The 57671-nt window shown below is 47.9% G+C and carries 58 protein-coding genes and 2 pseudogenes (1 of these 60 running past the window's edge); 52 read left to right on the forward strand and 8 right to left on the reverse strand.

What is annotated here, in order from left to right; all coding sequences use genetic code 11:
• Positions 1 to 36: 36 nt before the first annotated feature.
• Positions 37 to 780: a Mut7-C RNAse domain-containing protein gene (locus tag ACX4JR_RS06640; protein WP_476060233.1), complete on the reverse strand. Its 744-nt coding sequence runs from the start codon at positions 778 to 780 to the stop codon at positions 37 to 39.
• Positions 781 to 1199: 419 nt separating this feature from the next.
• On the reverse strand, positions 1200 to 2093 hold the full coding sequence (locus tag ACX4JR_RS06645; RefSeq protein ID WP_476060234.1) for a hypothetical protein: 894 nt from the start codon (positions 2091 to 2093) through the stop codon (positions 1200 to 1202).
• Positions 2094 to 2305: 212 nt separating this feature from the next.
• Between ACX4JR_RS06645 and ACX4JR_RS06650 the strand changes: the two genes are divergently transcribed.
• From ACX4JR_RS06650 to ACX4JR_RS06695, 10 genes and pseudogenes are all read left to right on the forward strand, one after another.
• Positions 2306 to 2506 (forward strand): hypothetical protein, encoded by a 201-nt coding sequence (locus tag ACX4JR_RS06650; RefSeq protein ID WP_476060235.1) that lies wholly within the window; start codon positions 2306 to 2308, stop codon positions 2504 to 2506.
• Positions 2507 to 2609: 103 nt separating this feature from the next.
• A pseudogene (locus ACX4JR_RS06655) lies at positions 2610 to 2870 on the forward strand (IS4 family transposase); the annotation flags it as partial.
• A 458-nt stretch (positions 2871 to 3328) separates the two neighbouring features.
• Positions 3329 to 5071: a sigma-54-dependent Fis family transcriptional regulator gene (locus tag ACX4JR_RS06660; protein ID WP_476060236.1), complete on the forward strand. Its 1743-nt coding sequence runs from the start codon at positions 3329 to 3331 to the stop codon at positions 5069 to 5071.
• A 182-nt stretch (positions 5072 to 5253) separates the two neighbouring features.
• Positions 5254 to 7083 carry a thiamine pyrophosphate-binding protein gene (locus ACX4JR_RS06665; protein ID WP_476060237.1) on the forward strand — a complete coding sequence of 610 codons (1830 nt, stop codon included), beginning with the start codon at positions 5254 to 5256 and terminating at the stop codon, positions 7081 to 7083.
• 462 nt (positions 7084 to 7545) lie between these two features.
• A complete protein-coding gene (locus ACX4JR_RS06670) occupies positions 7546 to 8199 on the forward strand; it encodes a hypothetical protein (RefSeq protein WP_476060238.1) in 654 nt (217 codons plus the stop codon).
• A gap of 553 nt (positions 8200 to 8752) precedes the next feature.
• Positions 8753 to 8818, forward strand: a pseudogene (locus ACX4JR_RS06675) (asparagine synthase-related protein); the annotation flags it as partial.
• Positions 8819 to 8875: 57 nt separating this feature from the next.
• Positions 8876 to 9034, forward strand: coding sequence for a hypothetical protein (locus ACX4JR_RS06680; RefSeq protein ID WP_476060239.1), 159 nt, complete (start codon positions 8876 to 8878; stop codon positions 9032 to 9034).
• A 179-nt stretch (positions 9035 to 9213) separates the two neighbouring features.
• Positions 9214 to 9381 carry a hypothetical protein gene (locus tag ACX4JR_RS06685; RefSeq protein ID WP_476060487.1) on the forward strand — a complete coding sequence of 56 codons (168 nt, stop codon included), beginning with the start codon at positions 9214 to 9216 and terminating at the stop codon, positions 9379 to 9381.
• Complete coding sequence (locus tag ACX4JR_RS06690) at positions 9378 to 9611, forward strand: ATP-binding domain-containing protein (RefSeq protein WP_476060488.1); 234 nt, start codon at positions 9378 to 9380, stop codon at positions 9609 to 9611. Before ACX4JR_RS06685 ends, ACX4JR_RS06690 begins: the two co-directional genes overlap by 4 nt.
• Before the next feature lie 404 nt (positions 9612 to 10015).
• Positions 10016 to 10216, forward strand: coding sequence for a hypothetical protein (locus ACX4JR_RS06695; protein WP_476060240.1), 201 nt, complete (start codon positions 10016 to 10018; stop codon positions 10214 to 10216).
• Positions 10217 to 10233: 17 nt separating this feature from the next.
• On the opposite strand, the gene ACX4JR_RS06700 is transcribed toward ACX4JR_RS06695, so the two are convergent.
• The gene (locus ACX4JR_RS06700) at positions 10234 to 10566 is read right to left on the reverse strand and encodes a phosphosulfolactate synthase (protein WP_476060241.1); all 333 of its coding nucleotides are present in this window, start codon (positions 10564 to 10566) and stop codon (positions 10234 to 10236) included.
• Between the two features lie 213 nt (positions 10567 to 10779).
• Positions 10780 to 11460, reverse strand: a complete 681-nt coding sequence (locus tag ACX4JR_RS06705; RefSeq protein WP_476060242.1) for an MBL fold metallo-hydrolase — start codon at positions 11458 to 11460, stop codon at positions 10780 to 10782.
• Positions 11461 to 11627: 167 nt separating this feature from the next.
• On the opposite strand from ACX4JR_RS06705, the gene ACX4JR_RS06710 reads away from it, so the two are divergent.
• The gene (locus ACX4JR_RS06710; RefSeq protein ID WP_476060243.1) at positions 11628 to 12776 is read left to right on the forward strand and encodes an RtcB family protein; all 1149 of its coding nucleotides are present in this window, start codon (positions 11628 to 11630) and stop codon (positions 12774 to 12776) included.
• A gap of 166 nt (positions 12777 to 12942) precedes the next feature.
• On the opposite strand, the gene ACX4JR_RS06715 is transcribed toward ACX4JR_RS06710, so the two are convergent.
• Positions 12943 to 14247 (reverse strand): MFS transporter, encoded by a 1305-nt coding sequence (locus tag ACX4JR_RS06715; protein ID WP_476060244.1) that lies wholly within the window; start codon positions 14245 to 14247, stop codon positions 12943 to 12945.
• Positions 14248 to 14374: 127 nt separating this feature from the next.
• On the opposite strand from ACX4JR_RS06715, the gene ACX4JR_RS06720 reads away from it, so the two are divergent.
• The 23 genes from ACX4JR_RS06720 to ACX4JR_RS06830 all read left to right on the forward strand — a co-directional run bounded on the left by ACX4JR_RS06720 (position 14375) and on the right by ACX4JR_RS06830 (position 36157).
• Entirely contained in the window at positions 14375 to 14650 is a 276-nt protein-coding gene (locus tag ACX4JR_RS06720; RefSeq protein WP_476060245.1) for a YqhV family protein, read from the forward strand.
• Between the two features lie 218 nt (positions 14651 to 14868).
• Complete coding sequence (gene pyrR, locus ACX4JR_RS06725) at positions 14869 to 15420, forward strand: bifunctional pyr operon transcriptional regulator/uracil phosphoribosyltransferase PyrR (RefSeq protein ID WP_476060489.1); 552 nt, start codon at positions 14869 to 14871, stop codon at positions 15418 to 15420.
• 137 nt (positions 15421 to 15557) lie between these two features.
• Positions 15558 to 16499 carry an aspartate carbamoyltransferase catalytic subunit gene (locus tag ACX4JR_RS06730; protein WP_476060246.1) on the forward strand — a complete coding sequence of 314 codons (942 nt, stop codon included), beginning with the start codon at positions 15558 to 15560 and terminating at the stop codon, positions 16497 to 16499.
• A complete protein-coding gene (locus ACX4JR_RS06735) occupies positions 16483 to 17748 on the forward strand; it encodes a dihydroorotase (protein ID WP_476060247.1) in 1266 nt (421 codons plus the stop codon). The genes ACX4JR_RS06730 and ACX4JR_RS06735 overlap by 17 nt, the downstream gene beginning before the upstream one ends.
• A gap of 31 nt (positions 17749 to 17779) precedes the next feature.
• Positions 17780 to 18862, forward strand: coding sequence for a glutamine-hydrolyzing carbamoyl-phosphate synthase small subunit (gene carA / locus ACX4JR_RS06740; protein ID WP_476060248.1), 1083 nt, complete (start codon positions 17780 to 17782; stop codon positions 18860 to 18862).
• A 2-nt stretch (positions 18863 to 18864) separates the two neighbouring features.
• Positions 18865 to 22077, forward strand: coding sequence for a carbamoyl-phosphate synthase large subunit (carB, locus tag ACX4JR_RS06745; protein ID WP_476060249.1), 3213 nt, complete (start codon positions 18865 to 18867; stop codon positions 22075 to 22077).
• A 139-nt stretch (positions 22078 to 22216) separates the two neighbouring features.
• Positions 22217 to 22999: a dihydroorotate dehydrogenase electron transfer subunit gene (locus ACX4JR_RS06750; protein WP_476060250.1), complete on the forward strand. Its 783-nt coding sequence runs from the start codon at positions 22217 to 22219 to the stop codon at positions 22997 to 22999.
• Positions 22996 to 23916 (forward strand): dihydroorotate dehydrogenase, encoded by a 921-nt coding sequence (locus ACX4JR_RS06755; RefSeq protein WP_476060251.1) that lies wholly within the window; start codon positions 22996 to 22998, stop codon positions 23914 to 23916. The genes ACX4JR_RS06750 and ACX4JR_RS06755 overlap by 4 nt, the downstream gene beginning before the upstream one ends.
• Before the next feature lie 15 nt (positions 23917 to 23931).
• Complete coding sequence (gene pyrF / locus ACX4JR_RS06760; RefSeq protein WP_476060252.1) at positions 23932 to 24648, forward strand: orotidine-5'-phosphate decarboxylase; 717 nt, start codon at positions 23932 to 23934, stop codon at positions 24646 to 24648.
• 245 nt (positions 24649 to 24893) lie between these two features.
• Positions 24894 to 25652 (forward strand): sporulation protein, encoded by a 759-nt coding sequence (locus ACX4JR_RS06765; RefSeq protein ID WP_476060253.1) that lies wholly within the window; start codon positions 24894 to 24896, stop codon positions 25650 to 25652.
• Between the two features lie 24 nt (positions 25653 to 25676).
• Entirely contained in the window at positions 25677 to 27047 is a 1371-nt protein-coding gene (locus tag ACX4JR_RS06770) for a cobyrinate a,c-diamide synthase (protein WP_476060254.1), read from the forward strand.
• A 1-nt stretch (position 27048) separates the two neighbouring features.
• The gene (gene cbiD, locus ACX4JR_RS06775) at positions 27049 to 28254 is read left to right on the forward strand and encodes a cobalt-precorrin-5B (C(1))-methyltransferase CbiD (RefSeq protein WP_476060255.1); all 1206 of its coding nucleotides are present in this window, start codon (positions 27049 to 27051) and stop codon (positions 28252 to 28254) included.
• A 62-nt stretch (positions 28255 to 28316) separates the two neighbouring features.
• Positions 28317 to 28946 carry a precorrin-6y C5,15-methyltransferase (decarboxylating) subunit CbiE gene (gene cbiE / locus ACX4JR_RS06780; protein WP_476060256.1) on the forward strand — a complete coding sequence of 210 codons (630 nt, stop codon included), beginning with the start codon at positions 28317 to 28319 and terminating at the stop codon, positions 28944 to 28946.
• A 64-nt stretch (positions 28947 to 29010) separates the two neighbouring features.
• Positions 29011 to 29538 (forward strand): precorrin-6Y C5,15-methyltransferase (decarboxylating) subunit CbiT, encoded by a 528-nt coding sequence (gene cbiT, locus ACX4JR_RS06785; RefSeq protein ID WP_476060257.1) that lies wholly within the window; start codon positions 29011 to 29013, stop codon positions 29536 to 29538.
• Between the two features lie 3 nt (positions 29539 to 29541).
• The gene (gene cobI, locus ACX4JR_RS06790; protein WP_476060258.1) at positions 29542 to 30270 is read left to right on the forward strand and encodes a precorrin-2 C(20)-methyltransferase; all 729 of its coding nucleotides are present in this window, start codon (positions 29542 to 29544) and stop codon (positions 30268 to 30270) included.
• Positions 30267 to 31016 (forward strand): precorrin-4 C(11)-methyltransferase, encoded by a 750-nt coding sequence (cobM, locus tag ACX4JR_RS06795; RefSeq protein WP_476060259.1) that lies wholly within the window; start codon positions 30267 to 30269, stop codon positions 31014 to 31016. Before cobI ends, cobM begins: the two co-directional genes overlap by 4 nt.
• Positions 30991 to 32085, forward strand: coding sequence for a cobalt-precorrin 5A hydrolase (locus ACX4JR_RS06800; protein ID WP_476060260.1), 1095 nt, complete (start codon positions 30991 to 30993; stop codon positions 32083 to 32085). The genes cobM and ACX4JR_RS06800 overlap by 26 nt, the downstream gene beginning before the upstream one ends.
• Positions 32046 to 32756, forward strand: a complete 711-nt coding sequence (cobJ, locus tag ACX4JR_RS06805) for a precorrin-3B C(17)-methyltransferase (RefSeq protein ID WP_476060261.1) — start codon at positions 32046 to 32048, stop codon at positions 32754 to 32756. Before ACX4JR_RS06800 ends, cobJ begins: the two co-directional genes overlap by 40 nt.
• Positions 32753 to 33613, forward strand: a complete 861-nt coding sequence (cobK, locus tag ACX4JR_RS06810; RefSeq protein ID WP_476060262.1) for a precorrin-6A reductase — start codon at positions 32753 to 32755, stop codon at positions 33611 to 33613. Before cobJ ends, cobK begins: the two co-directional genes overlap by 4 nt.
• Positions 33528 to 33902, forward strand: a complete 375-nt coding sequence (locus ACX4JR_RS06815) for a sirohydrochlorin chelatase (RefSeq protein WP_476060263.1) — start codon at positions 33528 to 33530, stop codon at positions 33900 to 33902. Before cobK ends, ACX4JR_RS06815 begins: the two co-directional genes overlap by 86 nt.
• 10 nt (positions 33903 to 33912) lie before the next feature.
• On the forward strand, positions 33913 to 34539 hold the full coding sequence (locus ACX4JR_RS06820) for a precorrin-8X methylmutase (RefSeq protein ID WP_476060264.1): 627 nt from the start codon (positions 33913 to 33915) through the stop codon (positions 34537 to 34539).
• Positions 34511 to 35305: a ChbG/HpnK family deacetylase gene (locus tag ACX4JR_RS06825; protein WP_476060265.1), complete on the forward strand. Its 795-nt coding sequence runs from the start codon at positions 34511 to 34513 to the stop codon at positions 35303 to 35305. Before ACX4JR_RS06820 ends, ACX4JR_RS06825 begins: the two co-directional genes overlap by 29 nt.
• A gap of 174 nt (positions 35306 to 35479) precedes the next feature.
• The gene (locus tag ACX4JR_RS06830; protein ID WP_476060266.1) at positions 35480 to 36157 is read left to right on the forward strand and encodes a hypothetical protein; all 678 of its coding nucleotides are present in this window, start codon (positions 35480 to 35482) and stop codon (positions 36155 to 36157) included.
• A 96-nt stretch (positions 36158 to 36253) separates the two neighbouring features.
• On the opposite strand, the gene ACX4JR_RS06835 is transcribed toward ACX4JR_RS06830, so the two are convergent.
• Together ACX4JR_RS06835 and ACX4JR_RS06840 are read right to left on the reverse strand one after the other, a co-directional pair.
• On the reverse strand, positions 36254 to 36430 hold the full coding sequence (locus ACX4JR_RS06835; protein WP_476060267.1) for a small, acid-soluble spore protein, alpha/beta type: 177 nt from the start codon (positions 36428 to 36430) through the stop codon (positions 36254 to 36256).
• Between the two features lie 115 nt (positions 36431 to 36545).
• On the reverse strand, positions 36546 to 38330 hold the full coding sequence (locus tag ACX4JR_RS06840) for an Rqc2 family fibronectin-binding protein (RefSeq protein WP_476060268.1): 1785 nt from the start codon (positions 38328 to 38330) through the stop codon (positions 36546 to 36548).
• 449 nt (positions 38331 to 38779) lie between these two features.
• On the opposite strand from ACX4JR_RS06840, the gene ACX4JR_RS06845 reads away from it, so the two are divergent.
• A complete protein-coding gene (locus ACX4JR_RS06845; RefSeq protein WP_476060269.1) occupies positions 38780 to 41524 on the forward strand; it encodes a calcium-transporting P-type ATPase, PMR1-type in 2745 nt (914 codons plus the stop codon).
• Between the two features lie 106 nt (positions 41525 to 41630).
• Here ACX4JR_RS06845 and ACX4JR_RS06850 read toward each other — a convergent pair whose 3' ends face one another.
• Entirely contained in the window at positions 41631 to 41996 is a 366-nt protein-coding gene (locus ACX4JR_RS06850; protein ID WP_476060270.1) for an ArsR/SmtB family transcription factor, read from the reverse strand.
• A gap of 199 nt (positions 41997 to 42195) precedes the next feature.
• Here ACX4JR_RS06850 and dapF point away from each other — a divergent pair, with 199 nt between their 5' ends.
• The 17 genes from dapF to ACX4JR_RS06935 all read left to right on the forward strand — a co-directional run.
• Entirely contained in the window at positions 42196 to 43038 is an 843-nt protein-coding gene (gene dapF / locus ACX4JR_RS06855) for a diaminopimelate epimerase (RefSeq protein WP_476060271.1), read from the forward strand.
• Between the two features lie 150 nt (positions 43039 to 43188).
• On the forward strand, positions 43189 to 44367 hold the full coding sequence (locus tag ACX4JR_RS06860; RefSeq protein ID WP_476060490.1) for an LL-diaminopimelate aminotransferase: 1179 nt from the start codon (positions 43189 to 43191) through the stop codon (positions 44365 to 44367).
• A gap of 12 nt (positions 44368 to 44379) precedes the next feature.
• On the forward strand, positions 44380 to 45573 hold the full coding sequence (locus tag ACX4JR_RS06865) for a pyridoxal phosphate-dependent aminotransferase (RefSeq protein ID WP_476060272.1): 1194 nt from the start codon (positions 44380 to 44382) through the stop codon (positions 45571 to 45573).
• Positions 45574 to 45769: 196 nt separating this feature from the next.
• Positions 45770 to 46657: a YicC/YloC family endoribonuclease gene (locus ACX4JR_RS06870; RefSeq protein ID WP_476060491.1), complete on the forward strand. Its 888-nt coding sequence runs from the start codon at positions 45770 to 45772 to the stop codon at positions 46655 to 46657.
• Positions 46658 to 46684: 27 nt separating this feature from the next.
• On the forward strand, positions 46685 to 46966 hold the full coding sequence (gene remA, locus ACX4JR_RS06875) for an extracellular matrix/biofilm regulator RemA (protein WP_476060273.1): 282 nt from the start codon (positions 46685 to 46687) through the stop codon (positions 46964 to 46966).
• A 14-nt stretch (positions 46967 to 46980) separates the two neighbouring features.
• Complete coding sequence (gmk, locus tag ACX4JR_RS06880) at positions 46981 to 47583, forward strand: guanylate kinase (protein WP_476060274.1); 603 nt, start codon at positions 46981 to 46983, stop codon at positions 47581 to 47583.
• A gap of 17 nt (positions 47584 to 47600) precedes the next feature.
• Positions 47601 to 47828, forward strand: a complete 228-nt coding sequence (gene rpoZ / locus ACX4JR_RS06885) for a DNA-directed RNA polymerase subunit omega (RefSeq protein WP_476060275.1) — start codon at positions 47601 to 47603, stop codon at positions 47826 to 47828.
• Positions 47828 to 49051: a bifunctional phosphopantothenoylcysteine decarboxylase/phosphopantothenate--cysteine ligase CoaBC gene (gene coaBC, locus ACX4JR_RS06890; RefSeq protein ID WP_476060276.1), complete on the forward strand. Its 1224-nt coding sequence runs from the start codon at positions 47828 to 47830 to the stop codon at positions 49049 to 49051. Before rpoZ ends, coaBC begins: the two co-directional genes overlap by 1 nt.
• A gap of 93 nt (positions 49052 to 49144) precedes the next feature.
• The gene (locus ACX4JR_RS06895) at positions 49145 to 49741 is read left to right on the forward strand and encodes a PLP-dependent cysteine synthase family protein (RefSeq protein WP_476060277.1); all 597 of its coding nucleotides are present in this window, start codon (positions 49145 to 49147) and stop codon (positions 49739 to 49741) included.
• A 120-nt stretch (positions 49742 to 49861) separates the two neighbouring features.
• Positions 49862 to 50317: a hypothetical protein gene (locus ACX4JR_RS06900; protein ID WP_476060278.1), complete on the forward strand. Its 456-nt coding sequence runs from the start codon at positions 49862 to 49864 to the stop codon at positions 50315 to 50317.
• Positions 50318 to 50388: 71 nt separating this feature from the next.
• Positions 50389 to 52620: a primosomal protein N' gene (priA, locus tag ACX4JR_RS06905; RefSeq protein ID WP_476060279.1), complete on the forward strand. Its 2232-nt coding sequence runs from the start codon at positions 50389 to 50391 to the stop codon at positions 52618 to 52620.
• Between the two features lie 17 nt (positions 52621 to 52637).
• Positions 52638 to 53090 carry a peptide deformylase gene (def, locus tag ACX4JR_RS06910; protein WP_476060280.1) on the forward strand — a complete coding sequence of 151 codons (453 nt, stop codon included), beginning with the start codon at positions 52638 to 52640 and terminating at the stop codon, positions 53088 to 53090.
• Between the two features lie 78 nt (positions 53091 to 53168).
• Complete coding sequence (gene fmt, locus ACX4JR_RS06915) at positions 53169 to 54104, forward strand: methionyl-tRNA formyltransferase (protein WP_476060281.1); 936 nt, start codon at positions 53169 to 53171, stop codon at positions 54102 to 54104.
• A gap of 17 nt (positions 54105 to 54121) precedes the next feature.
• Positions 54122 to 54889 (forward strand): DUF116 domain-containing protein, encoded by a 768-nt coding sequence (locus tag ACX4JR_RS06920; RefSeq protein WP_476060282.1) that lies wholly within the window; start codon positions 54122 to 54124, stop codon positions 54887 to 54889.
• A 13-nt stretch (positions 54890 to 54902) separates the two neighbouring features.
• Complete coding sequence (gene rsmB, locus ACX4JR_RS06925) at positions 54903 to 56255, forward strand: 16S rRNA (cytosine(967)-C(5))-methyltransferase RsmB (RefSeq protein WP_476060283.1); 1353 nt, start codon at positions 54903 to 54905, stop codon at positions 56253 to 56255.
• A 45-nt stretch (positions 56256 to 56300) separates the two neighbouring features.
• Entirely contained in the window at positions 56301 to 57371 is a 1071-nt protein-coding gene (rlmN, locus tag ACX4JR_RS06930) for a dual-specificity RNA methyltransferase RlmN (RefSeq protein WP_476060284.1), read from the forward strand.
• A gap of 222 nt (positions 57372 to 57593) precedes the next feature.
• Positions 57594 to 57671, forward strand: the 5' end (the start) of a protein-coding gene (locus ACX4JR_RS06935; RefSeq protein WP_476060285.1) for an FHA domain-containing protein. 255 nt of this gene lie beyond the right edge of the window; only the first 78 of its 333 coding nucleotides appear in the window; its start codon is at positions 57594 to 57596; its stop codon lies off the right edge, out of view.

Consider the following 57671-nt stretch of genomic DNA (forward strand, 5'->3'; position numbering starts at 1 on the left):
TGCTTGTGTGTGCTGCGTGTACATTATTCTAGCACATCACCTAATACTTTGGATCTCCTGAATAAATTTTTTCATGCGTTCATAATGCGACCCAGGCCAGTAGATACGACCGCAATTGGAGCAGATGTAAAAAATCTGATAATATTCCCGGGTTCTGGGTGGCAACCGGTCTTCCACCTCTTTCTTAGGTATCTGTTTTAATAATCCATTACAGGGTATGCATCGCCGAAATGGTTTAATTGCATGGAACAAATTAAATCTGTTTAACACCTCTACCAACTGGGACTTAGGCTCGTTTTCCCGTACCAAATAGCCATGCGTAACTTCTCCACGCTTTAGCAGGCCGCGACTTCGGGTTAGCAAAACCCTGTGTTCTTGCATCGAAAACTGGACCAGTTCTGCATCCTGATACTCATTGCTATATAGCGCATCAAACCCCGTCATGCGCAGATAGGACGCTAGCCGACCCAGGTGGGCATCAAGGATAAATCGAACTTCGGATGGTGGTACCGGGCATCTGTACCGCAAGGGGGCAATATCAATTGTTTTAAATGCCGGGTATACGCTGATACGGTCGCCATCCCTCACATGACGGGAAAGGTCTACTGGTTGTCCGTTTATAAGGACAAGGTCCACCTCGGTGTGGGGGACACCAAGTGACTCAATCAGATCCTTGACTGCGGGCTGTCCCCAAAAACAGTAAGCGAAGGAAACTTTCCGTTGCGCCGGTTTCAACAAGTCATTAAGTTCGGCATAAAATCGAAACCAAGCACAATTCATTTTAATCCCTCTCAATACTTTGGCTTAAGTTTGTGTAAAACTTAAGTTGAACTTACTTGGGTTACTGCAATCCCCCTGGTCGAACCATATCAAGATAAATCATACTAAAAATGGATCGTGATTGAAAGTATTTTTTCCTTTTTAATTGGCATCTAAATTTCCCGCACCGGATATTGTGGAGACCTCCCAGAAAGAAAGCAACCGCATATTTGTCGAAGAAAAAAGTGCCGGAGGTGATGAAAATGTCCCAGGTATTGACGCCTTAAGGTAAGATCCTAAAAATCACTGTGCAAAGAGGGTGACTGTGTATTTACACTGGGGAAAAACACAGTTTTTTTGAGCAGGCGGTTGAAAACCGTACCCGGAGTATCACCCACCTAATTTCAGAATCGAGAAAGAGTGTAATGATCGATCATAATTTATACCTGTGGAATTTCTTTTTCCACTAACAGCCCCTCAGAGTATTTGATAACCCAATATAACGAATCATAAGCTTTGGAAGGAGTTGCTTGCACATCGTATATTTTAATGCTTTCTTGTTCATAAGCCTTTTGAATCTGAACAGGCTTAAAGGGCCATTTTTCCAGCACTTGTTTTTTCCCTTTCCTGGTTTCCAAGTACATTTCATTAATTTCATAGCGAGGATTGCCTGCTTTATATTCATGCACATTTGCAGCAATTTTATTGTTGCTATTAAAATTTACCCATAAATTCAGGGGATTAAACAGTTTGAAACTCAGTTTGCTTAAGTCCAGTGTGCGTATTTCGCTAGTACGTATCGTTTCCCCATCCTGCACTGAAATGTAATACTTAAGGTTGGGTTTGGGTTCCGTGACACGTACCTCTTTCAGATTTCTGGCTATTTGAGGTTCTTTTTTTGTAGCTCTTCCCAGGCGAATATCAAAGATAGGTTCCAGTGGAACTTTAACAGGTAAAACTACGGAAAAATAGCCTTTGGATTCTTCTTCAGCAACAACTTCTGTATAATCTTCTTTCCCTACCGGTTGATAATTAAGCATTACCTTGCTACCTTCCCGATATTCCCTTAAATACCAACTAATTTTCGTAAGAGCTTTTTCCCTGTCTACATCCATAAATTCTACTTCTATAGGAGTCCACCAACGGGCATCTTCTTTTATGCTCTGCATAGTTCCCCTGATATTTCCTACCTCCGAGTGTAGACTATTTAGTTCTCCCTGCAGATGGTTGACCTGCTGTTGCAAATGCCTGGTATTGGACCAAATAAGCCAGTTTATGACCAGGATGCTCACCAATAGGATAATTGGTAATAAAACTTTTTTTTCTTTAAACATCTATTTCCCCATCCTTAGTAAAAATATCATTTATTATTCTATTTAAACATTTTTCTGTAAGAAATGTTTCCTTAATGTGAAAAGTTGTAATGTATTTTAAGCATGCTGCTTAATGTCTTTGAAATGCGACTGATACAGTTAGGGTATAATTAATCCTGGTATTCTGGTAGAATTAGAATATCCCCCAATAATAGAGAGGAGGAAGTGATATCTTGGGTCTTCCAGCAAATATTTTGGGCTTAATCGTCTTTGGTATTTGTCTATTATTCCTTGCAGCTTGGCTTTTTCAGTGGCTATGGAATATTACCATGCCGCAGGTTTTCAACCTGAAAAAAATTACATATTGGCAAGCTTTTAGACTTTTACTGATAGCTGGTATACTTTTTGGTGGTCCGAATATTAATTTTGGTTAACGCATGGTTCCATTCAAAGAAACATAATTGCAATTATCGTCAATTGTAGCATATCTAACCCAAAGTCCGGTCTTTCTGCGCCCGTCGCTTATCAAACCAGGTTTTAATTACCTACTGTTTGCTGGTACTACTTAAGCTTAAAACGGGCTATAAAGGGCTGCTGCTGAAAATTAAGAGGTTGCTGGATACCTGCCTTTATGAACCATTTACTGAATTCGCTAAAAAGCTTTATCCAAAGGTTAAACACAGTTCGAAAGGCCGGCGAAGGATTAATCATAACCAAACTTTTGAGGTTACATTAAGGCAGGTGATGACAGGCGAAGCGGAACATTTAGATGATCTGATCTATGACCCGTTAATTTAATTTAATTAAGTTAGTGTTGTCAAAATGTGGATAAGGGCTACCTATGTCTGTATGCAGAAAAAGGCTGCTACTTGTATACACCATAAATCCTGTATAGTTTATGCTTGCATTCATGGGCTTGAAGTTAGAAAGGTAATTTTTATGCAACGCTAATGAATTTGTACAAAGATATTATTTACCTTACCGTCCTGGGAGGGATAAGATGGAGTCCGCCAAAAAGCAAGAAAAGCAAGACCTCTTTAAGGCCTGGAGGTTTTTTATAGAAAACAAGAAAATACCCCCAGATAGGCGTATTAGGCCACTTGTTGCCGAGTCCTGGAATAAGATGTCATAAGTTTAAAGTAAATCCATTTAAGCTTCACGTTAAAAAAATATCAGGTGAAGAATTAACTAGGGTTATTAATGCAAAGAGAAAATTGATTAATATAGCCAAACCCTACATGGAATCCCTTTATAACTTGGTAATTGGTTCCGGTTTTGTGGTAACTATTTGTAATGAAAAAGGTATTCTTTTAGAAGTACTGGGTGACCAGGATGTTTTAAATAATGCGAATAGCATTAATCTCGTTCCTGGCGTTGATTGGTCAGAAGCCTTTATGGGGACTACAGCTATTGGCCTTGCTTTGAAGATAAAATCTCCTGTTCAAGTATATTCAGCTGAACACTATTGCCAACCCCTCCATGAGTGGACATGTTCGGCATCTCCCATAATGGACCCCCAAGGTAATTTGATTGGTGTCTTAAATATGTCCGGTCATTATGAAAAAATACATCCTCATACTTTAGGAATGGTAGTAGCCGCGGCCCAGACAATTGAACAGCAGTTGAAAACGCAACAATTTGCCAATAACTTTGTAGTTAATAACAAATATTTAAAAACAGTTTTGGAAACTATGTCCGACGGGGTTATTTCCGTAAATCGGCAAATGCAAATTACTTACATTAATTCAATTGCTGCCAGAATGTTCAACCTGGAGTTAGGAACTGTTCAGAACAATTTGCTTCCGGAACCTCTCGTAACCCAGTTTAAACTTCAAGACGTTCTTCAAAAGGGAATAGATATAGTAGGTAACGATGTTTGGCTGAACTATGCTGGTAAAAAATTCCATTGTACGGTAACTGTCAAGCCTTTTGTCCAGGATAACAAGAAAATTGTGGGAGCAGTGATTACACTAAAAGAATTGAGAACGATGCAGCGTCAGATTCACTCGATGGATGTTCCGAGAAGACTTTTTACCTTTCATGACATTTTGACGAAAAGCAAAACTATGATGAAGACCATTGAAGTTGCCAAATTGGCTTCTTCCAATAATCTTACTGTATTAATTATTGGAGAAAGCGGCACCGGTAAAGAACTTTTTGCTCAGGCCATTCATAGTGCTAGTTTAAGGCAAAACGGTCCTTTCATTGCCATAAACTGTGCCGCCATACCAAAAGAGTTAATCAGTAGTGAAATGTTTGGTTATACCGGAGGAGCCTTTACCGGAGCCAGGAGTCAAGGTTCCCCTGGAAAATTTGAACTGGCGGATGGAGGGACTCTTTTTCTCGATGAAGTGGGAGACATGCCTCTTGACATGCAAGCAGCCCTGCTAAGAGTAATCCAGGAGCGAGCTGTAATGCGGATTGGGGGTAAAAGTTTAATACCCGTTAACATCAGAATTATCGCTGCTACCAACAAAGACCTTTCTAAAGAAATAGAACAGAGAAACTTCAGGCATGATTTATTTTACCGTTTAAATGAGTTTCCAATCTTTATTCCTCCCTTGAGAGAACGTCCCGAAGATATTCCTTATCTGGCCGAACACTTTTTACAAATATTGAACAAAAAATTAGGGAAAAACCTTTCTTTTTCACCCCAGGCTTTAAATATCCTCCAAGAACAAAAATGGTATGGTAATGTGCGGGAATTGGGTAATTTCATACAGCAACTTGCTTACCTTCATACCAATGACGTTATTAAACCGAGTACCGTCAAATCGTTACTTAAGAAAACTAAGCCTGAAGACTTGCCAATAGATAATTCTCTTTCTTTAAAGGAAAAGGAAAAAGATGCTATTAGAAGATCTTTACTGGCAGCAAACGGGAACATAAGTAAGGCTTCTAAATTTTTAGGTATAGGAAGAACTACCCTTTATAGAAAAATAAAGAAATATAATCTTAGTAATATATGTGCCAATTCTAAACACAATGTTTCAAGGTGAAACATTATAAAGAATAGTGAAAATATTTTAACATTTTTTGTTTGTTTTAGAGTGAAACAACTTATATCTCGAAAATTTTTTTACAGGTACTTGTTAACGGCTTTAAATGCGGTTATCACCATTATCTGTTTTGGCAGATTTTTTGCTTCCCCTCTTGTTAAAAAAACATAAGGGGGGAGTACATGGTTACAGATAAAACCATGATAATGCCGGCTGAAGAGGTTGGTAAAATAAGGGGATGTGATTTAATAGCCGAATACCTTATTAGAGAAAATGTGCCTTACCTCTTGGGATATGCAGGTCACGGAGCAATCGGTCTTCTGGATGGTATTTATGACCGCACGGATAAAATTAAGTTAATTTGGCCTAGAATTGAGCAGGCAGCTGGCTTTATGGCTGATGCTTATTTCCGTATAACCAAGAAACCCTTGCCTGTTTTCGCGTCAACGGGGCCAGGGCCTGCTAATTTGGCCATTGCCGCGGCTACAGCCTTCTATGATTCTTCGGCTTTTTTGATAGTTACCGGGCAAGTGACTACCGACCAGTTTGATACTGGAGCTTTACAAGAGCCATATCGCTATTACCCTGCGGATTTTCCTTCAGTTTTAAGGCCCTATACCAAACATAGTTGGCAAGCCCACAGAGTGGAGGATCTTGCCAAGTTTTTACCGAAAGCATTTAAGCTGATGACTACCGGAAGACCGGGGCCCGTACACATCGACATTCCTTATGATCTCTATATTAAAACAGCCAAAGTCGAGATTCCTGAGCCCCAAAAGTGGTCTCGCCCCGTAAACTGGCGTACGGGAGGGGATCCTGAGGCCATAACCAAGGGACTGGAACTATTACTGTCTGCCAAGAGACCCTTAATTTTGGCCGGCGGAGGAGTAATGGTTTCTGGAGCTACTGAAGAACTAAGGCGTTTGGCCAAACACTTGAATATCCCTGTTTATTGCTCTCTCATGGGCAAAGGGGCTATGTCCGAAGAAGATCCTCTTTATCTTGGTGTAGCAGGATGCTGGGGGACTTATCCGGCAGTGGAAGCGGCACGTAATGCCGATGTTATTCTGGCTCTGGGGTGCAGATTTTCCGACCTTCATACTGGTTCATGGCTTCCCGGCTTTACTTATAATATTCCTCCTACCAAGTTAATTCAAGTTGATATCGACATTTCCGAAATTGGTCGCAACTATCCTGTTGAAATAGGTATTGTAGGAGATATTAAGGCTGTATTACAACAAATGCTAGAGATTGCTGAGAAAAAGACAGAAGCCAGGGGAGATACTCCATGGATTAATGAAATAAATAAATTTAGAAAAGAATGGCAAGACTTTATAACACCTTATCTTAATAGTGATGAAGTACCAATTGATCCTCGTCGCGTTATTGGAGATATGAATAGAATATCACCGTCGAATACAATTTTGTTTTCAGATGTAGGTAACAACCAGCCATGGATAGGGCAGTATTGGAATACCCGCCAGCCATATACTCATTTTACTTCCGGGGGATTTGCTGCTATGGGGTTTGGAGTTTGTGGCGTCCTGGGGGCAAAACTGGCTCGGCCTGAGTGCCCTTGCGTTAATGTTTGTAGCGATGGAGGCTTCATGATGATGCCTCATGCGGTAGCAACCGCTGTTGAATATAACTTACCTGTCGTGTGGGTCATTCTTAATAACTATGCTATTGGCGCAATTCGTGATTTGCAGCGTTTCTACCTGGACGGAAGAGAAATCGGCACCAGTTTCCGCAAAGTTGAAACTGGTGAACTCTGGAACCCAGATTTTGCTGCCATGGCTAGGTCTATGGGAGGCGAAGGCCTGCGCATTGAAAAACCTGGAGATTTTGGTCCCGCTTATGAGCAAGCCCTTAATTCTGGCAAGCCTACGGTTTTAGATGTAGTTATCAATCGTGATACGGCAGTGCCTCTTACCAGCACATGGCAAATGCCCCCAATTCCTCCTGCCGAACCTGTATTTGGAAAAAGAAAAATAATAAAAGAGAGCGATTAAGCAATAAAATAATAGGTTAAAATTAGCAACCGGTTTGTCTAAAATAAAAGGAGAGGAAGTGAAGTCCTCTCCTTTTTTAGGAGATTTGCGAAAGGGGCCGTTATTTTGGGGAAAACTGGACGGGGATCGCTGCCTCGCCGGAGGGTAAAGTTGGCAGCCGGGGCCCCGCATGTGATAAAATGTACAAACCGACGGGACTTGCTAAAGTATGTAGCATGTTCCCCGGAGCCGCCCCGTCGGTACTGAAACTATATTACATGCGGGATGGCTGTTAAGGCCGCCGCCTCTAAAAGGTGAGGTCTTATACGATAAAATTTTTTGAAGAGATACCTACTGAATCTTGACACGGACTTGCGAAAGGAGTGAAGTTGACAAGTGGATGACCTTGTATACAATCAATTGTCTTGTTATTTTGAGCAACAAAGGCTCGGTATACTGGGTTTATTAGAAATAATTAATAGTATGATATCAAAGGCTCCTAGAAAAAGGATATATTTAAGTGATTTACAAAAATTATATAAAATCATTTTTGTCCAAGGAAATTTTAGCCAGGACATCCAAGAGTTGATAGATCGGGGGTATTTAAAAAGAGAAGATGAAGGGATTTATTATGTCTCACCCGAAGTTAGTTTACAGGTGGCCCACAACCTTAAAAAACTGGTAGAAAAGCAGAAAGTTCCCTGTACCCCTAATATTAATTTAAATGAATTATTAGCAGGTTTTCAGGAATATTGCCTGCAGGAAATGCCTGAATTAGACTGGCAACAAGAAAATCACGGAATACTGAAAGTACATTATGGGGACAAGCTTCATTGTTTGAAAGCAACATTAATACCTACTTTAATTGAACCTCCTCAGGGTGATTATTACTTGAATTTGGGAATATGGGAGTCAAATGTGCTTTCTTGTATAGCCCCGCTGATAATAAAGTCACCCTGGCTCAAACATGTAGCTTACTATAATTTAACCACAGGGACAAAGATAAATATTGTTCCCAGCGGGATATTTCCCTATTTTGATTGGTATTTGCGGGAAAAGTTTGGCATCCGGGTTGCTCCCAGCAAGAAATTTGCTCTTGGTCTAATGAAACAGGGTATTATGCGTACGGAGGGGTAAGTAAAATTTTTTGAGTATATGCTATTTGTGCCAAAACTTTCTGTATATTTTCGTAATCTAAATAAATCTAAAAATTACATTCAGCAGAATTTTCAAGTCTTCAAAGACCTATTTCTTCACCTGAATGTATCTCAGGTTAGTCCGTCATCGCACCCGCTTCCTGAAAGGAGCAGGTTTGCCTCTTAAAAGCTGCATTGGGAATGCCATCACATTCCGGAGTATAGCACTACTTCTGAAAAATCAAACAGATTCCCATAACAAAACACTAAATCAGGCAGGCAAACCTTAAATATACCAGGATTAAACGTAGTTTTTATAGTACATGACGAATCTAAAAGCAAGTTGAATTCTACGTTGTGAACTATTTATCTATACCTAGTTAAGAAGGTGGTTAATAGTAGTCGCAGTAGTGGCTGTGGGCCTTGTGGGTAACTCGCAGAGTTGTCCATCAAGCCCACAGCCATGTTTTTATCACGTAGAACCCCCATCCCTGCCCATGAGGTAAGATGATGAGCAGACGGAAAACGCTCCATATTGGTACCAATTTCGGAAAGAAAAAACAGAAAAATGGATATTAAGAAAAGCCTTTGAAGGCTACCTGCCGGATGAAATAATATAGCGGGATAAAGAACAATTTGCTGAGAGGTGCGGGTCGGATAAGATAATTCAGGATGTGGTGGCCGAACAGATCTCCGACCGGGAATTCCACCGCGACCGGCATCTCATATCCCCTCCCATTCGTACCAAGGAAGAATTGTACTGCTACCGCATATTCCGGGAGTTTTTCGATTCCGACAGCGCGGTTTCCAGCGTGGGGCGCTGGGCAATGGCTTAACACCGGCAGGTATATTAATTAAAGTTGGATAACCGGCCGGGCGCACCTCAAATGCCGGCGCGCTGCCGGCATGAGATACTAAACTCTACTTTTGTTGTTGATGCCAGACTGGTGGGCCGGACGGGTAAAGGAACGCATTTGAAAAAGGCCCTGCGGGCACTCAGGAACTCAACAGGGCAATCCAGGAAGCGGTAAACCCGAAGGGAAAGGAACTCAAACTTTCCACCAGGACATTCAGGGTGGGGGATAAGATAATCCAGACCAGGAACAACTATAACAAAAAAGTGTTCAACGGCTACATTGGGATAATAAAAAAATTACCGAAAAATTTAACGGCGATGAAATAGAATATACCTACAACAAACTCAACAAACTCAACGATCTTGATTTGGTCTATGCCATAACGGTCCATAAAAGCCAGGGGTCAGAATTCAAGCCAGTCACAGTACCCTTAACCACATCTCACTATATCGTGTTCATGCGGAGTTTAATATACACTGCTATAACATGGGCGAGGGAAAAGGTAGTATTTGATAGGAACCCAAAAAGCACTGGCCATTGCTATAAGGAACGATAAACCGGTACAGCGGTATACATTATTAAGTTCCTATTTAGCCGGGTACGATTAATACCGTGCCCGGTTTTTTTATATTCCTGCCGCGGGAAGACCCGTCTCCTTCAGGGAACGGGATAAAAGCAGCGGCCGGGGAAGTATTGCCAAGGGCCATTGTGTACCTGGCGTAGTTGGGACAGTAGTGACGGTCCCCTCTGGGAGGCCCTCCGGCAACGGGTAAGAAAGGGTCGTTTCCACCAGCGTAACCCGGCAGGTGCAGCTAGGAAGTCTTATTCCTTGAGGTGTAGGGAGGAAGTCACCTAAAGTCACAAAGGTAGCCCAAAATTGTATCACGAGTTACTAAATTTCTTTATGGACAAATTTTATTTAATTAACTGGCGCGTATATCTAGAAAAGGAGGTGTTACCTTGAAAGCTACCTGTGCTCCTGAAAGAGCCAAGACTTCCGGAATTGTATTCAGTTTTAGCCTGAATGGTAAACCAATCAGCCGGAGTGAAGCCCAGAAGATGTTGGTTAGGGCTGCCGCCGGTATGGTGGTGGAGAGAATACGCAGGCTGGAACGATTGGCTGCTGAAAATCAGGACACAGGCGGCTTGGAGGGGGAATAAAAAATACCCATTTGATTCTACGCCACTTCTAAAAATGTTCCACCCGGGTAAACATCAATACCTTCGGTTCGGATAATATCAATTTTTTCCGCGAGTACTTCGGGGGAATACAAAGCCGGTGTTCCAAAACCCAACTTTATAAAGTCTATGTATTGTGCGCTAACGTTTAATACATCCTTGATTTCTCCTAACCCCAACCCCTTGTCGATTACCATGGTGAGCCCATTTTCCCTTGGCTTTGATTCCCTCTCACCCAGTGGATACGAAAGAAAGTCCATCCAGGTCCTTTTTGCTTCCTGCCCGTTCAAATACAGCCATCTCCTTTCCCGGGTAAAAATAACCTGTTCCACGTCAGTTGCCTTGCTCGAGAGTTTTTTCTTTGTCGTGGGAGTTTGGATGTATAGTTTAAAGTATTCCGGCGAAAGGGATTATGTTACACACACTGATGTTCTCAATAAGTAGGAAAAAGCAGGTCAGGTTTAGATAAACTGGTAAAGGAGAAGGCGTAAAAAGTCAAACTTATAAGTAACAGGAAGCAGGGAAAGGTATATTTAAGGTATATTTTAAGAATACCTGTCAATATATGCTTTAATATAGCATTCTACTTTTTCGGCGGGACTGTAAATGCCGAAATGACCTTCGCAAAGTATATCGGCTTTCAGCTTTAACAACTTTTCCATTGAGGTAAACCAATCTTTCATGTCAGAACCCCAGGAGGAATCAAAGGGACCGTGTATATCCTGGCCAAACAGCACTCTCTTCCTGCCTGTGTCCACGTAGGGGCTGATTCCGCCCGGTGTATGTCCGGGGGTGTGGGGGCAGTGCAGGGTCAGTTTGCCCACCGTGATATCCTGTTCCTCTTTGTTTAAAATAATATCTACATCTACAGGTTGGTAGTTTACTCCGTAATACCAGGCCGCCGTGAGCTTGGGGTTTCCTGTTTTGATGGCCTCCAGCTCTTTACTGTGGCAGACAATTTTAGCCCCCAGAGATTTAAAAAAATTTAACCCGCCTATGTGGTCTATGTGTCCATGGGTGGCAATAACATATTTAAGCAATTGAGGGTCAAGCCCTAATGTCTTGATGTTGTTAATTATTCCCCGCCCGGAGGTGCCGAGGCCGGCATCAATTAAAGCCAATTCTTTGCCGCCGTCAACCAGGTAAATACAACAGTCGCGGGCATCGGTTATATTGGGCCCTCCCACCAGGTAAACACCTTCTGTAACCTTTTGGGGCTTCATCATTTGAATTCTCCCTTAACAAAAATTTGTTAGGCTTTTATTATAAACTTAACTATTATATTACTAAAGTTGGAATAAAATTTTTACATCCTTAATTGTAATATAAAGGAATTCGCAATTTAAAATTGAGAAAATGGTACAAAATCAGAGTTTTATTGGGAGGGTTTTTAGTGCAAATTATTACCGGTGATCATCTTCCCATCAAAAGTTGGGCTACTGATTTAGATCATGAAACCCTTAACCAGGCCAGGAATATGGCTAGTTTGCCCTTTGCAAAGAATCATGTTTGCTTGATGCCCGATGCTCATGCGGGATATGGCATGCCCATCGGCGGGGTTATGGCCGCAAAAGATGTTATTGTCCCTAACGCGGTGGGTAAGGATATCGGGTGCGGTATGACTGCCGTGTGTCTCAAGCAGCCCGTGGACGCCATTTATCCCTACCGGGACAAGATACTGAAACAAATTCAAAAGGAAATTCCCACGGGCTTTAACTGGCATAAGAAACCGCAGGAACACCCGCTATTTGATAAAGTGCCGGACATTTATATTCTCCAAATTGAATATAACAATATTCGCAGGCAGCTTGGCACACTGGGCGGGGGTAATCACTTTATTGAGCTACAAAAGGACCAGAATGAAATGGTCTGGGTTATGCTGCACTCAGGCAGCCGTAATATCGGGAGCAAGGTTTGTGATGAGTATAACCGGGTTGCCAGGGAAAAAAATGTCTACGGTATTCCCGATAAATGGCAGCTGTGGGGGTTGTCCCTGGATTCCCCCGGCGGCCGGGAATACCTGGAGGCAATGAATTTTTGCCTGGAATTCGCCAAAGCCAACCGGCAGCGCATGATGGAAGTAATACTGGATATTATTAAAAAGTATGTTGATTTACCTTCGGATTTGACCGTATATGATATTCACCATAATTATGCCGCGGAGGAGGAAATAGGCGGGGAAAAATTAATGGTGCACCGTAAAGGTGCCGTCAAAGCGGTAGGTGAAGGGATTATTATCCCCGGTTCCATGGGTTCGCCGTCATATATCTGTATGGGCCGTGCAAATCCGGAGTCCTTCCGTTCCTGTTCCCATGGTGCCGGCCGGGCAATGGGCAGGAACGCCGCCAAACGAACCTTTACTGTGGAATCGGTTTTACAAGAAATGAAAAATAATGACATCAGCCTTTATAAGGCCAAAAAAGGAGATGTGGCAGAGGAGTGCCGCCAGGCCTATAAGGACATTGACGTTGTCATGGAAAACCAGCGGGATTTGATAAAACCAGTGGTTAAGTTAATGCCCATCGGGGTGGTTAAAGGTTGAGATATGGGCAAAAAGTTGTCCAAATAATGTTGAACAAATTCCCCGTTCGAAGCGGGGAATTTTTTATTTTAATTTTTAGATAAGGTCGAATTTCTTAAAAACATATCCCGCCTGGGGCAGGCTGATGCTTTTCAGGTGAAAAATACAGGCAGTTATTCTTTTAACTTTACTCCGGTTTCAGATCGGGCTTTTGGGCGGGATGAAAAATGAATTCCGGTATGACGGCCGGCAGTTCCCGGGCCGGTTCTCCGGCCCGGGGATATTCACCGGCTTTTTTAATTTCACCGGTACGAATAAATACAATGGTGACAATGGCGGCAATAATCGCCAGGGCGGTTGCCGTCCAAAACATGGGTGCTCCGCCGTAATCCATTAAAAGGCCGAAGATGGGCGGGCCGGCGGCAACACCCAAAAAGCGCACGCCTCCGTATAGGGATGTTACCAGCCCCCTGCGCTCCGTTTTAACTGCACTTGTTATGATGGTATTCAGGCACGGCAGGACCAGCCCGGTGCCTATTCCTGCCAGGGAAATCATTCCGAAAAACAGGTATGCGTTTTGAAACGCTCCCAATAAACCCAGGGATAAGGCAATCAACGACAGCCCGGTGACAACCAGCCATTTCATTAAAACCACTTTTCTTTTAATTATAATTCCCGTTATGAAAGAAGAGGAACTCATAAAGAGCACCGGAACGGCCAGGGCAGCACCCTTTGCTACTCCTGTCAGGTGATAGGTTTTTTCCAAGTAGTCGCTGAGGAAGAAAAGAACTCCGAATAACAGTAGCAGGGCAATCATGCCGGCAAGGAAAGATGCCAAAAGCATCCCGGCCTTTTGCTCGAAAACTTGAATAAATGACTTCAGGTACCGGCCGATAGCCACGTTGGAGCGCTTTTCTTTTGGTTCTTTTACCAAAAGCCACAAGCCCAGGATTACGGGAATTATTATAACGGGAAAGAAAAGAAAGGTGGCAAACCATGTAATCAATCCAATCAGGGCCCCCAAAATGGGACTGGCCACTTTTCCGAATCCGTTTGCTGCCTCGATGATACCGAGGGAGCGGCTGCGCTCTTTACCGGTGAAAATATCTCCCGTAAGGGCCATGGCAATGGGTGCCGTACCCGCTGCCCCAATTCCCTGAATTATACGCCCTCCCAGCAGGAGGGCGTAAGAATTTTCTTTGAGCAGCCAGTAAGAAGTTCCGGCTATAACGCCTCCCAGGCCGTATAAAATCAGGCCGGGAATGATTATTTTTTTTCTCCCCAGGCGGTCAGAAAAAAAACCGGCCAGCGGAATAACTATTCCCGCCGGTATTGAAAAAAGGGTGATGATGAGGCTCAGTTTAAATTGACTTATATTCAGAACTTCTTTGATTTGCGGCAGAACGGGGATGATCATGGAATTACCTAACACCATAACAAAGGGGACCCCGGAGAGGGCGATAAGCGCTGCTGCCCCGGCGCGTTTTTGCAATATACTCACTTCCTTCCCGAACACTGTTTATTTTGTCTCTGTTCACCAGCGAGTATGCATTTTAATCCGCTGCCGGGCATAAGTAGATAAAAGTGAATTTATTCTTATCCTCTTAAGGGGGGATACCATGTTTCATGTTTTTGACAAAATTGTTTTTCCCATGGCGGCAATGCGATTTCTCTCAGCCGGTATTGAATTTACCGCGGCTATGTTAATGTTATACTTCGGGCGGGTTGAAACGGCTTTCAAAATAAATTCGGTTCTGGCGCTGGTCGGCCCGGCCGTTCTTTTCACGGTCACAACTTTAGGCCTGGTGGGATTGGCTGGTAAAGTATCTCCCCAGGGAATGGTGCTTATATTGGCCGGGGTGGGGCTTATTTTTTGGGGAATAAACAAAATGTAAGCCGGCTAAATTAAGCAAAATGTAAAATATAGATAAAAATTGTTGACTGTAGGGTTCTAATTTGTTATGCTTTTAAAAGTAACAATAACCTTGAAATCGGTCCCGAGAGGCCGGTAAGGGTTCATAGAGGTGCTTAATTAAGGTTAAGGCCATTCTATGCCTGCTTGCCGGCTGTGTAAGCAGGTTTTTTTAGTGTTCCGGGGGTGAAATAGATGGGTATGAAAAAGGGGATGAGGGAAAAAGCCTGCATACTGGATAAACAGGGGATCAACAGGGCTCTTACCCGTATCGCCCATGAGATTATAGAGCGTAATAAGGGCACGGACAATCTGGTTCTCATAGGTATCCGGCGCAGGGGGGTGCCGCTGGCAAGGCGTCTGGCGGAACGGATAAAGGAAATAGAGGGCAGTTCGGTTCCCGTTGGTATGTTGGATATTACCTTGTACCGGGATGATTTATCAACCCTGAGCCACCAGCCCGTGGTACATCAAACCGAGATAAGATTTCCCGTGGAAGATAAAAGGGTAGTGCTGGTGGATGACGTGTTATATACCGGTAGAACTATTCGGGCTGCACTGGATGCCGTAATGGACCTGGGCAGGCCCAGTGTAATCCAACTGGCCGCCCTTATCGACAGGGGACACCGGGAATTGCCCATCCGGGCCGATTACGTTGGAAAAAACGTCCCCACCTCCCGGAAAGAAATTATTGCCGTAGAATTGGAAGAAGTTGACGGCGAGGATAGAGTATTAATACTGGAAAAAGAATAGTTATAATACCGTCCTTTTAAGGTGGTCCTGTGAGGCCGGCAAGGGAGGGTTTTTGATAAGTGATATCTTTTACCGGCCTCGTTTCGGATTGGTACGAAATGAGGCTTTTTTAATGAAAATTTAAGGGGGAAAAGAGCTTGACCCTTAGAGGAAAGGATCTTTTAGGGCTACAAGATAAAACGGCAGCGGAAATTGAATATATACTGGACACCGCGGTCCCCATGAAAGAGATAATTTCCCGCCCCATAAAAAAGGTTCCCACCTTAAGGGGGCGGACCGTGGTAAATGTTTTTTATGAGCCCAGCACGCGCACCCGTACCTCCTTTGAACTGGCTGCCAAATATTTGAGCGCCGATAGCGTGAATATTTCCGGCTCGGCCAGCAGTGTGGTAAAGGGAGAAAGCCTCAAGGATACGGCACGTACGATACAGGCGCTGGGTGCGGATGTCATCGTACTCCGGCATCCTATGGCCGGTGCGGCGGCATTAATTGCTCGCGCGGTTTCCGCTTCGGTCATTAATGCCGGGGACGGGGCCCATGAGCACCCCACCCAGGCCCTCCTGGATTTATTTACCGTGCGGGAAGCCAAGGGTACCCTAAAAGGGCTGGAAGTGGCCATTATAGGGGACATTACCCACAGCCGGGTGGCCAGGTCGGACATCTGGGGGTTTACCAAGATGGGCTCCCGGGTAAGGGTATGCGGGCCCGCTACCCTGGTTCCCCCGGAAATTCAGGAGATGGGTGCCACAGTGTGCTGGAGGGTGGAAGATGCCCTGGAAGGGGCGGATGTGGTGATTGTGTTACGCATCCAGAAAGAGCGGCAGCAACAGGGACTCTTTCCCGGATTGAGAGAATACGCGCGCCTGTACGGAATTGACCGAAAGCGGCTTGAGCTGGCCGCACCGGATGTACTGTTGCTGCATCCCGGTCCCATGAACCGGGGTGTGGAAATTATCAGCGAGGTGGCAGATGGCCTGCAGTCAATGGTGGAAACCCAGGTTACCAACGGGGTGGCGGTGCGCATGGCCATTCTGTACCTGCTCGCCGGGGGAGGGGAAGCAAGTGTCCCTGTTGATTAGAAGAGGATTGGTTATCGACCCTGCCAGGGGAATCCAGGAGGCCATGGATATCCTGGTGGAAAACGGCAAAATTTCTTCCCTGGGTAAGAATTTGCTAGCCCCGGGGGCGGAGGTTATCGATGCCAGCGGTAAGCTGGTAACCCCGGGCCTGGTGGACATGCATGTTCATCTGAGGGAGCCGGGATACGAGGCTAAGGAAACGGTGGAAACGGGTACCCTGGCGGCATTAAAGGGCGGGTTTACTTCTGTTGCCTGCATGCCTAACACCAGTCCAGTGGCCGATAACGCTGTGGTTATAGAGTTTATTTTGAGCCGGGCCCGGGCTGCCGGCAACGCCAAGGTGTATCCCATCGGGGCCATTACCAGAAACAGCGAGGGTAAAGAACTGGCAGAAATGGCAGAGCTGAAGGATGCCGGGGCCGTGGCCTTTTCCGACGACGGCCGGCCCGTGGCCGACGCTGCGGTAATGCGCAGGGCTATGCAATATGCCTCCATGTTGGATGTGGTCATTATATCTCATTGTGAGGATACCAGCTTGGCCCGGGGCGGAGTCATGCACGAAGGAGCCGTTTCCACCATGCTGGGCCTCAGGGGCATTCCCGCGTCGGCAGAGGAAATTATTGTGGCGAGGGATGTTATTTTGGCCAAGGAAACCGGGTGCCGCCTTCATATTGCCCATGTCAGCACGGCCGGTTCGGTACAAATTATTCGGGAGGCAAAGGCCCTGGGCATTAAAGTAACCGCGGAGGTAACTCCCCACCACTTTACCTTGACCCACGAAGCGGTGCGGGGGTATGATACGGCCACGAAAGTTAACCCGCCGCTGCGGACACCAGTAGACGTGGAGGCCGTTAAGGAAGGTTTGGCCGACGGCACCATTGACGTAATTGCCACTGACCACGCGCCGCATACGGTTGAGGAGAAAGATGTGGAATACGACCTTGCCCCCTTTGGCCTGGTGGGGCTGGAAACGGCGGTGGGCCTGGTGTGGAGCCAGCTGGTCAAACCGGGTATTTTAACTCCGGAACAGGCGATAGCCAAAATGACCGTAAATCCGGCCCGCATACTGGGTATAAATGCAGGGAGCCTGGAAGTGGGATCTCCCGCCGACATCACCATCATCGACCCTGATAAAGAGTGGCAAGTAAGGCCGGAGCTTTTTGCCAGTAAAGGCAGGAATACTCCCTTTCGCGGCTGGACACTTAAAGGCCAAGCTGTAACAACCATTGTTAATGGGTTGGTGAAATAAATTTTATTTCAATACAGCGGAGGTGTATACGGTGAAAGCAATATTAGCGCTGGAAGACGGAACCTTTTTTGAGGGCAAAGCTTTTGGAGCAGAGGGTGAACAGTGGGGGGAGGCGGTTTTTAATACCGGCATGACCGGATACCAGGAGATTTTGACCGATCCCTCCTATTGCGGGCAAATTGTCATTATGACTTATCCCCTCATCGGCAACTACGGCATTAATAAGGATGACTATGAGTCCAAGAAATCTTATGTGCGCGGGTTTGTAGTCCGGGAAAACTGCGACCGCCCCAGCAACTGGCGAGCCAGCTACAGTATTTCTGATTTTTTGGCCCGGGAGGGGATCGTCGGAATATCAGGGGTGGATACCCGTGCTCTGACGCGACACCTCCGCAATTTCGGTACCATGCGTGCCGTTATCAGCACCAAAATCGATAATGTCGGGGAATTAATTGAAAAGGCCCGTAGCTGCCTCGATTTGAGCGAACAAGAATTGGTTCCGGAAGTGGTTACCAAGGTAACTTATACCATTGCAGGAGAAGGTCCCAGGATAGTACTGGTAGATTTGGGCTCGAAGAAAAATATTATGCGCAAGCTGCAGGAACGGAAATGTGAAATCGTAGTTGTACCTCCTTTTGCCACGGCGGAAGACATAATGGGGCTGAATCCCGCGGGAGTGCTTTTATCCAACGGCCCCGGCGACCCCGTAAAGGTTCCTTACGCCGTGGAAACCGTTAAAAAACTTGTAGGAAAAATCCCCATTTTCGGGATATGCCTGGGGCACCAGGTAATTGCCCTGGCCCTCGGGGCAAAAACCTATAAGATGAAGTTCGGCCACCGGGGGGCAAATCATCCGGTAAAGGACCTGGAAAACGGAAAGGTTTATATTACATCCCATAATCACGGCTTTTCCGTAGATGAAGAAAGTCTGGCAGGCCTGGACGTTACGGTAACTCACCGTAACTTGAATGACGGTACCGTAGAGGGAATAAAACATAACAATTTGCCAGTATTTTCGGTCCAGTATCATCCGGAGGCATCTCCCGGGCCGCAGGAATCAGATTACATCTTCGACAAATTTATGCACATGATGCTTCAAGGGGAGGACAAGTGATCATGCCACGGAGAAAAGATTTGAAAAAAGTAATGGTAATTGGCTCCGGGCCCATTATTATCGGTCAGGCTGCAGAATTTGACTACGCCGGCACTCAGGCCTGCCGGGCCCTTAAGGAAGAAGGGCTGGAAGTGGTGCTCATAAACAGCAACCCGGCTACAATCATGACCGATGCCAATATGGCCGATCGCATATATATTGAGCCTATTACAGAAGATTTTGTTATAAAAGTAATTAAGAAAGAAAAGCCTGACGGCCTGCTCCCCACCCTGGGCGGGCAGGTAGGCCTTAACATGGCCCTTAGATTGGCGGAAGAAGGCGTCCTGGAGGCCGAGGGCGTGGAGCTTTTGGGAACCCAGCTGGATGCCATCAAGCGGGCCGAAGACAGGGAAGAATTTAAGGCCACCATGGCCAGGATTAGTGAGCCGGTGCCTGAAAGTACTATCGTGAACACCGTGGAGGAGGCCGTGGAATTCGCCAGGAAAATCGGTTTCCCGCTGGTGGTTCGCCCTGCTTATACTCTAGGAGGTACCGGTGGCGGTATGGTCTATAACATGGAAGAGCTCATTAATACCACCAGCAAAGGGCTCAAGGCCAGTATAATTAACCAGGTACTGATTGAAAAAAGTGTGGTGGGCTGGAAGGAAATTGAGTTCGAGGTTATGCGGGACGGGGCCGATAACTGCATAACCATATGCAGCATGGAGAATATCGATCCCATGGGCATTCATACCGGGGACAGCATAGTGACGGCCCCTACCCAGACTTTAAGTGACGAGGAATACCAGATGTTACGCTCGGCGTCTTTAAAAATTATCCGCGCCCTGGATGTGGAAGGGGGGTGCAACATCCAGTTTGCCCTGGATCCCAACAGCTTTGATTACTACGTCATTGAAGTGAACCCCAGGGTATCCAGGTCGTCGGCCCTGGCCTCCAAGGCCACGGGCTACCCCATTGCCAAGGTGGCCTCCAAGATAGCCATTGGCCTTAACCTGGATGAAATAAAGAACGCCGTTACCGGAAAAACCTATGCCTGCTTTGAGCCGGCCATTGACTATGTTGTTGTCAAGTTCCCGCGCTGGCCCTTTGATAAGTTTGCCCTGGGTGACCGTTCCCTGGGGACCCAGATGAAGGCCACCGGCGAGGTTATGGCCATTGACCGCACCCTGGAAGGTGCCTTGATGAAAGCGGTGCGCTCCCTGGAAATCGGCGTTCCCGGGCTTATTTTGCCGGGGGTGAAAGATCTTTCTGACGCTGAAATTGAAGAGAAGCTGTGCCATCCCGAAGACGAAAGGCTGTTCATAATTGCCGAGGCGCTGCGGCGGGGCATGCTGATAGATTACGTTTACAATCTAACGAAAATAGACCGCTTTTTCCTTCAGAAGATTAAAAACATCGTCGAAATGGAAAACATCCTGGGTAAGGGGGGTAAGACTGCCTTAACGCCCGAAGTCATTTTAAAAGCCAAGCAAATGGGTATGGCCGATGCTTACCTGGCCCAGGTTACGGGTACTACGGAAAAAGAAGTTCGCGAGCTTCGCGCCCGATACAATATCAGGCCTGCTTATAAAATGGTTGACACCTGTGCCGCTGAGTTCGAGGCTCAAACTCCCTATTACTACTCCTGTTACGATACCGAAGATGAGGCTGAGCCCAGCAGTAGCAGGAAGGTGGTAGTGCTGGGCGGCGGGCCCATCCGCATCGGCCAGGGGATCGAATTTGACTACTGTTGTGTGCATTCGGTATGGGCCTTGCGGGAAGAGGGCGTTGAAGCCATTATTGTCAATAACAACCCGGAGACTGTAAGTACCGACTTTGATACTTCTGACAGGCTGTACTTCGAGCCGCTTATTACGGAAGATGTTTTGAATATCCTGGAAAAGGAAAAGCCTGAGGGAATTATCGTACAGTTCGGCGGCCAGACGGCCATTAACCTGGCCGAAAAGCTGCATAAAGAGGGCGTTAAAATCCTGGGTACCTCCATGGACAGTATCGACCGGGCCGAAGACCGGGAGCGGTTCGACTCCCTGCTTAACGAGCTGGATATCCCGCGGCCACCGGGGGGAACGGCCTTTTCTTATGCAGAGGCGGAGCAAATTGCCAAAAAGATAGGTTTCCCCGTTCTGGTACGTCCTTCCTATGTGCTGGGCGGCAGGGCCATGGAAATTGTCTATAATATGGAGGAACTGCGCAATTACATGGATAATGCCGTGCTGGTAACCCCGGAGCACCCTGTGCTGGTTGACAAGTACTTCCTGGGAGTGGAACTGGAAGTGGACGCCATTGCCGACGGGGAAACGGTTCTTATTCCCGGCATCATGAGGCATGTGGAAAGGGCCGGGGTGCATTCCGGAGATAGTATTGCCACCTACCCGCCAAACGGGCTTGAACAATCCATCCAGGAGCAAATAGTGGATTACACCACCAGGTTGGCCCTGGCACTTAACGTAAAGGGAATGATAAACATCCAGTACGTGCTGTATAACGGGCAGTTGTATGTGCTGGAGGTTAATCCCCGGGCCAGCCGTACCGTTCCCTACATGAGTAAGATTACCGGCATTCCCATGGTAAACTTGGCCACAAAGATTATCATGGGCAGGACATTGGAGGAAATGGGTTACAAGGGCGGGCTATACCCGCAGCCCGGCATTGTAGGAGTCAAAGCTCCTGTATTCAGCTTTGCCAAGCTTCTGCAGGTGGACATTTCCCTGGGCCCGGAGATGAAGTCTACGGGCGAGGTAATGGGTGTGGATCGCTCTTACCGTGCCGCCCTTTACAAGGCGCTGGTGGCGTCCGGCTGCGTGTTCCCGTTCCGCGGCACTATTCTGGCCACCATTGCCGACAAAGATAAAGAAGAGGCATATCCCATCATCGAAGGATTTGCCCGGCTGGGGTACAATATTTGTGCCACCGGCGGGACGGCGGAGTTTTTAAGAAACAAGGGGCTCGAAGTAGAGAGGGTGAATAAGCTACGGGAGGGTTCCCCGCACATTGTGGATCTCCTGCGGGAAAACAAGATTCACCTGGTTATTAACACCCTGACCAAGGGTAAGGCCCCGGAGAGGGACGGCTTCCGGATCAGGCGGGCCGTGGTGGAAATGGGAGTACCCTGTCTGACATCCCTGGATACCGCCAAGGCTATTCTCGAGGTGCTGGAAGAATTCAAGGAGGGTACCAAGCTGGACATCGTCCCGCTGCAGGAGTACCATTCTTAAGTAACATTAAAGCCCCGGGCCGACCGGCCCGGGGCTGGGGACTTTGCTTTTAAGCTCCTCTTTGCAAGTCCTTAAGGTTGGCCATCATCATAAATTCAGGGTATATTATAACTTTTCTTAGGAAAATCCGGAGGTAGTTATGTCTTTAAATTTTACTGTTGAAGTTATGGAACGGAAAGAAATATTGCCGGGGTATAACCTTTTAACTCTGCACGCCCCGGAAATAGTTTCCCGCGCCCGGCCGGGGCAATTTTTACATATTCGCTGTTCGGACACCCTGGACCCCTTGCTTCGCCGCCCCATTAGCATTCATGCTGTAAACAGGGAAGAGGGAACGGTTAGCCTTCTGTACCGGGTGGCGGGCAGGGGAACGGCCAGGCTTGCTAATTTAAGCCGCCTGGATGTTATGGGCCCTTTGGGTAATGGATTTAGATTACCTTTCCGGAATTCCAGGGTGGTGGTTGTGGGGGGAGGAATCGGTGTGGCCCCCCTTTATTTTTTACTCCAGGAGATGAGTGCCGCCGGGCACCGGGCCGATGTGTTTCTGGGAGCGCGCTCGTCTGACGAACTCCTGGCAGTAAGTGACATAAAGAACCTCGGCCACCGGGTACAGGTGGCTACAGAAGACGGCTCCGAAGGGCACCACGGTTTGGTAACTGATATCTGTATACCGGTCATTGCTTCCGGGAGAGGCGAAGTATTCGCCTGCGGGCCGCGGCCCATGCTGCGCGTGTTGACCAAAATGCTTGAAAAATATAATGTTCCCGGGCAGTTTTCCCTGGAAGAAAGAATGGGCTGCGGTATAGGGGCTTGTCTTGCCTGTGCGTGCAAGACCCGCAAGGACAGTCCGGAGGGATTTACCTACAGTCACGTTTGCGTGGACGGGCCGGTGTTTTCAGCCAGCGAGGTGGTATGGGAATGACAACGGGCGTTAACCTTGCGGTAAACGTTGCCGGCATTAAAATGAAAAACCCCGTTACCACGGCCTCGGGAACATTCGGATTCGGGGAAGAATATGCCCCTTATGTTGAACTTTCCAAACTGGGGGCCCTGGTGGTAAAAGGAACCACTTTATATCCCCGCCAGGGAAACCCGCCCCCCCGCATTGCTGAAACTCCGTGCGGAATTCTTAACGCCATCGGCCTGCAGAACCCAGGGGTTGAAGTGGTGGTGGAGGAAATTTTACCGCGGCTTAAAGATGCCGGCGTGCCGGTGATTGTCAATATATCCGGTGACACCCCCGGCGATTATGGCCTCTTAGCCAGGAAACTGGACGGGTCGGGGGCCGCCGGAATAGAAGTAAACATATCCTGTCCCAACGTAAAAAGGGGCGGCATGCAATTCGGCAGTGACCCGGCGTCTGCCGCGGAGGTAACCCGGACCGTTAAGGCAAATACCGGGCTTCCCGTAATTGTAAAATTATCGCCCAATGTGACCGACATAGTGGCCGTTGCCGCAAGCGTGGCCAGGGCCGGTGCGGATGCCCTTTCCATGATTAATACCCTGCTGGGCATGAAGATTGACATCCGCACCATGCGCCCTGTGCTGGGAAATATCATGGGAGGTCTTAGCGGCCCCGCCGTGAAACCCGTTGCTGTGCGCGCGGTGTGGCAGGTTTATAAAGAGGTGGACCTGCCCATTATAGGCATGGGGGGAATAACCACCGCTGAGGACGCTCTGGAATTTATAATGGCCGGGGCAACCGCCGTGGCCGTGGGCACCGCCAATTTTGTAAATCCCCGGGCCACCGTGGAGATTATCGACGGAATTGAAAAGTTTCTCGTGGATAACGGGTTTACCGACGTAAAACAACTTATAGGCCGGGCACATATAGATTAGAAGGGAGTTGTTTCCGTGCAGCCCAAGGAACGCTTGATTGTGGCCCTGGACGTGGACAGCAGGGAAAGGGCCATTGAATTTGTGAAAGAACTTGCCCCCCATGTGGGGATGTTTAAAGTAGGTATGGAGCTTTTTTATGCCTGCGGGCCCGATATTGTAAATTCCGTCCGGGAGTTGGGCGGCAAGGTTTTTGTGGATTTAAAGCTTCATGACATTCCCAATACGGTGTACCGGGCCGCTAGGGTTCTTACCCGGCTAGGGGTCTTTATGCTTAATGTGCATGCTGCGGGAGGAACGGAAATGATGAGGGCTGCTGCCCAGGCGGCGGGAGAGGAGGCGGACCGCCTGGGAACGGGGCGCCCCCTGGTAATTGCTGTAACCGTGCTTACCAGTATGGGGCAGGAAGAGTTCAATAAGCAGCTGGGAATAGCGGGAAGTATCCAGGAACGGGTTGCATCCTGGGCTGAAATGGCGCGGGACAGCGGCCTGGACGGGGTGGTGGCCTCGGCCCGTGAGGCCGCAGTCATAAGAAAAGCTTGCGGCGACTCATTTGTTATTGTCAGCCCGGGTATCCGCCCTGCCGGAACAGCTGCAGGAGATCAGAAGAGAATAGTTACACCGGCAAAGGCTGTAAAAGCCGGGTCTACATACCTGGTGGTCGGCCGCCCCATTATCGCTGCCCCGGACCCCGTAGCGGCGGCCCGGCAGGTGGTAGGTGAAATAACAGATTAATAAGCTAACCCATCTTTGGGGGTGGGTTTTTTCTTTTTTAAAGGTTTGGATTCTTAATGTTTTAAAGGTAATGTTTCCGTGGAAAATTCCCCTAAAATTCGCCCGGCACGTACCACATCTGTTATAATGATAATAATTGCTTCGGCTTCGTTGCTTGGCTGAATTTTTACCCGGGAGCGTATCCCGGCTATTTCACTGACTTTACCTTATTGGAAATAAAAGTAATCGAAAGGAGTTTAATTAACATGTTGAAAAAAATATTATCCAGTATTGGGATAGGGTCTTCCAGGATAGATTTGGTGCTGCCCCGGGAAAGGTATCGTGCTGGTGATATTATTGAAGGCAATTTGAGAATATCGGGCGGTATTTCAGAACAATTGATTAATAAAATTTATGTTCAACTGGTTGCAGAATCAAAATATAAGGATGATGATGAAGTAAAAAATATCGTCCGGGTACTGGATCAAGCCACCCTTTGCGAAGGGTTCCGCATAGAACCGGGGGAAGGAAAGAGGGAGATTCCGGTTAGCTATGCTCTTCCGGAAAACATACCGGTTACCACCAGTTCAACGCAACTTTATCTCATTACCGGGATGGATATAAGTTTTGCCGTGGACCCCAGGGACCATGACCCGGTGGAAGTGTTGCCGGGACCCCGCCAGGAAATTATCATGCAGGCGCTCAAAGAACTTGGCTTCAGGCGAAAGTGGGGCACGGGGACCTTTAACGGGCATTACCAGGAATTTGAGTACTGGCCCGCTGGTTTCATGAAAGGCAAGCTGGACGAACTGGAAGTTATTTATCATGTTCGCAGCGACGGAATTGGTCTGTTCATGCAGATTGACAAAAAGGTGCGCGGGCTGGGGGCAGGTCTCCTGGATAAACTTGATTTGGATGAAAGAAATGTGTCTCTATTCTTAAGTAATGACCAAATAACCACACCGCGGGAAGTTGCCTCTTTGCTGGCCAGATTCATTGAACAAGAGTACCGGAAGATAATATAAGCCGAACTGTGGAGGTTTACATAAATGACCGTTCCCCGCGTGGTGCTGGCCGGCGCCCACAGCGGCGCCGGAAAAACCACCTTAACCCTAGGATTATTGACAGCTTTAAGAAAGTGTGGATATGCAGTTCAGCCTTTTAAGGTCGGGCCCGATTATATTGACCCCGGCCTGCACCGGGTGGCGGCCGGGGTAAGTTCCCATAACCTGGATGCGTGGATGGGAACGGATGCTGTGGTCAAGGAGGTTTTTTACCGCCATTCCAGGGGCTGTGATATTGCCGTTATTGAAGGAGTTATGGGCCTTTTTGATGGCCTTAAGGACAGCGACCGGGGTAGTACCGCCCATATTTCCCGCATCCTCCGGGCGCCGGTGGTATTGGTGGTTAATGTCCGGGGCATGGCGCGAAGCTGCGGGGCCCTGGTTAAGGGTTACCGGGAGTTCGACCCGCGGGTGAATGTGGCCGGAGTTATATTTAACAATGTGGGAGGGCCCGGGCACGCTGCCACTCTCAAAAAGGTTGTGGAGGAAGAAGTGGGAATTCCGGTTTTGGGCGCCGTTAGAAGGCGGCCAAATTTGGTTATGCCCGAAAGGCACCTGGGGCTGCTTCCCGCCGCGGAGCACGGCGGGATTGAAAGCTTGGTGGAAGGGTTGGCCCGGGCCGTGGAAGAGGACGTGGACCTGGAAAGGCTTCTTGAGGTGGCCCGGGGCGCCCCCGCCGGTATCGAGCCTGCTTCAACTGCAAGGCCCGGCAGAAAATTTAATGTCAAGCTGGCTGTGGCCAGGGACGAGGCCTTTAATTTTTACTACCAGGACAGTTTGGATTATTTGAAGGAATTGGGGGCCCAATTGCTTTATTTCAGCCCCCTTAAAAATCGCTCCCTGCCCCCGGGAATTGACGGAATATATTTGGGCGGCGGCTTCCCCGAAATGTTTTTGCCCCGGCTTACCCAAAATGACGGTATGCGGGAAAGCATGCGGCGGGCTTATAAAAACGGCATTCCCATTTATGCGGAATGCGGGGGCCTTATGTATTTAATGGAAGAAATAATTGATTTTGAGGGCCGGCAATATAAAGGGGTAGGGCTGGTGCCCGGCAAGGTTAAGATGCAAAAGCGCCTGGCAGCCCTGGGATACGTTGTGGCCGTTCCTGTGCGGGAGAGCATCCTTGCCCGGCCGGGGGAAGAGCTGAGGGGCCACGAGTTTCACTATTCGGAGATTTTAACCCATTCCAGTGACTTTGCTGCCTACAGGCTTTACGGCGGCAGGGGCGGGGACGGGCGATTCGAGGGATATGTCAAAGGCAACCTGCTGGCCTCTTACGTCCACCTGCACTTGCGCTCTAATCCCACCGCAGCGGAAAGATTTCTGCAGGCCTGCGCCGGGGGTGTTGAGTAGAATGAAAGGAAACAAGGGCTTTATGTCCTTTGGGGCGGGGGCAGCGGAATCTTCCGGGCTGCGGTGCGGGTATACCACCGGCAGCTGTGCCGCTGCAGCGGCCAAGGCCGCGACTGCTGCCCTGGTGGAAGGAAAAATTTTGCGGGAAATTAGCATTACCCTTCCCGGCGGAGAGGAATTGACTCTGCCCGTGGAAAAGGTAGACTACCAAAAGGGCGGGGCGGTGGCAGTGGTAATAAAGGATGCGGGGGACGACCCGGACGTAACGGACGGGCTGGCCATAACGGCCAGGGTTACCCTGCGGCCCGGTAAAATTGTGCTTCGCGGGGGCCGGGGAATAGGTAAGGTTACCAAGCCCGGCCTGGCGGTGCCCGTGGGAGAACCGGCAATTAACCCGGTCCCCCGTTCCATGATTATCCGGGAATTGCAAAAAGTACTGGGGGATAACGGCGGCGCCTTGGTAACCATTGAGGCTCCAGGAGGCGAGCATTTAGCGGCAAAGACGTTAAATCCCCGCCTGGGCATAGTGGGGGGTATTTCCATTCTGGGAACTTCCGGCATTGTAAGGCCCATGTCCGAGGACGCTTACAGGCGCTCTCTGGTGCCGCAGATTGACCAGGCCGTGGTTCTGGGCTACAGGTACGTGGTATTGACTCCCGGGCGCATGGGTGCGGACAGGGCCCGGGCCCTGGGCTTCCCGCCGGATGCCATAGTTCAAACCAGCAATTTTATCGGCGCCATGCTGGAAGAAAGCGCCAGGAGGGATCTGGACGGAGTTCTTCTTTTTGGGCACATAGGAAAACTGTTGAAGGTTGCCGCCGGAATCTTTCACACCCACAGCCGCCTGGCCGATGCCAGGCGGGAAACCCTGGCGGCCCATGCCGCCATGCTGGGCGCCGACCGGGAACTGGTACGGAGAATAATGGAGCTCAATACGGCGGAGGAGTCAGTTCAATTGCTAAGGGAGCGGGGGCTGGAAGGAGTATATGCCTCCGTCGCCTCCATGGCCAGCCGCCGGGCGGCTCAATTCTGCGGTGATACTATTAAAGTGGGAACCATTCTATATGCCCTTTCCGGTGATATTCTGGGTTACGACGCCGTGGCCGTGGAAATTTGGGGGAAATTTTCCAAGTTAAGTCCTGCTTGTGAAGATAAGATTTTCGTGGAAAAATTCCCCCAAAAATTTGGGGGAAATTTTCCAAGTTAAGTCTTGCTTGTGAAGATAAGATTTTCGTGGAAAAATTCCCCCAAATTAGGAGGTGAATTGGAATGGAAGGTAAAGTAACAGTGGTGGGAACCGGGCCCGGCCACCCCGATTTCCTCACGGCCCTGGGAGCGGCCAGGATAGCCGAAGCCACAGTGCTGGTGGGAGGCAGGCGGCTTTTGCACTCCTTTGCCCGTGCCGGGCAAAAGCAGTATGTGGTGGACAAGAATCTTAAAGGGGTATTGGATTTCATAAAAGGAAATTACCTGCAGGAGAAGATTGTGGTTTTAGTTTCCGGGGATACCGGAATTTACAGCCTGGCCTCTTACCTGGCCCGAAAACTGCCACCTGAACTACTGGAATTCATTCCGGGAATAAGCTCGGTGCAGCTGATGTTTGCCAGGCTTAAAAAGCCTTGGCACAACGCCTCTATTATAAGTTTGCACGGGAGGGCCCCCGAGGGTATTGCACAACTGGTCAACTCGGGACAAACGGTGGCCATACTTACCGATAACCGGTTCACACCCCGGCAGGTAGCTTTTTATCTTATGGAGCGGGGCTGCCCGGACAGGCCGGTGGCGGTGGGTACCAATCTTTCCTACGATAACGAAAAAATATTTACCGGGCGACTGAGTGGCCTGGCCGCCGGGTCCGATGACCCAACCCCCGCGGTGATGGTGATTAACCATGAATAATCGCTGGCCTTTCAGTTCTCCAGGGATCCCGGATCACCTCTTTAAAAGGAGTTCTGGCGTCCCTATGACCAAACAGGAGGTAAGGGCGATTTCGCTGTCTCATTTGCGCCTTTTTCCCGGGGCGGTAGTCTATGATATTGGTGCGGGAACGGGCTCGGTGAGCGTGGAGTGCGCCCTCCTCGGGTGTCAAAGGGTTTTTGCCATAGAAAAAGACCCTGCCGCCATCCGGGTGCTGGAGGAGAATATAAGTTTATTTGAACTGGATAATATACAAATTGTTTCCGGCCATGCCCCCGAAGCAATGGAACAATTACCGGTTGCGGATCGGATTTTCCTCGGGGGGAGCGGCGGGAACCTGCCGGCAGTCCTGGAAGGGGTAAAACAAAAGTTAAAACCGGGGGGCTGGCTGGTGGCAAACAGCGTCACCGTGGACACGGGCCCCGAAGTTATGGATTTTTTACAAAAAAACGGCTTCAATAATATCAATGTTGTCGTCATTAATGTTGCCAGGGCGGTTTCCCGGGGCAGGGTTCGCCTTTGGCAGGCCCTGAACCCGGTGCAGATAATATCCGGTCAAAAAGGAGAGAATTGAGCAGTGACAGCAGGAAAATTTTATGGAATCGGTGTGGGCCCCGGGGACCCGGAGCTTTTGACCATAAAAGCCAGGCGAATACTAAGCGAGGTAAATATTCTTTGCGTGCCCAAGTCAGCCCATGAAAAGGACAGCTTGGCCCTTTCCATTGTTTCCAGGGCTGTAAAAAGGAAATGGAAAGTTATGGAGTTATTGCTTCCCATGACCCGGGATCAAAACGAGCTGGAAAATCATCAAATGGAGGCCTCCCGGAAAATTTACCGGGAATTAACTTCGGGCCAGGATGTGGCCTTCATAACCCTGGGGGACCCTACCCTGTACAGTACATTCACCTATTTGCTAAAGTACCTGCGGGAAATCAACCCCGGGGTTGAGGTGGAAATTATTCCCGGCATCAGCGCCATTAATGCAATTTCCGGCTGGATGCAAGTGCCGCTGGCCGAGGGCGACGAAAAACTGGCCGTTGTTTCGGCCCTCCAGTCTGAAGAGGAGCTTGTTAAGGTTTTGAATGACTTTGAAAACGTAATAATTTTAAAGGCGGGAAAACAGCTGGACAAAATCATCAAAGTTCTGGACGAAGCCGGGCTGGGCCAAAAGGCAGCCTTTGCCTGCCGCTGCGGCTTTGAAGACGGTTTCTTTACAAGTAACATTGACGGCCTTAGGGGAACCAGGCAGGATTACCTTTCGGCAATGCTGGTGAAACGAAAAGCTTGGGACGGTGAGAGCAAGTGATATATTTTGTAGGAGCAGGTCCCGGTGACCCGGAGCTTATTACTCTTAAAGGGTACAAGCTGTTGCAGAAAGCTGACCTGGTAATCTATACCGGCTCCCTGGTTAACCCAAAGCTTCTGGATTATTGCAAGGAAGGGGCAAGAAAAGAAAACAGCGCCCACATGGATTTGGATGCCATTATAGATCTTATGGTTGAGACCCACAGAAAGGGAGAAACCGTTGTTCGTTTACATACAGGAGATCCCGGCCTTTACGGGGCCACCGGGGAACAAATGGAAAGGCTTCGCCAATTGAATATAGACTTTGAGATTGTTCCCGGGGTCAGTTCCTTTTTAGCCGCCGGGGCTGTCCTTAAGCGGGAGTTTACAGTGCCCGGCGGCACGCAAACGGTAATCCTTACCAGAATGGCGGGGCGGACTCCCGTACCCGAAACGGAAAGGCTGCGGGACCTGGCCCGCCACAAGTCCACCATGGCCATATTCCTTTCCGTGGGCATGATTGAATCGGTTGTTGAGGAATTAAGCCACGGGTATTCCCCGGATACCCCGGTGGCAGTGGTGGAAAAGGCTTCCTGGCCGGAGGAAAGAATACTGCAGGGGAAACTAAAGGATTTGGCCCGGCTTGTGGCGGAGGCGGGCATTAAAAAAACTGCTCTTATTTTTGTGGGAGATTTTTTAACTGCCGGCGGGCTGTCCAGGCTTTATGACAGGGGGTTCAGCCATGGATACCGAAAAGCCCGGGAATAGTCTGGCGGTTTTTGCCCTTACGTCCGGCGGGGCAGCTCTTGCCCGGACTTTGACTGAAAAGTTGGGGGCCCACTTGTACCTGCCGGCCAGGTTAAAGGCTGCCGGCGGCCTGGAAGAAGATTTGCCGAAAAATACTTTCTTTTTTGTTAATTTTAGGGAAACCCTCGGCAAAATTTTCGGTGCTTGCAGGGGATTTATATTTATTATGGCCACGGGCATAGTGGTCCGCACCATAGCCCCTTTATTGCGCTCAAAATACACTGATCCTGCTATAGTGGTAATGGATGAGGCAGGTCGATTCGCCATCAGCCTGGTTTCGGGGCATGTTGGGGGAGCCAACCGGCTGGCGAGGCAACTTGCGGCCCTGACTGGGGGAATTCCGGTGATAACCACCGCCACTGACGTAAGAGGCAAGCCGGCAGTGGATATTTTAGCCAAACAGTTAAATTGCGTTCCGGTTCCCCCCGCCAGGGTAAAAGAAATTAACCGGGCCCTGGCTGAGGGAGAGCCGGTGTGGCTTACCAGCCAGTGGCCGGTGCCGGAGGAATTATCCCGGGGATTTGAAACCGCCGGCCCTTCTCCTTCGCGGGGATGGGAGGTTATTATTACCCGGGATCCTGCGGTGGTTAAAGAGAGATCGCTGCACCTGTTGCCGCGGAACCTAATCGCCGGTGTGGGCTGCCGCCGGGGGGTATCCCGGGAAATGATAATTAGCGCCCTGGATAATGTGCTCGCAAAAATACCCGGCGGCATAAAGCGGCTTAAGGCTTTGGCAACCGCGGATATTAAAAGAGACGAGGCAGCGATTTTCCTGGCTGCCCAGCATTACGGCCTGCCCGTGCAGGTGATTTCCCGGGATGAAATAAAAAAACTGGAAGGAACTTACGAAGAATCGGAATTTGTAAAAAAAACCGTGGGAGTTGGTGGAGTATGCGAACCTGCTGCAATAATAGCCTCCGGACAGGGCGAAATTGTAATTCCCAAAAGGAAAATGGGTCCGGTAACGGTAGCGGTGGCAGAGGAAAAATTATGGTGGTGGGATTGGGGCCGGGGGACAGGGAGTACATGACGCCCCGGGCCGTACAGGCAATAAGGGAAAGCGACGTGGTGGTGGGGTATAAAACTTACCTGGACTTAATTCCGGATTTGCTGGAAAATAAAGAAGTTATATCTTCCGGTATGAGAAAAGAAGTGAACCGGGCTAAACGGGCACTGGAGCTTGCCGGGCAGGACAAGGTTGTGTCCGTAGTGTCCAGCGGCGACCCGGGGGTATACGGCATGGCGGGGATCGTGCTTGAAATTGCGCAGAACCGGGTACCGGTGGAAATTATCCCCGGGGTGACCGCTGCCACGGCAGCGGCAGCAGCTCTTGGCGCCCCTATAGTTAACGATTTTGCCGTAATCAGCCTGAGTGATCTCCTTACTCCCTGGAGAAAAATGGTGGAAAGGATTGAGGCCGCGGCACTGGGGGATTTTGTTATTGTCCTTTACAACCCCAAAAGCAAGGGCCGGCCTGATAATATAAAAACCGCCAGGGAAGTTATTCTCTGGCACCGCCACCCCGACACTCCGGTGGGGATTGTGCGCCGGGCCAGGCGGGGAAAAGAAGAAAGGGTTATTACCACCTTGAGAAATATGCTGGAATATGACATTGACATGCTTACTACAGTGATAGTTGGCAATTCGGAAACAAGGGTGGAAAACGGCTATCTTATAACGCCAAGGGGTTATCGCCTGTGATTCTGGTACTGGCCGGGACGTCGGAAGGACGCGAGACCGCGTCAAGCCTTGTTCAGGCGGGATTTAAAGTTTTGGTTACCACGGTAAGTGAATACGGGGCGCAGCTGCTGCGGGAAAGTGGAGTGGAAGATGTTTTGGTGGGCCCGCTGGAACAGGAGCGGTTCTCGCAGTTGCTGGATAAAAACATCACTGGAGTGGTGGATGCCACGCATCCCTACGCGGTGAATATCACCCGGATGGCTCTGGAAATATGCGGTAAAAAGGTCCTGCCTTATATTAGATTGGAGCGCCCTGCTTCGGAAATTCCCCAAGACCCCCTGGTTATAAAGGCCCGGGACCTGGAAGAAGCCCTGGATAAGGCCCTGGCAAAGGGAGGGGTTCTTTTCAGCACCCTGGGTAGCAGAAACCTGGCCCGGGTGGTACAAAGGGCCCAAAGGGAAGGGGTGCGGGTGATAGCGCGGGTATTGCCCGACCCGGAGGTACTTAAGCAGTGCCGGGACATGGGCCTCAAGCCCGGTCAAATTGTTGCCCTAAAGGGACCTTTCAGCCGCGCCCTCAACCGGGAACTTTTTCGGGCCTACGAGGCCACCGCGGTAATTACCAAGGAAAGCGGCGGCAGCGGCGGAGTCGACACTAAAATTTCCGCCGCCCTGGATTTAGGCATCCCCATAGTAATCTGGATGCGCCCCCGCCTGGAATATCCCAAGCTGGTGGAAACTCCCGAAGAAGCTGTGGAGGAAGTAAAGAGAATAATGCAGAGGAGGCATACGCATGAAAGAAGGAATACTCCTTCTGGGTCACGGAAGCCGCAGGGAAGAGGCCAACCAGGTAATAAGAGATATTTGCCGGTTAGTTAAACAAAAATACAGTAAATGTTTATATGAAGTGGGCTACCTTTCCTTTGGTGAGCCCACCCTGGCCGAGGCGGTGGAAAACCTTATTGCTGCCGGTGCTAAAAAAATAATAGTGGTTCCGGTTTTTTTGGTTACGGGAAACCATATCAAGCGTGATATTCCCAGTAGATTACTCCTGCAGAAAACTACCCACCCGGACGTTCAGTTTGTTTTAGCCGGGCATTTGGGAGCAGATCCCAGGATTGCAGATATTATAATAGACAGGGCCAAAAGCGCCTCTGAGCTTATTTAGGAGGTATTACATGGACAGTATCAATTGGGATCCCGCTGCCATAATGGAAGAAAGCATGCGCATAATTGAAGGATATATGAAAAAAATTAACCTGCCTGAAGAAGAAAAGGCAGTAATTAAGCGGGTAGTACATACATCGGGTGATCCTTCCCTGGTAAGCCAGGTAAAATTCTCTCCCAGTGCCGTCAAAAGGGGAATAGAGGCACTGAGAAGGTGCTGTAATGTATATACCGATGTTAACATGGTTCGTTCCGGTGTCAGCCGGCGTCTTTTGTCCCAATTAGGGGGGGAGGTTTACTGTGATATTGCCTCGGACCGGGTGGCTGATAAAGCAAAGAAATGGGGGATTACCCGGGCGGCCGCGGCCATGCGCCTGAATGGGAAACAAATGGACGGACAGGTGGTGGCCATAGGGAATGCCCCAACCGCCCTTTTTGAAATTCTTTCCCTGGCCGGGCAGGGAATATGTCGTCCTGCCCTGGTAGTTGGCGTTCCCGTAGGCTTTGTCGGTGCGGCGGAATCCAAGGAAGCCCTTGTTAGATCTAATTTGGTTTACATAACCCTTCCGGGGACCAGGGGAGGCAGCCCCATAGCCGCTGCAATTGTCAATGCTTTGCTTCATTTGGCAGTGGGGTAAGAATATGGGTTGCAAGTTAATAGTTAATGCCGATGATTTTGGCTATTCGGAAGGGGTTAATGAAGGAATTGTCCAGGCTTTCAGCCGTGGCATTGTATCCAGTACGAGCCTGATGTTAAACCAGCCGGGAACGGAACACGCTTTAAAGCTGTTAAGCCGGCAGGTGATACCTTGCGCCGGAGTTCACCTGGTTTTAACCAGCGGGAAACCTGTTTCTCCAGCAGGGAAGGTACCCTCACTGGTGGACGATTCCGGCAAATTCCGGCCAAAAGCCATTTTATTAAGGTGCTCCTTAAATATAAAGGAAATCGTTGTTGAATTTTCGGCGCAAATAAAAAAGGCAAAGTCAGCGGGCTTTAAAATAACTCACCTGGATACCCATCACCATCTACATGCTCACCCCGTCGTTTTTCAAGCTCTCATGGAGGTGGCCCGCGATTACGAACTTCCCGTCAGGAATCTCGGTAAAAGAATGAGGGAAACTTTGCGGAAAGAAGGTATTTCGACTCCAGACTTTTTTTGCGGGGAATGGTTTGGTGACGCGGTGTCACCGGTTTTTTTAAAATCATTGTTGGAGAAAGCCCCGCGGTATAAAAATAAAGTTATGGAACTTATGACTCACCCGGGACTAGTAGACTCTGTCCTGCTTGAAAGCAGCAGCTATACTTACGGCAGGGAAAGAGAATTGGCCGTACTTTGCCATGAAAAAACAAAAAGTTATATTCGAGACATGGGCTTTGAGCTTTGTGGTTATGATATTTTTTGAAACTCCGTGGAGAAACGCGGAGTTTTCTTGTTTAAGGCCTAAATGCAATTCCCGTGATTCTTGGGAACTGTCGAAGCGCCTAAGAAAATTTCCCAGGGTACGACATTATATCTCGTTGCCGCCGGTTGTTGGAGGAGATATCATAATACATGGAGAAAAGGAGGGGGGAAAATATTGTATTACATAGCAGTTCTAAGAAATGACGGTACAGAGGAAGTATGTGATTTCGGCTTTGATATGCTGGAAAGGATTATTTTGGATGAATGCTTTAGAGATTTAAAGAAACCTCCCAAAGATCTGGTAAGGGAAAAAAGATTCTGTCTTTATGAAAAGAATTTCCCATTTGATCGCCAGGAAATTTTAGGTGCTCACGTGGTAAGAATTTGTAATCGATATGGAATTTACCTGGGCCCCGATACATGTTTTGCTACCGTTTTGGATAAAGCCTCTTTGAAAATAGCCCTTGAAAGAATGTGGATGAAAGTTTTTAATGCCAGGCAATGGCGCTGTAAAAATGTTCCTCAAAGGTTCGGGCTTTTCGATGCCGTGGTGGTTTACGACCCGTATATAATGCGCACCATGCTGTCAGAAAGGAAATACGGGGTTTGGAATCATAATAATGACAGGGAAAATGCCCTGCAGGTACTGGCCAAATTTATTGGTTTTTTGAAAGATTACCCTGACTTTGACGCCCTTATATTATATAACGAAATTTTTTGTTCCCGGTGGGAGTCTACCGGTGAGCTATATGTTAACCCTTACGGGCGGGTAACGGATTATCGTTGCTTTGGTGAAAAAAAGGCTTTTGCTTATGTTTATAATCCCAAGGTTGACATTTGGCAGAGAGTGTAAAAGGACCGCCGTTTTGTAGCGGTCCTTTCTATAAAGAGAAGATTTTGCAATTTTGGTTATGTATTTCAAGGGATGCAAAAGCATCCCTTGTTACCGTTACTGCCCTCTTATCATTGCCCGCTCGGCCCTTTCAATGGCCAGGCGGACCAGGTTACCACAGTTTCTGGAAGATACGGCGCCGAAACCTTCCCTGCGCACAATATCTCCTACTCCCAGCTCGTCGGCCAGCTCGTACTTCAGCTCTTCAGACATGATTCCGCGCCTTCTAGCCATTGGCCAACCTCCTTTGGGTTATGGGCAGTAACAGTAACATTATTATATGTCAACTTTAAAGTATTATGCCGATTATTAATTTCTATTCAAATTAATAATTTCCAATACTATCTCTTTAAGTATCAATCCGGCGATTTTTAGCCAGGGAATTTACCAGTTTTTCATCGGGATTTACCACTGCCGTGCGCTGCTGCTCGTAAATTACGTATCCCGGTTTGGCACCCCGTGGTTTCTTTACGTTTTTGCGCTGGGTATAGTCCACGGGAACATTTTCAGAATGCCGCGCCTGGCTGTAATAGGCGGCTAAAACCGCTGCTTCGTAAATGGTGTTTTTCGGAACCCGGGAGTTTTCCGTTTTAATAATTACGTGAGAGCCGGGAATATCCTTGGTATGTAGCCAGATGTCTTTGTCACTGGCAATTTTCATTGTCAGCCTGTCGTTTTGCTTATTGTTTCTGCCTACTAAAATAGTAAATCCATCGCTGGAAATAAATGACATGGGAGAACTTTCAGGCTTTTCCTGCTTCTTATTTTTAATTTTTTTATTTTTATTTCTCAGGTAACCCTGTTCTGCCAGCTCCTGTTTAATTTCTTCCAGGTTGGAAAGTGTGGTAGACTGTTCTACGGCCAGTAAAACACCCTTAAGATACTCCAGTTCTTCCTTGCTTTTTTGAGCCTGTTTTAGTGCTTCATTCCGGGTATTTTTCGCCTTGATATACTTCTTAAAGTAAGCCTGGGCATTTTCAGAGGGGGATAGCCCGCGGTCCAAAGGGATGGTAATTGCTTTGCCTTCCGGATCGTAAAAATTTTCTACAGCTATTTCATCCATGCCCTTGGTCAGGCGGTGAAGATTGGCCATCAAAAGTTCTCCGTATATCCTGTAGTTTCCCGCTTTTTCGGCCTCCTTTGCACTCCGGGCCTGGAGTTCTTTTTTCTTTTCCAGGCGCTTAATTTCTCTCTTAAGTATGGTTTTTAGGGATTGTTTCTCTCCATTAAAGCGATCCAGCAGCCTGACGGCTGTAAAAAATTTATCCAGTATCTCACTTGGTGTTCCGTGCTGCCTTTTGCAGTCCTCAAACATGGTGATATCGAAGGCAGCAAATTCCACTGGTTTCCCGGTACCGTCCGTGATAATTGTGGTGTTGAATTCTCCCCTGGAGGCGGGAAGGGTTATGGACTTAAGCGCCTGCCACAGGACACGCATTTCATGTTCGCCGCAGTGGTCAATTATTAAGTCTTCAGGGAGCCCCGCCCGGTATACTATTTCCCGGCTCATAACCGTACTCAGCCCCTCGAGATTGGCTTGAAGGACTTTTTGTACTTTACTGTCCAGAGAGGCCTCCAATAATACCCTTCTGAAGGTATCTTCGTCCAGAGACAGGGGATTATACTTTTCTTGGGGCGGAGGAGGAATATACGGTTTCCCGGGCAAGACTTCCCGGTAGCGGCTCACGTTGTGGGAATACCTTTTTATACCGTCAATAATGGTATTTTCCGCTGGATCTACCAGCAGTATATTGCTGTGTTTACCCATAAATTCACAAATTAAAATTTTTTCGGAGGGCCGTCCCAGCTCATCCCTGGCGTCCACGTGTATCTCCAATACCCTTTCCAGTCCCGGTTGCCTGAATTTTTTAATGTGCCCGCCTTCCAGGTGTTTGCGCAGTACCATGCAAAACAGCGGCGGCTGGGCAGGGTTTTCCCTTTGTTCGGTTGACAGGTGAGCCCGGGCGTCACGGGGGTGCGCGCTTAGAATAAGACGTCGGCGTTCCCGGGGCCGGCCAACGTGTAAAGTTATTTCATTTTTTGCAGGTTGGTATATCTTTTCTATCCTTGCTCCCGCTAGTATTTCATTTAGTTCGGTGCAAACTGCTGCCAGCATCAAGCCGTCAAAGGGCATGAGAATCACTCCGGCACAATAAAAGTTATATTTTCCCCGTAACAGTATAGCATAACCGGGTTGTTTTTACGTGATCTTATTTTCTCTGTGCTATAATCTTATTAATAAAATAATGTTTAATATTCAGGGGGTGGGTGGGATTTGTCTTCACCTAAGAGGGAAAGTCTTAAGGTGGGAACCCGGGTTCAGCTTTGGCCTGGAGATACCTATCCCAAGTTTGCAAAGGTAGTTGAGGCTGACCCTTTTTTCGTAACTTTTCAAATAACTGAAGTTCACCCGCAGGAGCCTTTTTATCGCCCCGGATTCCGGGTTTGCTTACCCTGGTGGCGGGTAAAGGTAAAGTTTATTAATTAATTGCCGGGCATGTCCCTTTAAGGGGCATTTTTTTTTGCCACCGGGAATATGTTTACATTAAGATAGATAAATGGCAAATCAAGGGGGTAATGGTTATGTCTGGGCGGTGGTGCCAACTTACAGTTGAAGAAGTTCTGGAAAAATTACAAACTCACCCGCAAAAGGGTCTTGATGATAAAGAGGCCGGCGAAAGGGCGCAGAGATTTGGCCCCAATGAACTGGTCCGGGCCCCGGGTATTCCAATTTGGCAGATGTTTATTAATCAATTTAAAGATTTCATGGTTATGGTTCTGCTGGCAGCTACGGTTGTCAGCGGTTTCCTGGGCGAATGGGCCGATGCAATTACCATAATGATTATAGTGATAATAAACGCATTCCTCGGTTTTATTCAGGAGCACAGGGCTGAAAGGTCAATGGAGGCTTTAAGGCAGCTGACTGCTCCCGAGTCCCGTGTTATAAGGGGAGGTTTGGAGCGAAAAATTCCGGCCGCTGAACTGGTGCCGGGGGACATTGTAATTCTCGAGGCGGGAGACAGGGTTCCCGCAGATTTACGCATCATTGAATCATTTGGCCTGGAGGTTGAAGAATCGGCCTTAACTGGTGAGTCTTTTCCGGTTAAAAAGGAAGAAAGTGTTATAAATGGGGAAGTAAGCCTGGGTGATACTTATAACATGGCCTATTTCGGCACCGTTGTTACCCGGGGCAGGGGTAAGGGGGTGGTGGTATCCACTGGTATGGCCACTGAAATGGGACAAATTGCAGGTCTCATTCAGGAAGCGGAACCTGAGCAAACTCCCCTGCAGCGCCGTTTGGCCCAGGTGGGTGCCTGGCTGGTAAGTTTCTGTCTCTTAATATGCTTTTTGGTTGTAGTGGTGGGAATCTACAGGGGATTGCCCCCATACCAGATGTTTTTGGCTGGAGTCAGCCTGGCTGTGGCGGCCATTCCCGAGGGATTGCCGGCTATAGTTACCGTGGCCCTGGCCCTTGGAGTACAGCGAATGGTTAAAAGGAATGCCATAATAAGAAAACTTCCCGCGGTGGAAACCCTGGGGTGTGCCACTGTCATTTGCTCGGACAAGACCGGTACCCTCACTCAAAATGAAATGACGGTACGTAAAGCATTAATTGGCGGTTTTCCCGTAGAAATTTCAGGTGAAGGTTACGAGCCCCACGGGGAATTTAAAATGGAAAGGGTCAATAATGAAGATTTTCAAACTTTTGTGCGTATTGCGGCCCTTTGCAACAATGCCGCCTTAAAAAGAGAAAATATAACAATTGGGGGGTTCTTAAGGAAAATTAAGAAAGAGGCCCGCAGTGTATGGAATATATCCGGCGACCCCACTGAAGGGGCCCTGCTGGTCATGGCGGCCAAAGCGGGCATTTGGAGGGAATATTTGGAGAAAAAGCAGCAGCGGGTGCGGGAAATTTCCTTTGACTCCGAGCGAAAGCGGATGACAGTGGTTTATCGCCACCAAAACGGTAAGCACTATGTTTATACCAAGGGAGCTCCGGATGTGGTACTCGATTTATGTTCCTATTATTTACAGGACGGTAAGAAAATTCCCTTAACCCTCCGGGTTAAGCAGAAAATATTGGATACCAATGTAGAGCTGGCGGGGCAAGCCCTTCGGGTTTTGGGTTTGGCTTACCGCGAAATACCGGCGGAAGAGGTTAAAGCCAGCGAGGAAGTGGTGGAATCGTCCCTGGTATTTGTGGGGCTGGCGGGGATGATCGATCCACCGCGCCCGGCTGCCGTAAAGGCGGTTTATACCTGTAAGCGGGCCGGAATAAAGACCGTTATGATAACCGGTGACCACCAGGTTACTGCAAGGGCGATAGCCAGGGAAATGGGTATTCTAAGAGGAAAGGACGATGTGGTATTAACGGGTGCCGAGCTGGATAGTATGAGCGATGGACAACTGGAAAAGGTGGTTAACAGGGTTGCAGTTTACGCAAGGGTTTCTCCGAAACATAAATTGCGCATTGTGCGGGCTTTGAAAAATAAGGGGCACGTTGTAGCCATGACCGGAGACGGTGTTAATGACGCGCCTGCGGTAAAAGAGGCGGACATTGGCGTTTCCATGGGAGTTACCGGTACCGACGTTACCAAGGAGGCTTCCGCCATGGTTTTGGCTGACGATAACTTCAGCACCATTGTGGCTGCTGTGGAAGAGGGGCGGGGGATATATGATAACATTCGTAAATTTATACGTTACTTGCTCTCTTGCAACGTGGGTGAAGTACTGGTAATGTTCCTGGCGGTTCTGGGCGGGCTTCCTCTGCCGCTGTTACCCATTCAAATACTGTGGATGAATCTGGTTACCGACGGATTACCTGCAATGGCCCTGGGGGTAGATCCTGTTGAAAAGGACATTATGTCCAGGCTTCCGAGGAATCCCCATGAAGGGGTGTTTAGCAACGGGCTGGGCTGGCGAATACTGGGAAGTGGGATAATTTTTGCAACAGGCACTCTGGGAGTTTTTATTGCAAGTTATTATAACAGTGGCCTTAATCTAGATGTTGCCAGAACCATGGCCTTTAATACTCTGGTATTTTTCCAGCTTTTCTTTGTGTTCTCATGTCGCTCGGAACATCAATCCATACTGGAAACAGGATTTTTTACAAACAAGTACCTGGCTTTTGCCGTGTTAATTTCCATGGGACTTCAGCTGGCAGTCACTTATGTCCCCTTTTTACAGCCTGTTTTTCACACCGTTGCCCTTCAGCTGCATCACTGGCTAATTGTGGTGATGTTAGCTGCCGCTCCCCTGGTATTGGGTACTTTATTCCGCCATGTCCGCCTGCGGGCCAGGGAAAGGGTAATGTATGTAAAAGTCTAGTATATAAGGTAAAGGCCGGGAGATAATATTGTGCACCCCGGCTTTTGTTTATTTTTAATGAGAGGCCAATAAACTGATTTTCATATATCCTGTTTTAAATCAGCCCCTATTGTCCTTTTTTACAGCTAACTACATGGGAATCGCTTTCCAGTTTCTTGAACCGCAAATATTCCTGCTTAAATTGGGATAGACTTTCCAGGTCCACGTGAAGAAAAGTCATTAATTGCTTCAAATGTTTATCAAGATATTCAATCTGTAGAGTATAAAAAGTACGCTGGGCTTCTTTGCGCTCCTTCACCAGCCGTGCTTCTTTCATTACCCGTAAATGCTGGGATATTCTTGGTTGACTGATTTGTAATACTGATTCCAGTTCGCACACATACATAGGTCTTACGGATAAGAGTTTTAAAATTTTTAGCCTGGTAGGTTCACCGAGAGCTTTAAAGATTTTTACGAGATCATCTATATTCATTCTTTTACCCTCCAAAATTACTATATAATAATAGCCTTATCAAATGTTTAATGTCAATATATTTTTATTTTTAACGTAATTTTTAAGAAATCGCTACAAAAAATTTTTTGTATACATTGATATTCCGGGAAGGAAACCAGCGTCATAAAGGGAAATATTAGAAGGGTGTTCATTCTATGGTTCAGGGGGGACTGGGCAGTTGCAATTTACTAAGGTACAAGGTCTGGGAAATGATTTTGTAATGGTTGATGCCAGTTCTGAAAAATTACCGCAGGACCTGTCAAAACTTGCCCGGCAGGTATGCGACCGCAACTTTGGTATTGGGGCCGACGGGTTAGTTGTTTTATGGCCCAGCGACAGGGCGGATATCCGCATGCAAATTATAAATGCTGACGGTAGCGAGGCCGAAATGTGCGGCAATGCCATACGCTGTGTAGGCAAATATGTCTATGAAAAGGGAATTATAAAAAAGAAAGAGATACAGGTGGAGACAAAAGCGGGTATTATTGTGCCGGAAGTTAAAGTGAAAGGCGGGCTGGTTACCGCTGTGAGGGTAAACATGGGAAAGCCAAAGCTTGATAGAAAAGACATTCCCATGGAAGGTCCTTCCGGGAAGGTAATAGAGGAGAACCTTAAGGTTGGCGAGCATAATTTTAAAATTACCGCCGTGTCGATGGGTAATCCCCATTGTGTAATTTTTGTATCCGACGTGGATGCGGTTCCCGTAACCCACTGGGGTCCGAGAATTGAGAACCACAGTGCTTTTCCCCAGAAGACTAATGTGGAATTCGTTCAGGTTCTGAACCGCTCGGAGGTGCGCATGCGGGTTTGGGAAAGGGGGGCGGGCCCCACCATGGCTTGCGGAACGGGAGCCTGTGCCACGGTTGTGGCTGCTCATCTCCGCGGTCTTACCGATAGGAATGTATCCGTTCACCTTTTGGGTGGAACGCTGGACATAGAATGGTCTGAAGATGATAACGTTTACATGACCGGTCCCGCCGAGGTGGTATTTACCGGGGACTATCCCATGCGGGATGTTTAAATGCGGACTGCCGTGCCGTCTACGGCAGCACCATCAAAAGAATGAAAATATGTTGCCGTTTCGCATAAGTTAACAGATATCCAGCTTTGTTAAGCCGTGGCTATTTAGGGCAAGTAAACTTTGCAAAATAAGGAGGTATTTTAGTTGACCTTGAAATTCGAAGAAGCAACAAGGGTAAAAAATCTGCCGGCATATTTATTTGCCCGTATTGAAAAACTCATTGAAGAAAAACGTGAAGCTGGTGTAGACATAATCAGTCTGGGTATTGGCGATCCCGATATGCCAACCCCCAACTACATTATCGACGAACTGAAAAAAGAGGCTGAAAATCCTGTAAACCACCAGTATCCATCGTCGGTAGGCATGCTCAGTTACCGCCAGGCCGTGGCTGATTGGTATAAAAGGCGCTTCGGGGTCGAGCTGGATGCCAGGACAGAGGTGGTTTCCCTCATTGGCTCCAAAGAAGGAATTGCCCACATAGCATGGTGTTACCTGGATCCAGGAGACATTGCGCTGGTACCTGATCCGGGGTATCCCGTATATGGTGGCGGCTCCATACTGGCCGGGGGCCGGCCCTACTACATGCCGCTAAAGGCTGAAAAGGGATTTCTGCCCGATTTGTCTGCGATTCCAACCGATGTGGCCAGGAAGGCTAAAATAATGTTTATTAATTACCCCAACAATCCTACCGGTGCGGTGGCGGGAGAGGAATTTTTTAAGGAAGTAGTTGATTTTGCCAGGGAATACAATATTCTTGTTTGCCATGACGCAGCTTACTCTGAAATTGCCTACGACGGCTATAAGCCCTTCAGCTTTATGCAGATTCCCGGGGCCAAGGATGTAGGAATTGAATTTCATTCGGTATCGAAAACATTTAACATGACCGGCTGGCGCATAGGCTGGGCGGTAGGCCACCCGGACGTGATAAACGCCCTGGGGCGGTTAAAGTCAAATTTGGATTCAGGCCAGTTCCAGGCCATTCAGTACGCCGCAATGAAGGGGCTTAAGGGTTCTGACGACTTTGTGAAAAAGATGTGCCAAATTTACCAGGAGCGGCGCGATATATTTGTGGATGCACTCAATGAAATGGGATGGAGACTGGAAAAGCCCAAGGCCACATTTTATATTTGGGCCCCTGTTCCCGAAGGATATACTTCTGAATCTTTTGCCGAGACGGTGCTGGAAAAGGCGGGTGTTGTAATTACCCCCGGTACCGGTTACGGGGCCGAAGGGGCCGGGTATTTCCGCGTAGCGCTGACCGTATCGAAGGAACGCATGCTGGAAGCTGTAGAACGTATGAAGAAAAATTTAGGAACCTTAAAGTTTTAGGAGGACCCTGCAATGGAACTTAGTCAACGTGCCCAAAATATAAGCCCGTCGCCCACATTAGCCATTGACTCCAAGGCAAAGCAAATGATTGCGGAAGGTATCAAAGTGATAAATTTCGGTGCGGGAGAACCTGACTTTGATACTCCCGAACACATAAAAAAAGCAGCTGTGGAAGCCCTGGAAAAGGGAATGACAAAATATACCCCGGTGGCTGGTATTCAGCCCTTGAAAGAGGCCATTGTTGAAAAGTTTAAGAAGGATAATAATCTGGATTACGAGCCCGGCCAGGTGGTTGTTTCCGCAGGGGCGAAGCACTCCCTGTATAATGCCTTTATGGTACTCTGCCAGCCGGGGGATGAAGTCATTTTACCTGCTCCTTATTGGGTAAGTTATGTTGAACAAATTAAACTGGCAGGGGCCGCCCCTGTAATAGTTCAGACCAGGCAGGAAAACGGCTTTAAACTGACTCCGGAGGAATTGCGTTCGGCCCTAACCAGGCGGACGCGGGTAATTATTTTAAACAGTCCCAGTAACCCCACCGGGGCCGTATATACCAGGGATGAACTTGCTGCCCTGGGCGAGGTGCTATTGGAAAATAATATTACAATTATTTCCGATGAAATCTATGAGAAACTTATTTATGACGGAGAAGAGCATGTGAGTATAGCCCAAATAAGTCCCGAATTAAAAGAGCGAACGGTGGTAATAAACGGGGTATCCAAAGCTTATTCCATGACCGGATGGCGCATAGGATATGCAGCTGCGCCGGTAAAGGTGGCCAAGGCCATGGCTAACTTGCAGAGCCACTCCACGTCGAATCCCACATCCATCGCCCAGGCGGCTGCGCTGGCGGCCCTTACGGGGACTCAGGTGCCTGTTGCCGAAATGGTAACACAATTTAACCGGCGCAGAAAATATATGATGGAGCGCCTGCAATCCATGTCCGGTTTATCCTGTAACATGCCCCAAGGAGCGTTTTATGTATTTCCGAGCATGAAGGGTCTTGTGGGGAAGTCGTATAATGGAAAAAAGGTATCCAATGCATCGGACTTGGCCTCACTGATCCTGAACGAAGCTCAAGTAGCAGTGGTTCCGGGAATTGCTTTTGGGGATGATTATTGTTTCCGTCTTTCTTACGCCACTTCAATGGAAAACATAGAAGAAGGCCTCAACCGGATAGAAGGGTTATTAAAAAAATTGCAATAAATATTATTAAGTATCTTGGCGCCCCTTTGGGGGCGTTTTCTTCTTGACATAATGTTAATGACCATATAGGCTAAATATAGGTCTGGTTAGGCAATTCTCACAATATAGCAAGGATTTTCTCAAGCTTTCTTAATTTTAAAGGAATTATTTTTTAAAAGTAGAAAAAGTACTTAAGTAAGACGAGTAATTTCGGGTGGTGAAATATTTGATCAAAAGTATGACCGGTTTTGGCCGCGGTGAGGCCTACGGTCAAGGTAAAAAGTTTACTGTGGAGCTTAAATCGGTAAACCACCGTTTTTGTGAAATTTTTTTACGATTGCCCAAAAAGTTGCTGCCTTTAGAAGAAAAAAGTAAGCGCCTCATTCAGGCGTACATCTCCCGGGGACGGGTCGACGGTTTTTTTTTCATGGAGGATGAAGGGGAGAAACCTGTAACGGTAAAAGTTGACAAGAATCTGGCAGAATCTTATTATAAGGCGATGGAGGAATTACAGAAATTTTTGGAACTTCCCGGCAAGCCTTCCTTTCGGGATATTATTCAAATGCCCGATGTACTGGTTGTGGAAGAGCCGGAGGAGGATGTGGAACAGTGGTGGCCGTTTGTGGCAGAGGCGCTTAAAGAGGCGCTAAGCGGCTTGGTAAATATGAGGGAAACGGAGGGAGAAAGATTACGCCTGGATTTAAGTAAGCGTATAGATTCCATCATCCGGCTGAATGCAGAAATTGAAAAGCGTGCTTCACTGGTGGTGGAAGATTATCGCAAGCGATTGGAAAATCGCTTGCAGGAGTTGCTTAGGGAAGGTGCCCTTGATCAGGGGCGGCTGGCGGCGGAAGTGGCTATCTTTGCAGAACGTTCCAATATTACGGAAGAGACAGTCCGGTTGAATAGCCATCTTTATCAGGCTTCCCGTTGTCTCGATTCCAATGAGCCTGTTGGACGCAAGCTGGACTTTTTGATACAGGAAATGAACAGAGAAGTAAATACCATTGCATCCAAGGCAAACGACCTGACCATTAGCCAGCTGGTTGTGGAAATAAAGAGCCAATTGGAAAAAATTCGCGAACAAGTGCAAAATATTGAATAGGGCCAGACTTTTAGGAGGGAAAGTAATATGGAAATAAAACTTATAAATATCGGTTTTGGCAATATTGTTTCGGCGAACCGGATTGTCGCCATTGTTAGTCCTGAATCAGCCCCCATAAAAAGGATTATTACCGAAGCGCGGGACAGGGGCATGCTGGTTGACGCCACCTATGGCAGGCGAACCAGGGCGGTGATTATTACTGACAGTGACCATATTATTCTTTCTGCTGTTCAGCCGGAGACAGTAGCTCACCGCCTGGTTAATAAAGAGAATGTTTTATCCCAAAATTCCGGCACGGATAACGATTAGCTGGGTGATTTAAGATGAGCTGTAGAGGAAATTTGATAGTATTATCAGGACCTTCAGGTTCTGGAAAAGGTACGGTGCGCCAGGCTTTATCCCGCTATATTGATAACCTGTATTATTCCGTTTCTGCCACCACCCGGGCCCCGCGCTCAGGGGAGATAGACGGAACGGATTATTACTTTGTCAGCCGGGAAGAATTTGAAGAAATGATTAAAACGGATAAGCTTCTGGAATGGGCCAACGTATATAATTACTATTACGGCACACCGCGGGAGCCTGTGGAACAGGCAATGAAAAAAGGGCTGGATGTTATCCTGGAGATAGATGTACAAGGTGCTCTCCAGGTAAAAAAGAAGTTCCCAAAGGCTATTTTAATATTTTTACTTCCACCTACTCCGGAAGAACTGGGGGCAAGGCTGCATGCCCGAAGAACCGATTCACCGGAGGAAATTGAACTCCGCTTGCAATGGGCCAAAAAAGAAATAAAATTAATAGATAAGTATGATTACCTGGTAATTAACGATAAAGTGGAAGTCGCCGCCGGAAAAATCAATGCCATAATTGAGGCGGAACGCTGCCGGCCACACTGTCAGGTCCTGGATGCAAGGTGGTTTAAATAAAATTGGGAGGTGGTAGTATGGCCGAAAATATGCCTTTAAATCAACCGTCCCTGGATAAACTTATGGAAAAAATGGATAGCCGCTATTCTCTGGTAGTCGTGGCGGCAAAAAGAGCGCGGGCTATCACGGAAGAACGGGGAAACAGCAAAGAAGAAAAAAATGCTGCCAAGCCGGTAACATTGGCCCTTAAAGAAATCGGTGAAGGAAAAATTAAATTCAGGCGTACCAAACAGGGTATAAAGTAATGGCGGGTAAACAGCTGAATTTGCACGGATATACAATAGTGGTGGGCGTTACCGGCGGAATAGCGGCATACCGAGCCGTTGATCTGGTAAGTACCCTGAGAAGAAAAGGTGCAGAGGTTCATGTTATTATGACCAGGGCGGCTGGGAAATTTGTCGGGCCGGTAACTTTTGAGGCAATATCGGGCAATGTGGTTCACGTGGATGTTTTTGAGTCCCCGCCCGGCTGGAATTTCCCTCACCTGGAACTTGCCCAAAGGGCTGACGCCGCAATAATTGCACCTGCCACCGCCCATTTCCTGGCCCGGGCTGCCTCCGGTATGGCCGATGATTTATTGTGTACCATGCTCCTGGCCTGTCAAAGCCCGGTTCTTATTTGTCCCGCCATGAACGCAGCAATGTATCGTCATCCTGCGGTACAGGAAAATATTAAGCGGTTACGGGATTTGGGATATACCGTGGTGGAGCCGGATTATGGCCGCCTGGCCTGCGGGGATACCGGTCCCGGGCGCCTGGCGGACATTTCTCGCATTATCAAAGAATTGGAGGACCAGTTATCCCTTGACCAGGACTTAAGTGGTTATACTGTTTTGGTTACCGCCGGAGCAACCAGGGAACCCATTGATCCCGTGCGTTTTATTACCAATCGCAGCACAGGAAAAATGGGATTCGCAATTGCCCGTGCGGCGCGGAAAAGGGGAGCGCGGGTAATACTGATCAGCGGTCCTTTGCACCCGGAACCACCTCCGGGGGTTCAGTTGGTAGAAGTTGACTCTGCCCGGGATATGTACAGGGAAGTATTGAAACATTATCCCTATGTGGATGTAGTCATTAAAGCTGCTGCCGTGGCAGATTATGCACCGAAAAATGTGGCAGAGCAAAAAATTAAGAAGGACGGGGATACTCTAATACTGGAATTGGAGAGAAACCCGGATATACTCCTGGAGCTGGGGAGGAAAAAGAAAAATCAGTTTCTGGTCGGATTTGCTGCTGAAACAGAAGACCTGGAGAAAAACGCCACCCGCAAAATGCGCAAAAAAAATTTGGACCTTATAGTAGCCAACGATGTTACTGTTCCCGGGGCGGGATTCGGCACCGATACCAATATTGCCAGGCTGATATTCCCCGACGGCACTGTGCAAACACTGCCAAGGATGGATAAAGAAGAATTGGGTCACGTCATACTGGATAATGTAAAAAAATTAAAGGAAAGTCATAAAAAATAAATGGCAGCCTTATTTGCTGGTTGCCATTTATTAATATTCAGCCGAAAATGTCTCCGGCTTGGAGGACATTACATCAAGGTCAGATATATTTAGTTGCCTTCTTTAAATCCCCGTACCAGCTGGCAGTGGCGCAGGACGGCAAACTGTTTTTCCAGTTCCCATGCGGGGATGTTCATTGCCTTTGCCAGCTCCTCCTTGGTTACCTTGCTGCCTTTTCATCTTCCTGTATTTTGCAGCCACAGCGGGCACACTTCAACATCGTCCCACCTCCTGGAACGGGTTTTGTCTGAATTTAAATTGACCGGCGGCACGCTGACCGGGGTTGCCAGGGTGCTTAAGAAAAAATATCCCCATATGCAGGTGTATGCCGTGGAACCTTCCGGTTCTGCCGTTCTTTCCGGCAGGCCCGCAGGAAAACTTGCCGTACAGGGCATAGGAGACGGTTTTATACCGCAGAATTTAGACTTATCCCTTGTCGACTCACCTTTTGTGGTAACAGACCACCAGGCCTTTAAAATGGCCAGGCGCTTAGCCCGGGAAGAGGGTATTTTAGCCGGAATTTCCGGCGGGGCCGCCGTTTACGCCGCCGTGGAAATCGGCAGGCGGCTGAGGCCGGGGAAAACAGTACTCACCATTCTTCCCGATACCGGAGAGTGTCATTTAAGCGTGAATTTATATGGTGAGTCTTAAATTTTTATTAGAACCGCCAGGTTAAAAAGAAGGCTTTGAACATTACTGACGGCAGGCCACTATGATGTCAATACTTTCCGGCTTTCATATAATGGTGTTAAAGCCGGAGGTTCTTCTTTTATGTTTAATTTTCCCTGGAAAAGAAATAAGGAAAAGCTTAAAGAGAAAAAAAGGTACCCGACCTGCTCTTCGGCCTTACAAGTAGATGAAGTTGAGATTGAAATCGAGGGTGTTACCATGCGCCTAAGGCGCAAGGTTAATTTAGACGTACCTTACGAGGTTTCAGCCTTCATCCCCAGGGCTGAGATTCGCCGGCGAAGTTACGAGGGGGGGCAGTTGGCTCACGAGGAGGAGATTCTTTTAGACGGTATTACCATAGTACACGCACCCCGTCACCCCCCTGCCGGTGAATCACTTCCCGGTAGTAATTTCGGGAAAAAAAAGGCTTTTTTACCCGGCCCGGATAATTCCCGTAATTTAAAAGAGTCTCAAACCTTTTATGATGTTGGTCCCAAAATTAATTTTCAATTTAACACTTCCGAAAAGAGAGTTCCTTCCGGCCAGAAAATGGATTGAGGGCTGTGTTTTTATGGTCTATAATTAACTTAATGTTTTGTGTTAACCGCTGTCTTAGAGGGTGATTTTGTTTGTATGCCGACAAAGTGGCTGAAGTAATTGTGGAGACTGGGGGCCATAATTTACAGAAGCCCCTTCACTATAAAGTTCCTGCTAAGATACAGGGCAAGGTATGCATTGGAAGCCGGGTATTGGTACCCCTGGCGAAAAGAAAGGTAAGCGGTTTTATTGTGGGGTTTACGGACCCGCCTGGCGAAGTGGAACTGAAAGAAATTTTAGAGCTGTTTGATGACAAACCGGTCTTTACAGAGGAACAGCTTCAAATTGCCCGCTGGATTTCAGGGTATTACTTAAGTTCCCCTCAACGAACTTTGCAGTGTGTGGTTCACCCGAGACTTCACGGAACGGCGCCACCAAGGGTAAAATATTTTTATCCCAATTTCCATCCGGAAGAACTCGGTCAAATAATTGATACTTTGGGCCGGGCTAAGAAACAGGCTGCCGTCCTGCGGGCGGCCGCCAAATACCCGGGCCTGACCAAAAGGCAGCTGGCGGAACAAGCCGGTGTTTCCTATTCGGTGATAGATAATCTGGTTAAAAGAAGATTTCTTAAGGCCGCTGAGCGGGTCCAGGAAAGAAACCCTTTTTCCGGGTATAAGCAGACAAATTACTTGCCGGATCTGACGGAGGAACAGGAAGCGGCTGTAAGTCAAATTACCCGTAGTTTACAGGAGGCAAGACACAGGGTTTTCCTGCTTCACGGGGTGACAGGCAGTGGAAAAACGGAAGTATATTTACGAAGTATTGCTCATGCTTTAAGTTTGGGACGGTCAGCCATTGTTTTGGTTCCGGAAATTTCCCTCACTCCGCAAATGATCAAAAGTTTCAAGGAACGTTTCGGCAGCCGGGTGGCAGTATTGCACAGCCGCATGTCCCAGGGGGAGAGGTACGATGAGTGGGAAAGGATTTCCCGCGGCGAAGCCAGTATTGTTTTGGGGGCCAGATCGGCAATATTTGCCCCGGTTAATAACCTGGGAATAATAATTGTGGATGAAGAACATGAATTTAGCTATAAACAGGATGAAAATCCCCGTTATCATGCCCGGGCAGTGGCCCTTTACCGGGCACATTTTAATAATGCCGTGATTATTTTGGGCAGCGCAACGCCGTCTTTGGAAAGTTATTGCCGGGCAATAAATAACGGGCCTTACAACCTTTTGAAGTTGGAGAAGCGTATAAATAACCGGCCCATGCCCGAGATAGCAGTGGTTGACATGCGTAAAGAGTTTCGTGCCGGAAACCACGGGATTTTCAGTACCAAGTTATTTCAGGCAATCACGTTGCGGCTGGAAAAGGGAGAGCAGGTAATTCTTTTTTTAAATCGGAGGGGCTTCAATACCTTTGTTGTTTGCCGGGAATGCGGCCTGGTGATGAAATGTCCCAATTGCGACATTTCCCTTACTTATCACCTGCAGGGAAAGCTTCGCTGCCATTACTGTGGCTATTCACAAATGGCGCCCAGCTTATGCCCGGAATGCCGCAGCCCGCACATAAGCTATTTGGGTACCGGGACCCAAAAGGTGGAGAAAGAGGCTGCCACGCTGTTTTCCGGAGCGCGCATTTTAAGGATGGATGCCGATACCACCGGGCGCAAAGGGGCTCATCAAAGGATTTTGGAATCCTTCGCAGCCGGAGAGGCGGATATACTTATTGGAACGCAAATGGTGGCAAAAGGATTGAATTTTCCCGGGGTAACGCTGGTAGGAATAATAAGTGCCGATATCGGCCTGTACATGCCCGATTTTCGTGCTTCGGAACGCACCTTTCAGTTAATTACCCAGGTCGCCGGCCGTTCGGGCCGGTCTGAAAGCCCCGGAGAGGTGATAATTCAAACATATAACCCCGGCCATTATGCCATAAGGGCTGCTGCCGGGGGGAATTATTCTGATTTCTTTAGAAGGGAAATGAAAATAAGAAAACAATTACAATATCCCCCTTACAGCCGGATGGCGCGGATGGTATTTTCAGGGCAAAAGGAAGATAAGGTAAATGAGATGGCGGAAGCAGTATTTAAGGCTTTGAGCGGTTACCTGAAGGGCCCGGAAAAAATTATGGCTGTGGGTCCTGCGCCGGCCCCTTTGGCGCGGGTACGGGGAAGTTACCGCGTGCACATGGTATTATGGAGTAAAAATGAAAGTCTTTTAAGGGAAGCAATCAGAAAAGCATCGATGGCTGCCAGGGAAAAGGAATCGGGAAAGGCTGCCCGGTTCAGCGTCGATATAGATCCTTATAATATGATGTAAAAAAGGGGTGTACTTAGGTGGCGGTTTATAAGGTAGTAGAGGCAGAGGACGGAATTCTCAGAAAAAAAGCCAAAAAAGTTCTTGACATTAACCGCAATATCTATAAATTACTGGATAACATGCGGGATACAATGTATGAGTATAAAGGCGTTGGCTTGGCTGCACCCCAGATCGGGGTGTCCAAGCGGGTGATAGTGGTGGACGTTGGTGACGGTTTAATTGAACTGATAAACCCGGAGGTAATCAAGGCTGAGGGCAGCGATACGGCGGTTGAAGGCTGTTTAAGTGTTCCCGGGGTATTGGGCGAAGTAGCCCGCCCGGCAAAAGTGCTGGTGCGGGGACTTAACCGGAAGGGCGATGAGGTACAATATGACGCCGATGGATTGCTGGCCCGGGCCCTTCAACATGAGATCGATCATCTTGACGGAATACTCTTTATTGATAAAGCAGTAAATTTAAGGAAAGTATAACAGATCCTCTTGTCCAAAATGTGATTGGATTTACTGGTTTTAGGAAATGAATAAATATAAAAAGCTGGGGCGATGGTGATGAAAATTGTTTTTATGGGTTCCCCCGATTTTGCCGTCCCTTCACTCCGCGCCCTTATGGAAAGCCGGCATGAGGTGGCTGCCGTGGTCACACAGCCGGACAGGCCCCGGGGAAGGGGAAAAAAATTAAAACCTACACCGGTAAAACAACTGGCAAATCTTTTTGGCCTGCCGGTATACGAGCCGGAAAAATTGTCCGAGATTAAAAATAAACTGCTGGAGATTAACCCGGCAGTAATTGTTGTGGTGGCTTACGGAAAAATTTTGAGCCAGGAAATATTGGACATTCCACCGCTGGGCTGTATAAACGTTCACGCCTCTCTACTGCCCAAATACCGGGGAGCTGCTCCAATTCACAGGGCTATAATAAACGGAGAAAAAATAACAGGGGTTACCACCATGTTTATGGAACGGGGCTTGGATACCGGTGACATATTGCTCAAGGAATCGGTATCCATTGAAGAAAATGATACAGTTGGAAAACTGCACGACTGCCTTGCCGAGATCGGTGCCCGCTTGCTGCTAAAGACCCTGGATGTGGTAGAAACCGGTAAAGTTGTAAGAATACCTCAAAATGATGCCGAGGCCAGCTATGCCCCCCCCTTAACCAAAGAAGATGAGATTATTGACTGGAACAAACCCGCCCGCCAGGTAAAGGATTTGGTGAGAGGGTTAAATCCCTGGCCGGGGGCCCGGACCACTTGGAACGGAAATATATTAAAAGTATGGGAAGTGAAAGTTGAAAGTGAATGCGGTGAAGGGATAAGGCCTCCAGGTACGATACTTGATGTCGATCCAAACCGCGGCATAACGGTACAAACCGGTAACGGAACCGTGTTAATAACCCAATTACAGCTGCAAGGCGGGAAAAAAATGGCTGCCGAACAATTTTTAAGGGGGCATTCTTTACCGGCAGGTACATTCTTAGGTGGTTAAAGAAAGGAAGATATATCATGAGTAACCTGGTCCAGGTTAACGAAAAGAAAAGGTTGTTTATAGGCCTTTTGGGAGCCAGCCTGCTGGCCGCCTGCTTTTTAATTATGGCCGTTTGGTATCTTCTCTTCAATCCCCGCCAGTCCCTGGTATATGAATTAGTACTCCTGGCGCTGGTAATCTTTATGTTAGGGATTATATTTTTGGCCGGCTTTGGGTTTGCAGGCATAATCCTTACCCTGTGGTTTTCCAAAACCGTGAGTTTGTTCCAAGGGCCAATGCGTATGGCCATAAATACTTTTTTCCCGCTGGTCCTCGCCGTGGGTAAAATTTTTCGCATAGATATGGACCGTATTAGAAATTCTTTCGTACAGGTTAATAACCATCTGGTTAAGGCTAAGCACATCAGTCTAAAATCCGAAGAAATACTTCTTCTTGCTCCCCACTGCCTGCAGCGCAGTACCTGTCCTCATAAAATAACCGGCAGCGTAGACAATTGCCGCAGGTGTGGGGGATGTGCCATAAACGACCTCTTAAAACTGCGGGACAAATACGGTATTAATATTGGCATAGCCACGGGGGGCACCCTGGCCCGCAAATATGTGAAGGAGTACCGGCCCAAGGCTATAGTGGCCATTGCCTGTGAGCGGGATCTTACCAGCGGAATATTGGATGCAAATCCCATTCCGGTACTGGGGATTACTAATATACGGCCCAACGGGCCGTGCAACAATACCTGTATAAACGTTTCCAAAGTGGAAGATGCCATACAACACCTTATTACGTGACGGGGTGAAGCATTTGAAAAAAAATATAAGCGCCAGGGAAATTGCCTTGCAAGTTCTGCTGGCAGTGGAGACCCGGGAAGCATATGCGAATTTAGCCCTGCGGGGACTTTTAGACCGGGAAGGCCCTTCTAAACTTGACCGTGCTTTTGCCACCGAACTGGTTTACGGTACCTTGCGCTCGTTAAATACGGTGGACTGGATATTGGAACAATTCCTAAAAAAGCCTTTAAAAAAGCAAACCCCCGCTGTCCGAAATATTTTACGGATGGGGGTTTATCAACTTTTATACATGGACCGGGTTCCCGATTCCGCAGCGTGTAACGAAGCAGCTAATTTGGCGCGCCGTTACGGGCACAGCGGAACGGTGAAATTTGTAAACGGGGTTTTGCGCAGCATCGTCCGGAAAAAAAGTAGTATTACTTTTCCTGACCCCAATGAAGATCCCTTAAATTTTATAGCTATACGGTATTCCCATCCCCTGTGGATGGTGCGCAAGTGGGTGGAAATGTTCGGGTTTGAGGAGACCGCAACACTTTGTAAGGCCAACAACGAATCCGCCCCTACCACTGTGCGCACCAATACATTGAAATTGCCCCGGGAAGAATTGATGGCCGAGCTTGAAAATGAAGGTTTAACGGTGACGGCGGCCCGTTATGCGCCTGAAGGAATAAATATTCAGGGGGCTTATGCCTTAAGTGAGCTAAAGGCTTATAAGGAAGGGCTTATGCAAGTCCAGGATGAAGGTTCCATCCTGGTGGGACATGCCCTTGCACCGAAGCCCGGGGCAAGGGTGCTGGATATGGCCAGCGCCCCTGGCGGGAAAACCACTCACCTGGCGCAGATTATGGGGAACGAGGGTAAAATAGTGGCATGTGATATTTACACCCACAAGCTGCAATTGGTAAGGGATAATTGCCGGCGCCTGGGCATAAATATTGTTGAGACCTGGGAAGGAGATGCCAGAGAACTCTCAAAAACTTTTAAAAACTGGGCGGATTATGTTTTGCTTGATGCACCGTGCTCGGGCCTGGGTGTTTTGCGAAGGCGGCCCGATGCCCGCTGGCGCAAGGATGAAAAACGCATCAAGGAGATGGCCGGCCTGCAAAGAGAAATGTTGGAGGAAGCAGGCCGGTGCCTTGCGCCGGGCGGGGTGATGGTATATAGTACGTGTACCATTACAGCAGAAGAAAACACCGGCTTAATTATGAAGTTTTTAGCCTCTAACCAGGACTTTCATCTTACTTCCCTGGAAGGTTTTCTTCCCCCGTCTCTGGGTGATTTAAAAAAGGGTTATATTCAATTGTTGCCCCACAAGCATCAAATGGATGGTTTTTTTATAGCGAGAATACAAAAAAAGAGGAATTAAGTATCTTTTTGTAGAAAAAATATTAATCCAGGAGATTAGAAAATTATGAATAATAAGGAAATATTTTCTATTCCTGGTAAGGAAATTTACTTTAAGGACTTAGACCTGATACAACTGGAAAAGTTAATGGGGGAATTGGGTGAAAAAAAATACAGGGCTAAACAGGTTGCCAGGTGGCTTTTCCAAAAAGGGGCAAGTTCATTCGATGAAATGACGGACTTGCCCCTTGATCTCAGGGCCCGTTTAAAAGAAATAGGAGCCCCTGGAGGCCTTACCATAATTAAAAGGCAGGTTTCAAAGGACGGCACCTGCAAGTACCTTTTCGGTCTGGATGACGGTAATGCTGTTGAGGGTGTATTAATGGTTTATAAATATGGCTTAACGGCCTGCGTTTCCACCCAGGTGGGCTGTAGGATGGGGTGTAAATTGTGCGCATCGGGCCTTGAGGGGCTGGTGCGCAATTTGCGGCCCGGGGAGATTTATGATCAGGTTACTACTATGCAAAATGATGTCCAAAAAAGGGTAGGTAATGTGGTTCTTATGGGATCGGGAGAACCTTTGGACAATTACGATAACGTTATGGACTTTATAAAAAAAATCACCGCCCAGTATGGACTTAACATAGGTTACAGGCATATTACCTTATCTACTTGCGGGCTGGTTCCGCAAATCAAAAGGTTGGGTAAAGAAAAAATACCAATTACGCTGGCAATTTCCCTCCATGCTCCCTATAATGATTTGCGCGACATCCTGGTTCCTATTAATAAAAAGTATCCGCTGGATGAACTTTTACAGGCGTGCCGGCAATATGTGGAGTTAACCGGACGCCGGGTTACTTTTGAATATGCGTTAATTGATAACGTTAATGATTCTCCGGTACATGCAAAGGAATTGGGGCGTAAATTGAGGAATATGCTTTGTTTGGTTAATTTAATTCCTGCCAATCCTGTACCGGAGCGCGGCATCAAAAAAAGCCCCAGGGAAAGGGTGGCCCGGTTTAAAGCTGTTCTTGAGGGCTGCGGGATAAATGTTACCATTCGCAGAGGACTGGGTGCCGATATTAACGCTGCCTGTGGCCAATTAAGGCGAAGTGTTTTGGGCCAAAGGCACTTATAATACAGCAGTTATGCTAAGGTGGAATAAAAATTGTTCGGCAAATATATTTTTGTTTTACGCTACCTGTTCTTGATATTGCTTTATTTCTTTTTATTTTATGTACTTTACCAAATGTTTAAATTACTTAAAAATCAGGAATCCGGAAATCAATTTAGCCGTAGTATCCCTGTAAGGCCGAAGGACTCCCCAACTTTAAATAGATATGTAGCTTCGAAAGCTAAATTGGTAACTTTGACCGATGGCGGGCTGGCGCTCTCTAAAACATATCCGGTGGGAAATTCGCTAAGTTTGGGCAGGGCT

Source organism: Desulfofundulus sp. JL263-se (assembly GCF_056316025.1).

Coding starts and splice junctions, on each gene's coding strand:
- ACX4JR_RS06845 (WP_476060269.1), top strand. CDS start 38,780: ATGTCTGGGCGGTGGTGCCAACTTACAGTTGAAGAAGTTCTGGAAAAA.
- ACX4JR_RS06820 (WP_476060264.1), top strand. CDS start 33,913: ATGGACAGTATCAATTGGGATCCCGCTGCCATAATGGAAGAAAGCATG.
- ACX4JR_RS06920 (WP_476060282.1), top strand. CDS start 54,122: ATGAGTAACCTGGTCCAGGTTAACGAAAAGAAAAGGTTGTTTATAGGC.
- cbiD (WP_476060255.1), top strand. CDS start 27,049: ATGAAAGGAAACAAGGGCTTTATGTCCTTTGGGGCGGGGGCAGCGGAA.
- ACX4JR_RS06865 (WP_476060272.1), top strand. CDS start 44,380: ATGGAACTTAGTCAACGTGCCCAAAATATAAGCCCGTCGCCCACATTA.
- ACX4JR_RS06850 (WP_476060270.1), bottom strand. CDS start 41,996: ATGAATATAGATGATCTCGTAAAAATCTTTAAAGCTCTCGGTGAACCT.
- carB (WP_476060249.1), top strand. CDS start 18,865: ATGCCACGGAGAAAAGATTTGAAAAAAGTAATGGTAATTGGCTCCGGG.
- ACX4JR_RS06800 (WP_476060260.1), top strand. CDS start 30,991: ATGGATACCGAAAAGCCCGGGAATAGTCTGGCGGTTTTTGCCCTTACG.
- ACX4JR_RS06835 (WP_476060267.1), bottom strand. CDS start 36,430: ATGGCTAGAAGGCGCGGAATCATGTCTGAAGAGCTGAAGTACGAGCTG.
- ACX4JR_RS06640 (WP_476060233.1), bottom strand. CDS start 780: ATGAATTGTGCTTGGTTTCGATTTTATGCCGAACTTAATGACTTGTTG.
- cbiE (WP_476060256.1), top strand. CDS start 28,317: ATGGAAGGTAAAGTAACAGTGGTGGGAACCGGGCCCGGCCACCCCGAT.
- ACX4JR_RS06750 (WP_476060250.1), top strand. CDS start 22,217: ATGTCTTTAAATTTTACTGTTGAAGTTATGGAACGGAAAGAAATATTG.
- ACX4JR_RS06670 (WP_476060238.1), top strand. CDS start 7,546: ATGATATCAAAGGCTCCTAGAAAAAGGATATATTTAAGTGATTTACAA.
- ACX4JR_RS06840 (WP_476060268.1), bottom strand. CDS start 38,330: ATGCCCTTTGACGGCTTGATGCTGGCAGCAGTTTGCACCGAACTAAAT.
- remA (WP_476060273.1), top strand. CDS start 46,685: ATGGAAATAAAACTTATAAATATCGGTTTTGGCAATATTGTTTCGGCG.
- ACX4JR_RS06900 (WP_476060278.1), top strand. CDS start 49,862: ATGTTTAATTTTCCCTGGAAAAGAAATAAGGAAAAGCTTAAAGAGAAA.
- coaBC (WP_476060276.1), top strand. CDS start 47,828: ATGGCGGGTAAACAGCTGAATTTGCACGGATATACAATAGTGGTGGGC.
- rlmN (WP_476060284.1), top strand. CDS start 56,301: ATGAATAATAAGGAAATATTTTCTATTCCTGGTAAGGAAATTTACTTT.
- cobJ (WP_476060261.1), top strand. CDS start 32,046: ATGGTGGTGGGATTGGGGCCGGGGGACAGGGAGTACATGACGCCCCGG.
- pyrR (WP_476060489.1), top strand. CDS start 14,869: ATGAAAAAGGGGATGAGGGAAAAAGCCTGCATACTGGATAAACAGGGG.
- cbiT (WP_476060257.1), top strand. CDS start 29,011: ATGACCAAACAGGAGGTAAGGGCGATTTCGCTGTCTCATTTGCGCCTT.
- ACX4JR_RS06720 (WP_476060245.1), top strand. CDS start 14,375: ATGTTTCATGTTTTTGACAAAATTGTTTTTCCCATGGCGGCAATGCGA.
- ACX4JR_RS06770 (WP_476060254.1), top strand. CDS start 25,677: ATGACCGTTCCCCGCGTGGTGCTGGCCGGCGCCCACAGCGGCGCCGGA.
- ACX4JR_RS06765 (WP_476060253.1), top strand. CDS start 24,894: ATGTTGAAAAAAATATTATCCAGTATTGGGATAGGGTCTTCCAGGATA.
- ACX4JR_RS06645 (WP_476060234.1), bottom strand. CDS start 2,093: ATGTTTAAAGAAAAAAAAGTTTTATTACCAATTATCCTATTGGTGAGC.
- ACX4JR_RS06825 (WP_476060265.1), top strand. CDS start 34,511: ATGCTTTGCTTCATTTGGCAGTGGGGTAAGAATATGGGTTGCAAGTTA.
- gmk (WP_476060274.1), top strand. CDS start 46,981: ATGAGCTGTAGAGGAAATTTGATAGTATTATCAGGACCTTCAGGTTCT.
- fmt (WP_476060281.1), top strand. CDS start 53,169: ATGAAAATTGTTTTTATGGGTTCCCCCGATTTTGCCGTCCCTTCACTC.
- rpoZ (WP_476060275.1), top strand. CDS start 47,601: ATGGCCGAAAATATGCCTTTAAATCAACCGTCCCTGGATAAACTTATG.
- ACX4JR_RS06705 (WP_476060242.1), bottom strand. CDS start 11,460: ATGATGAAGCCCCAAAAGGTTACAGAAGGTGTTTACCTGGTGGGAGGG.
- ACX4JR_RS06755 (WP_476060251.1), top strand. CDS start 22,996: ATGACAACGGGCGTTAACCTTGCGGTAAACGTTGCCGGCATTAAAATG.
- ACX4JR_RS06815 (WP_476060263.1), top strand. CDS start 33,528: ATGAAAGAAGGAATACTCCTTCTGGGTCACGGAAGCCGCAGGGAAGAG.
- ACX4JR_RS06665 (WP_476060237.1), top strand. CDS start 5,254: ATGGTTACAGATAAAACCATGATAATGCCGGCTGAAGAGGTTGGTAAA.